26 protein-coding genes and 2 pseudogenes are annotated in these 46,245 nt (G+C 74.0%); 19 read left to right on the plus strand and 9 right to left on the minus strand.

Annotation, left to right across the window (positions count from 1 at the left end; genetic code table 11):
* Positions 1-33: 33 nt before the first annotated feature.
* The gene (locus ACFVHV_RS28340; RefSeq protein ID WP_380354586.1) at positions 34-1,155 is read right to left on the minus strand and encodes a hypothetical protein; all 1,122 of its coding nucleotides are present in this window, start codon (positions 1,153-1,155) and stop codon (positions 34-36) included.
* 407 nt (positions 1,156-1,562) lie between these two features.
* Here ACFVHV_RS28340 and ACFVHV_RS28345 point away from each other — a divergent pair, with 407 nt between their 5' ends.
* The 5 genes from ACFVHV_RS28345 (at position 1,563) to ACFVHV_RS28365 (ending at position 18,030) form a co-directional block, all read left to right on the plus strand.
* Complete coding sequence (locus ACFVHV_RS28345) at positions 1,563-5,744, plus strand: amino acid adenylation domain-containing protein (RefSeq protein WP_380354588.1); 4,182 nt, start codon at positions 1,563-1,565, stop codon at positions 5,742-5,744.
* On the plus strand, positions 5,744-15,268 hold the full coding sequence (locus tag ACFVHV_RS28350) for an amino acid adenylation domain-containing protein (protein ID WP_380354591.1): 9,525 nt from the start codon (positions 5,744-5,746) through the stop codon (positions 15,266-15,268). Before ACFVHV_RS28345 ends, ACFVHV_RS28350 begins: the two co-directional genes overlap by 1 nt.
* 148 nt (positions 15,269-15,416) lie before the next feature.
* Positions 15,417-16,466, plus strand: a complete 1,050-nt coding sequence (locus ACFVHV_RS28355) for a GSCFA domain-containing protein (protein WP_380354594.1) — start codon at positions 15,417-15,419, stop codon at positions 16,464-16,466.
* Positions 16,429-17,124, plus strand: a complete 696-nt coding sequence (locus ACFVHV_RS28360; RefSeq protein WP_359906827.1) for a hypothetical protein — start codon at positions 16,429-16,431, stop codon at positions 17,122-17,124. Before ACFVHV_RS28355 ends, ACFVHV_RS28360 begins: the two co-directional genes overlap by 38 nt.
* Positions 17,125-17,157: 33 nt before the next feature.
* A complete protein-coding gene (locus tag ACFVHV_RS28365) occupies positions 17,158-18,030 on the plus strand; it encodes a TauD/TfdA dioxygenase family protein (protein WP_380354597.1) in 873 nt (290 codons plus the stop codon).
* Positions 18,031-18,119: 89 nt separating this feature from the next.
* Here the strand turns inward: ACFVHV_RS28365 and ACFVHV_RS28370 are convergent, their stop codons facing one another.
* Both ACFVHV_RS28370 and ACFVHV_RS28375 read right to left on the minus strand, forming a co-directional pair.
* Positions 18,120-18,899, minus strand: coding sequence for a SpcZ (locus tag ACFVHV_RS28370; RefSeq protein ID WP_380354600.1), 780 nt, complete (start codon positions 18,897-18,899; stop codon positions 18,120-18,122).
* Between the two features lie 217 nt (positions 18,900-19,116).
* Positions 19,117-19,767, minus strand: coding sequence for an NAD(P)H-binding protein (locus ACFVHV_RS28375; RefSeq protein WP_359906818.1), 651 nt, complete (start codon positions 19,765-19,767; stop codon positions 19,117-19,119).
* Positions 19,768-20,009: 242 nt separating this feature from the next.
* Here ACFVHV_RS28375 and ACFVHV_RS28380 point away from each other — a divergent pair, with 242 nt between their 5' ends.
* The 3 genes from ACFVHV_RS28380 to ACFVHV_RS28390 all read left to right on the plus strand — a co-directional run bounded on the left by ACFVHV_RS28380 (position 20,010) and on the right by ACFVHV_RS28390 (position 24,495).
* Positions 20,010-21,554 carry an FMN-binding glutamate synthase family protein gene (locus ACFVHV_RS28380; protein ID WP_359906815.1) on the plus strand — a complete coding sequence of 515 codons (1,545 nt, stop codon included), beginning with the start codon at positions 20,010-20,012 and terminating at the stop codon, positions 21,552-21,554.
* Between the two features lie 277 nt (positions 21,555-21,831).
* On the plus strand, positions 21,832-22,425 hold the full coding sequence (locus ACFVHV_RS28385) for a hypothetical protein (protein ID WP_380354603.1): 594 nt from the start codon (positions 21,832-21,834) through the stop codon (positions 22,423-22,425).
* A 510-nt stretch (positions 22,426-22,935) separates the two neighbouring features.
* Complete coding sequence (locus ACFVHV_RS28390; RefSeq protein ID WP_380354606.1) at positions 22,936-24,495, plus strand: sialidase family protein; 1,560 nt, start codon at positions 22,936-22,938, stop codon at positions 24,493-24,495.
* Between the two features lie 66 nt (positions 24,496-24,561).
* Here ACFVHV_RS28390 and ACFVHV_RS28395 read toward each other — a convergent pair whose 3' ends face one another.
* Both ACFVHV_RS28395 and ACFVHV_RS28400 read right to left on the minus strand, forming a co-directional pair.
* Positions 24,562-25,485 carry an endonuclease/exonuclease/phosphatase family protein gene (locus ACFVHV_RS28395; protein WP_380354609.1) on the minus strand — a complete coding sequence of 308 codons (924 nt, stop codon included), beginning with the start codon at positions 25,483-25,485 and terminating at the stop codon, positions 24,562-24,564.
* 45 nt (positions 25,486-25,530) lie between these two features.
* On the minus strand, positions 25,531-26,205 hold the full coding sequence (locus ACFVHV_RS28400) for a MerR family transcriptional regulator (RefSeq protein WP_359906804.1): 675 nt from the start codon (positions 26,203-26,205) through the stop codon (positions 25,531-25,533).
* A 270-nt stretch (positions 26,206-26,475) separates the two neighbouring features.
* On the opposite strand from ACFVHV_RS28400, the gene ACFVHV_RS28405 reads away from it, so the two are divergent.
* From ACFVHV_RS28405 to ACFVHV_RS28420, 4 genes are all read left to right on the plus strand, one after another.
* Positions 26,476-27,837, plus strand: a complete 1,362-nt coding sequence (locus ACFVHV_RS28405; RefSeq protein WP_380354612.1) for a DUF3533 domain-containing protein — start codon at positions 26,476-26,478, stop codon at positions 27,835-27,837.
* A gap of 154 nt (positions 27,838-27,991) precedes the next feature.
* The gene (locus ACFVHV_RS28410; RefSeq protein ID WP_380354615.1) at positions 27,992-28,489 is read left to right on the plus strand and encodes a MarR family winged helix-turn-helix transcriptional regulator; all 498 of its coding nucleotides are present in this window, start codon (positions 27,992-27,994) and stop codon (positions 28,487-28,489) included.
* Between the two features lie 451 nt (positions 28,490-28,940).
* Positions 28,941-30,560, plus strand: a complete 1,620-nt coding sequence (locus ACFVHV_RS28415; protein WP_380354618.1) for a S8 family peptidase — start codon at positions 28,941-28,943, stop codon at positions 30,558-30,560.
* 60 nt (positions 30,561-30,620) lie between these two features.
* Positions 30,621-31,988 (plus strand): hypothetical protein, encoded by a 1,368-nt coding sequence (locus tag ACFVHV_RS28420; RefSeq protein WP_380354621.1) that lies wholly within the window; start codon positions 30,621-30,623, stop codon positions 31,986-31,988.
* Positions 31,989-32,101: 113 nt separating this feature from the next.
* On the opposite strand, the gene ACFVHV_RS28425 is transcribed toward ACFVHV_RS28420, so the two are convergent.
* Positions 32,102-34,804, minus strand: coding sequence for a glycosyl hydrolase (locus tag ACFVHV_RS28425; protein WP_380354624.1), 2,703 nt, complete (start codon positions 34,802-34,804; stop codon positions 32,102-32,104).
* A 347-nt stretch (positions 34,805-35,151) separates the two neighbouring features.
* On the opposite strand from ACFVHV_RS28425, the pseudogene ACFVHV_RS28430 reads away from it, so the two are divergent.
* Together ACFVHV_RS28430 and ACFVHV_RS28435 are read left to right on the plus strand one after the other, a co-directional pair.
* A pseudogene (locus ACFVHV_RS28430) lies at positions 35,152-35,652 on the plus strand (carbohydrate binding domain-containing protein); the annotation flags it as partial.
* A gap of 255 nt (positions 35,653-35,907) precedes the next feature.
* Positions 35,908-36,861: pseudogene (locus tag ACFVHV_RS28435) on the plus strand (chitinase); the annotation flags it as partial.
* 104 nt (positions 36,862-36,965) lie between these two features.
* Here the strand turns inward: ACFVHV_RS28435 and ACFVHV_RS28440 are convergent.
* Positions 36,966-37,469 carry an Lrp/AsnC family transcriptional regulator gene (locus ACFVHV_RS28440; RefSeq protein ID WP_359906786.1) on the minus strand — a complete coding sequence of 168 codons (504 nt, stop codon included), beginning with the start codon at positions 37,467-37,469 and terminating at the stop codon, positions 36,966-36,968.
* A 76-nt stretch (positions 37,470-37,545) separates the two neighbouring features.
* On the opposite strand from ACFVHV_RS28440, the gene ACFVHV_RS28445 reads away from it, so the two are divergent.
* The gene (locus ACFVHV_RS28445; RefSeq protein WP_359906857.1) at positions 37,546-38,463 is read left to right on the plus strand and encodes an SMP-30/gluconolactonase/LRE family protein; all 918 of its coding nucleotides are present in this window, start codon (positions 37,546-37,548) and stop codon (positions 38,461-38,463) included.
* 60 nt (positions 38,464-38,523) lie between these two features.
* On the opposite strand, the gene ACFVHV_RS28450 is transcribed toward ACFVHV_RS28445, so the two are convergent.
* Complete coding sequence (locus ACFVHV_RS28450; RefSeq protein WP_380354628.1) at positions 38,524-39,429, minus strand: NAD(P)H-binding protein; 906 nt, start codon at positions 39,427-39,429, stop codon at positions 38,524-38,526.
* A 64-nt stretch (positions 39,430-39,493) separates the two neighbouring features.
* Complete coding sequence (locus tag ACFVHV_RS28455; protein ID WP_359906780.1) at positions 39,494-40,537, minus strand: NAD(P)-dependent alcohol dehydrogenase; 1,044 nt, start codon at positions 40,535-40,537, stop codon at positions 39,494-39,496.
* 279 nt (positions 40,538-40,816) lie between these two features.
* Between ACFVHV_RS28455 and ACFVHV_RS28460 the strand changes: the two genes are divergently transcribed.
* The 4 genes from ACFVHV_RS28460 (at position 40,817) to ACFVHV_RS28475 (ending at position 46,201) form a co-directional block, all read left to right on the plus strand.
* The gene (locus ACFVHV_RS28460) at positions 40,817-41,590 is read left to right on the plus strand and encodes a hypothetical protein (protein ID WP_380354631.1); all 774 of its coding nucleotides are present in this window, start codon (positions 40,817-40,819) and stop codon (positions 41,588-41,590) included.
* A 296-nt stretch (positions 41,591-41,886) separates the two neighbouring features.
* The gene (locus ACFVHV_RS28465; RefSeq protein ID WP_380354634.1) at positions 41,887-43,575 is read left to right on the plus strand and encodes a CocE/NonD family hydrolase; all 1,689 of its coding nucleotides are present in this window, start codon (positions 41,887-41,889) and stop codon (positions 43,573-43,575) included.
* A 209-nt stretch (positions 43,576-43,784) separates the two neighbouring features.
* A complete protein-coding gene (locus tag ACFVHV_RS28470) occupies positions 43,785-45,110 on the plus strand; it encodes a peptide ligase PGM1-related protein (protein WP_359906772.1) in 1,326 nt (441 codons plus the stop codon).
* Positions 45,111-45,154: 44 nt separating this feature from the next.
* On the plus strand, positions 45,155-46,201 hold the full coding sequence (locus tag ACFVHV_RS28475) for a zinc-binding alcohol dehydrogenase family protein (protein WP_380354637.1): 1,047 nt from the start codon (positions 45,155-45,157) through the stop codon (positions 46,199-46,201).
* The last annotated feature ends 44 nt before the right edge of the window (positions 46,202-46,245 follow it).

Consider the following 46,245-nt stretch of genomic DNA (forward strand, 5'->3'; position numbering starts at 1 on the left):
GTCGTGGCTCGACCGCCATGTCCTCCCGGATCCCTATGCGCTGTCCCGCGGCCCGGCCTTCGGCCGCAGCAGGGCCGGCGTCGGCTTCGCGCCCGACAGCCGTACGGCGGCGCCGCGGGCGAGGTCGAAGGCGAGCGCCGGGTCCTCCGTGCGGGTCCACGGCGGGCTGCCGCACCACGGCCCGATCGCCCGGAACTGCTCCAGGGCGATGCGGTGGAGCCCGGCGATGCCCGCGTAGTGGGCGAGCAGGTGCCGCAGGTGCGGCAGCCGCTCGTGGTCCGGGCGGACCCGGGCCAGCGCGGCCGCGACCTTGCGCACCGGGTCCCTGCCCAGCTCGCCGCTCAGCGTGGTGCCGAGGGCGCCGCGCAGCTCCAGCTCGTACAGCGCCTGCAGGTAGAGGCCGGGCAGCGGGCTGCCGGCCGGGGCCTTTCTGAGCGCCCGCTTGGCGAAGGCCAGCATCTTCTTGTCCGAGCCGGACCACTTGGCGCACCAGTACTGCATGGCCTGCCAGTGGCCCTCGTAGTGGAACGGCGCCCGCTCGACCAGGCCGCGCCACAGCTCCTCGAACTGCTTGGGCGTGTACTGCGCGCCGCGGGCGGCGGTCACCATGACGACCCAGGGGCCCGGGTCGGCGGGGGCCAGGAGGGCGGCCCGCTTCGCGGCCTCGACGGCGGCGGGCAGCATGGCCCGGAAGGTCAGCATGGCCTCCTCGGGCACCTCGTGGGTGTCCCGGGAGCCGCGGACCGTCCAGGCCGCCTGCACCATCCGGCCGGCCTCCAGGGTGGCCGCGTCGCAGTTGCCCGGCTCGGCCGCGCGCCAGGTCTTCAGCCAGCTGTCGTTCCGGTCGGCGATGGAGTCCAGCAGGTCGAGCCGGTACCAGCGCTCGTCCCAGTCCTGCCCGGCGGCCTCGACGTACGCGGCGGCGGGCCTCCAGTCCCCGGCCCAGGCCGCCTCGGCGATCGCCAGGGACTCCTGGCGGAGGTGCGGGGGCGGCGGCGGCCCGGCGCGGCCCGGGTCGAGCCGGTCGCGGGGGGCCATGCCGTACGTGGGCGCGTCGAACTCGGTCCGGGCCCAGTTCCCGGCCTTGTTCCTGCGGAACCTGAGGACGGCGGCGAGGGCGAGCATGCCCAGCACGCCGAGGATGAGGTACGTCACGGCGGAGCATCATCCTTGATCGCGGCTCGTGCGGGCAACGGGACGGACGGGCGCCGTGCTCCGGTGACGGCGGGCGCGCGGACGGACGGCGGAAGAAGATCCAGGCTCTTGCCCCGGCCGAATTAGTCATCTTAACTATGCATTCAGAGGCGTTGATCCACTGCACGTCGTCATCGCCGGCTTCACGGGCACCCTTGTGTGCCGCCCTGGACCGCCCGAGCTCCAACGGATGCCGACCGTCCGTCACCCCGGGGTTCCGCGCGCGTTCGAAGCGATCCGTGCGATCCGATCGGGGGCCTCGGTCCGGGCGATCCGATCCGTACCACCGGGGTCACCGGCCGCTCCCCCCAGCGCCGCCACCGCGCCGTCGATCCCTGCAACGACCCTCCCCCAGGAAAGGTCTGGCCTTGTCGGAGACGTACGAGCCCCACGGCACCACCACCGACCAGGCGGACCCGCGTCCCGCGCTCGGGGCCGCCACCCCGGCGGCGGCCGGGGTCCGGCTCCCGGAGCCCGCGCCGGGACAGCAGCGGCTCTGGGCGCTGTCCCAGCTGGACGGCGCCGACGCCGCGTACAACGAGACCCTGGCCTTCACCCTGCGCGGAACCCTCGACCGGGCGGTGCTCGCCCGTGCGCTCGACGAACTGGTCTCCCGGCACGAGGTCCTGCGCACCCGGCTGGTCGCCGGCGGAGACGGCCTCCACCAGCTGATCGGTCCGTCCGACTCCGGCTACACCCTCGCGGTGGACGACCTGACCGGGCTCCCGGACGCCGGGGCGCGCGTCACCGCCCTGCAGCGCGCGGAGTCCGACACGCCCTTCGACCTGAGCCGCGGCCCGCTGGCGCGCGGCCGTCTGGTCGTCCTGGCCGAGCGGCACCACGTGCTGCTGCTGACCCTGCACCACGCGGTCTTCGACGGCTGGTCCATGACCGTGATGCTGCGTGAACTCGGAACGCTGTACACGGCGTTCCGTGACGGCGCGCACTCCCCGCTGCCGCCGCTGCCCCTGCAGTACGCCGACTACACCCGTTGGCAGCGGGAGTGGGCGTGCGGGGACGAACCGGCGGTGCAGGCCGCCCACTGGAGGGAAGCCCTCGCCGGCGCCCCGGCCCTGCTCGAACTGCCCACCGACCGCCCCCGACCGCCGGAGCAGGACCACCGCGGCGGCCGGGTGCCGCTCTCCATCGACCGGGAACTCGGCACCGCCCTCACGTCGCTCGCGCGCCGGCAGGGCGGGACCCTGTTCACGGCCGTGCTGGCCGGCTGGTCCGTGGTGCTGTCGCGGCTGACCGGGCAGAGCGACATCGTCGTCGGCGTCCCGACGGCCAACCGCCGCCGCGGCACCTTCTCCGACCTGATCGGATTCTTCGTCAACTCCCTGGCCGTGCGGGTCGACCTGGCGGACTCGCCGACCGGGTCGGCCGTGCTGAAGCAGGTGCGCGGCGCGCTGCGGGCCGCCCTGAAGCACCAGGACCTGCCGTTCGAGCAGGTGGTGGAGCTGATCAACCCGCCGCGCAGCACCGCCCACACCCCGCTGTTCCAGACCATGGTCGCCTGGCAGCCCTCCCGGAAGGGCCTGCTGGACCTGCCCGGGATCGAGGTCGAGCCGCTCGGCATCCCGTACGCCGGGGCCAAGTTCGACCTGGCCCTGTCGCTGGCGGAGGAGGACGACGGCCGGGTGGCCGGCCATCTGGACTACGCCGTCGCGCTGTTCGACCACCCGACGGCCGAGCGCTACGCGGGCTATCTGCTCCGGGTGCTGGCCCAGCTGGTCGACCGGCCCGACCTGGGCGTGGACGAGCTGGAACTGATGGACGAGGAGGAGCGCCGCCGGGTGCTGTCGGAGTGGAGCGGCGCCGACCGGGCCCACCGGGACGACGGCACCAGCCAGAACGACCAGGACGACCAGGACGACCAGGACGACCAGGACGGCCGGGACGGCCGGGACGACCGGGACGATCAGGGCGACCGCGCCGACGGGTCGGCGACGCCCGCCGCTGCCGCCCCGGCCGGGTTGGTCGAGCGCTTCCAGGCCCAGGTCCGAACCCGCCCCACCGCTCCGGCCCTGGTCCGGGACGGGGAGCGGCTCGACTACGCCGCGCTCGACCGCCGCGCCAACCGGCTGGCGCACGCGCTGATCGCCCGCGGCGTCGGCCCGGACCAGGTCGTCGGCCTGCACTCCGGGCGCTCGACCGAGCTGGTGGTGGGCGTCCTCGGCATCCTCAAGGCGGGCGCCGCCTACCTGCCGCTGGACCCGGGGCAGCCGGTCGAGCGGCTGGCCGCGATGGTCGAGGACGCGGCGCCGGCCCTGGTGCTCAGCGACGCCGACGTGCCGCCCGGGGACTGGCAGCCGGTGCGGGCGGTCGAGGCCGAGGCGGAGCGCGACGACGCACCGGGGATCACCGTCGGGCCGTCGCAGCTCGCCTATGTCATCCACACCTCCGGCTCCACCGGCCGCCCCAAGGGCGTGGCGGTGACCCACGGCAGCGTCCTCAACCTCTTCGACACCTGGCTGGCGCGCTTCGGGGCCACCCCCGGCGAGGCGGCCTCCGCCTGGTCGAGCATCGGATTCGACGCCTCGGTGCACGAGTTGCTGATGCCGCTCACCACCGGCGCCGTGCTGCACCTGGTCCCCGACGAGCTGCGCGGCGACCCGGAGGAACTGCTGGGCTGGATGCGCGAGCACCGCGTCGTGCAGGCCTTCCTGCCGCCCTCCTACGTCACGTGGATCGACGAGGACGCCGAGGCGCGCCTGGACGGGCTGGTGCTCCGTCAGCTGCTGACCGGGGTGGAGTCCCTCCCCGAGAAGGCGCTGCACCGCATCCAGCAGGCGCTGCCCGGCCTGCGTATCTGCTACGGCTACGGGCCCACCGAGGCGACGCTGTACAGCACCGCCTACACCGACCCGCGGCCGCTGGACCGGCCGTGCCCGATCGGCCGCCCCCTCGACAACACCCGCCTCTACCTGCTCGACCGGCGGCTCCGGCCGGTGCCGACCGGGGTGACCGGCGAGGTCTTCCTCGGCGGGGCGAGCCTGGCCCGGGGCTACCTGCACCGTCCGGACCTGACCGCCGAGCGCTTCGTCGACGACCCCTTCGCGCCCGGTGAACGCCTGTACCGCACCGGGGACCTCGCCCGCTGGCTTCCGGACGGCAACGCCCAGTACCTCGGCCGCGGCGACGACCAGGTCAAACTGCGCGGCTTCCGGATCGAGCCGGGGGAGGTCGAGGCCGCGCTGCTGGCCCTCCCCGGCGTGCGGGAGGCGGCGGTGCTGGCCGACCGCGACGCCGCGGGCGAGCTGCGCCTGGTGGCGGGCCTGGGCCGGGGCGACGCGGAGCCGCGCCGACCGCACGAGTGGCGTGCCGCCCTGGCGCGGCGGCTGCCGGACTACATGATTCCCGCGCTCTTCGTGGAACTGCCGCGGCTGCCGCTCAACCGCAGCGGCAAGCCGGACCGCGCCGCGCTGCTGGACGCGGCCCGCTCCGCGACCCGTGCCCGGGTGAACACGGCGAGCCCGCGGGACCACGTGGAGATGGCGCTGCACACCATCTGGCGGCGGGTGCTGCTCCACCCCGGCATCGGGATATCCGACAACTTCTTCGATCTGGGTGGCACTTCGATATCGGCCATCAAGGTGGCCCTGGCCGTCCGTGAGGAGTTCGGCGAGACCCTGCCGATCCGCGACCTCGTGCAGAACCCGACCATCGAGGCCCTGGCCGAACGGCTCCGGGCGGGGGCGTCGGGCGCACCGGACGGCAACCTGGTCGAGTTCCGCCGGGGGGACGGACAGCAGCGGGTGGTCTGCGTCCACCCGGCCGGCGGTACCGCCTTCTGCTACCTGCCGCTGGCCGCGGCGCTGCCCGACCGGGTCGGCGTCCTCGGGGTGCAGTCGCCCGGGATCAACCCCGGGGAGACGCCGCTGCCCACGGTCGAGGCCATGGCGGAGCAGTACCTGGCGCTGGTCGACCCCCGTCCGGACGAGGCGCTGGTGCTGTGCGGTCTCTCCTACGGCGGCCTGGTCGCCCACGAGATGGGGCGCCGACTGGCCCGGGCCGGGCACACCCGGTTCAGCGTGGTGCTGCTCGACACCCACGGAACCGAGGACACGGAGCAGCTCGCCTCGATCGAACCCGTGCCGATGGCCGAGTTCCGCGACAAGCTCATCAGGTTCAACGGGATGTACCCGGGGATCGAGGACGAGCAGATCGACCGGTACTTCCGCATCTACAACCACAACCGGATGACCGCCCGCGACTACCGGACGCCGCCCTCGCCGGCCCGGCTGGTGCTGGTCGAGGCCGCCGGGGACGCAGTGGCCGCCGGGAACGCGAACCGGGAACAGGAGGAGCAAGCGGCGCGTGCCGTACGCGCGTTCTGGCAGCGGCGCGCCGGCGGCGGCCTGCTGGTCGAGCCGGTCGCCGGCGGCCACTGGGACCTGCTGGAGAGCGCGGCGGTGCCCCGGATCGCCGAGCTGATCGCGGCCGAGCTGGACCGCCATCCGGTGCTCCCGCCCGCCCCGGCCGAGCCCGTACCCGGACAGCCGTCCGTCGCGTCCGTCGCGTCCGTCGCGTCCGCCGGGGAGGCCTGATGCCCGCCGAGAGCGCCGCGGGCGCAGCGCCCGGCACGCCCACGGCCACCGGCCTCGCCCTGGCGGTGCACGAGCAGGCCCTGCGCACCCCCCGGGCCGTCGCGCTGGTCGACGGCGACGTCCGGCTGGACTACGCGGGCCTGGAGGCCGCCGCCGCGGCGGTGGCCCGCGGGCTGCGCCGTGCCGGCGTCCGCCCCGGTGAGGCGGTGGCGGTCTGCCTGCCGCGCTCCTGGCAGCTGGTCTGCGTCATGCTGGGCGTCCTGCGGCTCGGCGCCCTGGTCGTCCCGCTGGACGCGCAGAGCCCGGCGGAACGCCGACGCCACATCCTGACGGACTCGTCCAGCGTGGCCGTGGTCCACGGCGGCACGGCACCCGACGACCTGCCGGTCCGGGTGCGCCCGCTGGAGGCGGCGGCGCTGCTCGCGGCCGGACCGGGCGACCTGGAGGCGGTCTTCACCGGGGCGCCGGTCTCCTTCCTCTTCTACACCTCGGGCACGACCGGCCGCCCGAAGGGCGTCGAGGTGCGGGACGCCGGCATCCTGCGGCTGGCGAGCCCGGGGTACATCCGCATCGAGCGGGGAGCCCGCTACTCCTGCCTGTCCAATCCGGCGTTCGACGCCTTGAGCTTCGAGGTCTGGGTGCCGCTGCTGACCGGCGGCTGCTGCGTCGTCCTCGGTGACGAGGCCGTCCAGACTCCGCACCGGCTGGCCGCCGCCCTGCTGCGGGAGCGCATCGACACGGCCTTCGTCACGGTGGCCCTGTTCAACGCGGTGGTGGACACGGAGCCGTCCTGCTTCGCCGGGGTCGGACAGCTGCTGGTCGGCGGGGAGCAGCTCAACGCCCGGCTGATCCGCCGCTGGTACCGGCACAACGCGGCGGCCCCCACCCGGCTGCACAACGTCTACGGCCCCACCGAGGCCACCACCTTCGCGCTGTGCCACCCGATCCCGCGGGACTTCGACGGGGACCTGGTGCCGATCGGACGGGTGCTGCCGGGGACCGGGGCCGTGCTGGTGGCCCCGGACGGCGACCGGGTCGCGGCGCCCGGGGAGGTGGCCGAACTCCATCTGTCCGGCGCCGGTCTCGCGGCCGGCTACCGCGAGCTGCCCGAGGAGACGGAGCGCCGGTTCGTCCGGCTGCCCTGGTACGACGACGGCCGCACGACGCACTACCGCACCGGCGACCTGGTGCGGGCCGGCGCCGACGGCCTGATCGAGTACGTCGGACGCGCCGACCGCCAGGTGAAGGTCCGCGGCTTCCGGATCGAGCCCGGCGAGCTGGAGCGGCAGATCGTCACGCATCCGGCGGTGCGGCAGGCGTACGTGTGCACCCGCAGGCGCGGGGAGGACGGACCGAACGAGCTGCTGGCGTACGTCGTGCTGGGGGAGGATGTCCCGTTCGAGGAGTTCGACCGCCATCTGGCGGCCGGACTGCCGGGCTACATGAGGCCCCATCACATCCACCTCGTGGACGCGCTCCCGCTGAACGCCAACGGCAAGGTCGACCGGGCCGCCCTGCTGCGCCGCGGCGACCGGCCCTGGCGCGGCCCGGAGGGCGACCGTCCGGGCGCCGCGGCCGTCACCGCGCGGCAGCGTGAGGTGCTGGCCCTGGCGGCCGAGGTGCTCGGGGTGCCGGACCTGCGGCTGGGCGACCGCTGGATCGCCTCCGGCGGCGACTCGCTCAAGGCGCTGCGGCTGCGCTTCGAGGTGCGCCGGCGCTGGGGCTGCGAACTGCCCCAGGCCCGCGTGCTGACCGGGGACGTGGCGGGGATCGCCCGGGCGGTGGCGGAGGCCGGAGCCGCCGACTCGCCGTACCCGGTGCCGCCCGCGCCGACCCGGGCACGCTCGGCGTCCGCCACCAGCGAGCAGCAGCGCCTGTGGCTGCTGCAGCAGCGGGCGCCGCGCTCCCGGGCCTACGCGGTGGAACTGGCCTTCCGCCTGGACGGCCCGGTCGACACCGACGCGTTGCGCGGTTCGCTGCGGGAACTGGTGCGGCTCCACGCGGCCCTGCGCACCGCCTTCGAGGCCGCGCCCGAGGGCCTGCGCCAGCTGGTCGGGGACCCGTACGACCCGTGGACCGAACCCGACCCGTGGACCGAACCCGGCGCGGGGACCGAACCCGGCCTGCGGGCCGAATCCGACCCGGGGGTGGTCGGCATCGGCGGCGAGGACGATGCGCGCGCCACGGCGGAACGTTTCTTCGCGGTGCCGTTCGACCTGGCCCGCCCCCGGATGCTGCGCGCCCGCTGGCTGCCGCAGGACGGGGGAGGGGTGCTGCTGCTCCACCTGCACCACATCGCGGTCGACGGCTGGTCGCTCAACGTCCTGCTGAACGACCTGTCGTCCGGCTACCGGCACGCCCTCGACGGCGCCGCCGAGGCCTCGCGGCGGACGGACACCGCCCCGGTGCCCACCCCGCTGGACTACGCCGCCTGGCAGGCCGACTGGTTCGCCGGCCCCGCCTACCAGGCCCAGCGCGCCGAACTGCGGGCCCACTACGCCCGGTCGGAGGAGGCGGTGGACCACGAGCCCGGTGACCCGGCCGGAGCCCCGCCCTTCTCCCGGGCCGGCCTGCTGCACACCTCGCTGGACGTCGTGCGGCGCGCCGCCGTGGACCGGATCTGCGCCGAACTGGGCATGACCCGCTTCGAGTTGCTGCTCGGCGTCTTCGCCTGGAGCCTGTACGGGGTGACCGGCTCGGCCAGGCCGCGGATCGCCGCACCGGTGGCCAACCGGCCGGTCCAGGAGTTCGAGGGCAGCGTCGGCATGTTCGCCAACACCGTGCTGCTGCCGCAGGCCGTCGCGCCCCGCGAGGAGCTGCGCCGCCAGCTGCTGCGCCAGGGCGCCGAAGCCCGCCGGGTGCTGGACCGCCAGGACGTGGCGCTGGCCGACGTCCTGGCCGACCGGGAGCCGGCCCGGGGCGACTCCCCGTTCGACTACCTGTTCGTCCTGGAGAACACCGACTTCGGCGCGCTGGCCCTGCCCGGCTGCGCCGCCCGCCCGCTGTGGTGGGCCCCGGCCGAGGCCAAGTGCCCGATGACGCTGTCCGTGGTCGAGCGCGAGGGCGGTCTCGACTGCCTGTGGGAGTACGCAGACGACCGCTTCGACGCCGCCGAGGCGGCGGCGATGGCGGGCCTGTTCCGGCGGGGTCTGGACCTGCTCGCCGAAGGCGGGACGGCGACCCCGGCCGAGCTCGCGGCACCCTACCGCCGCGCACTGCCGCAACCCGGTCGCGGCGCCCCGACGGTGCCGGCCTGGACGACGGTGGCCGAGGGCTTCGCCCGGCAGGTCGCCCGCACACCCGACGCACCGGCCCTGATGTCCGACGGCCGACCGGTGAGCTACGCCGAACTCGACGCCCACGCGGCGGCGCTCGCCGCCGAACTGCGGGCCGCCCACCCGCTGCCGGACGGGGACGACCGTCCGTGCTGCGTCGCGCTGCACCTGGGGCCGTCGGTCGAGCACGTGGTGGCGCTGCTGGCGCTGGCCAGGCTCAACGTGACCATCGTGCCGCTCGACCCGTCCTATCCACCGGTCCTGCGCCGCCAGGTGCTGGACCAGGTGGAGCCGCTGTGCGTGCTGCTGCCCCCGGGCGGTGACCCGGAGTTCGACGCGGTCGACCCGGGCCGCGTCGCGCGCCACCCGGTGGTGCTGTCACCCGCCGCGCCCGCCGCGCCCGCCGTACCAGCCGTACCAGCCGCGGCCACCGCCCCGGCGCACCGCGGGGCCCGACCGCTCTACACCCTGTTCACCTCGGGCTCCACCGGTGTCCCCAAGGGCGTTCAGGTGTCCGACCGCACCCTGTGCAACCTGCTGCAGTGGCAGGCGGAGTCGGGAGGACTGGCGGCCCCGGCGGCCACCCAGCAGTTCTCCATGCTCTCCTTCGACGTGTCCTTCCAGGAGGTCTTCGGAACGCTGTGCGCCGGCGGCCGCCTGCACCTGGTCCGGCCCGGCTGGCGGCAGGACGCCCCCGCGCTGCTGGAGCAGCTGGAGACGGCCGGCGCGGAGCGCGTCTTCATGCCCTACGTGGCACTCCAGCTCCTCGCCGAGCACGGCGTCCACCTGGGCCGCTACCCCTCGCGGCTGCGGGAGGTGGTCACCGCCGGCGAGCAACTGGTGTGCACCGAGGCGATCCGCCGCTGGTTCGCGGGCCTGCCGGGCGCCCGGCTGTTCAACCACTACGGCCCGACCGAGACGCACGTGGTGAGCAGCCTGTGCCTGGACGGCGATCCGGCCCTGTGGCCGGAGCGTCCCGCCATCGGCCGGCCGGTGGCCAACGCGGTGCTCACGGTGGTCGACGAGGCCGACGAGCCCGTTCCCCCCGGCCGCGCCGGCACCCTGCTGATCGGCGGCACCATGGCGGCGCGCTGCTACCTGGGAGACCCGGCGCTCAACGAGGCGCGCTTCGTCGAGCTGCCCGGCGTCGGCCTGTGCTACCGCAGCGGCGACCGGGCCCGCTTCGACCGGCAGGGCCGGCTGCACTTCCTGGGCCGGGACGACGACCAGATCAAGCTGAGCGGACACCGGCTGGAGCCGGGACAGGTCGAGGCGGCCCTGCTGCGGCACCCGGACGTCGTCAACGCCGTGGTGGTCCGCGACGGCGAGGAACTGGTGGCCTGCCTGCAATGCCGTGGGGACGCGCCCACGGTCGAGGACCTCACCGCGCACCTGGCGCCGATGCTGCCCGGCCACGTCCGGATCGCCCGCTTCCGGGTGGTGGGGGAGCTGCCCAGGACCCCCAGCGGCAAGCTGGACCGCCGGGGCGCGCTGCGCTCCGCCGGGCGGGAACTGCGCCGCCCGACGGCCCGCGCCGCCGGCCTGTCGGCGCGCGAGGCCCTGCTGACCGAGGCGTTCGAGGCGGTCACCGGCCTGGCGATCGACCCGGGGCAGACCTTCTTCGACGCCGGAGCCTCCAGCCTGGGCCTGATGCGCTTCCAGCTGCGCTGCACCACCGAAGCGGGCCTGCGCTTCACCGTCGCCGACCTGTTCGAACACGTCACCGTACGGGCGCTGGCCGACTTCCTGGACCGGTCGGCAACGGCCGCGGACGGCGGACCCCCACGCGCCGCCACCACGGGCCCCACCGCCGCCACCGAGGCCACCACCGCGGGCCCGATCGCCCCGGACGAGCCGATCGCGGTCGTCGGCATGGCGGTACGGCTTCCGGGCGCGTCCGATCTCGCCGCGTTCTGGCGGATGGTCACCACGGGCGGCACCGGCATCGAGCACTTCGACGCCGCCGACGGCCTGGTCGGGGCGCGCAGCCAGTTGGACGGCCCCCTGGACTTCGACCCGGACCACTTCGGCATCGGCCGGCAGGAGGCCCGGCTGATGGACCCCCAGCAGCGGCACCTGCTGATGAGCTGCGTCGAGGCCCTGGCACACGCCGGTATCGCCGACCCGTCGGGTGCGCGCGTCGGCCTGGTCGCCGGAGCCGGTGAGAGCACCTACTTCCAGTCCATGCTCCGCGAGGCCGACCCCGAACGCCTGCCCGACGGCTTTCAGTTGGCCCTGCACCACGACAAGGACTTCCTCGCCACCAAGGCGGCCTACCACCTGGGGCTGACGGGGCCCGCCTTCACCACCCAGGCGGCCTGCGCCAGTTCGCTGGTGGCCGTCCACGTCGCCGCCGGGATGCTGCGCCAGGGCGACGCCGAGGTGATGCTGGCGGGCGGAGTCCTGGTCGACCCGACCCTGACCGGCGGATACCGCCACCGGCCGCAGCACATCTTCTCCGTGGACGGTCGCTGCCGACCCTTCAGCGACGACGCGAGCGGCACCATCGGCGCGAGCGGCGTCGGTACGGTGGTGCTCAAGCCGCTCCGGCTGGCCCGACGCGACGGCGACACCGTCTACGCCCTGATCACCGGCACGGCGTTGAACAACGACGGCTCCGACAAGCTGAGTTACAGCGCCCCCTCGCTCGCCGGGCAACGCGAGGTGATCCGCGCCGCCCTGCGCCGCAGCGGCCGCAGCGCCGCCGACCTCGGCTATGTCGAGGCCCACGGCACCGCCACCCGGCTCGGCGACCCGGTCGAGGTCGGCGCCCTGCGCCAGGCCTTCGACCTGGACCGGTCCGGCCACTGCGCGCTGACCTCGGTCAAGAGCCAGATAGGACACCTGGGCGCGGCGGCCGGCGTGGTCGGGCTGGTACGGGCCGCGCTCGCGGTCCACCACGGCGTGATCCCGCCCAACGTCGGCTTCCACGCTCTCAATCCGCAGCTCGGCGCCGACCCCACGCCGTTCTACGTCCCCACCGAGGCCCGGCCCTGGCCCGCGGACCGGGACAGGATCGCGGCGGTGAGCAGCTTCGGGATCGGCGGCACCAACGCCCACGCGGTCCTGGAGGCCGACCGGCCGGCCCCCGGGACGACGGGCGCAGCGGGCCCGACGACGGGCGGATCGGGCCCGACGACGGGCGACGCGGCGCCGGGCACCCCCGTGCCTCCCTGCCTGCTGCTCTCCAGCAGCAGCGAAGCGGGCCTGCGCGCCGACGCCGCCCGGATCGCCGACTACCTGGAGGCCCGGCCCTCCGCCTATCCGCAGGTGCTGCGCCACCTCCAGGCGGGCCGTCCCGCACGCCGCCGACGGCTGGCAGCGGTCTGCCCCGACGCCTCCGCCGCCGTGGCCTGGCTGCGCGGCGCGGGCCGGATCACGGACGCGGCAGCGGGGGAGGCCCACGCAGGGGCACCGGTTTCGAGCGAAGGCCTCACCGTCGAGGAGACGGCCGCGGCCTGGCTGTCCGGCGAGCGGATCGACTGGCCCGCCGGCCCTGCCCAGGCACCGTGGGACTTCCCGCCGCCGGCCTTCGAGCTGGCGGAGTTCGACTTCCCCCGCGCCACGGCGGCCCCGGTCCCGGCCGGCCCGGCCGCCGCCGACGTTCCGCGGCGCCTTCCGGAGGACGCCTGGCTGCACCAGCCGCACTGGGCGCGGCTGCGCCGAGCGGGCTCGGCGATCGGCTCGCGCACCTCCCGGCCGCTGGTGCTGCTCACGGACGGACCGGCGCCCCCGGAGGCGGTCCGCGCCTTCGAGGCCGGCTACGCCCGGGTGGTGCGGGTCCGTGCCGCCGGGGCGTTCGCCCGGCTGGGCGACGACGCCTACGAGGTCGACCCGGCCGACCCCGCCTCGCTCGGCCGGCTTCTCGACGCACTGGCGGGTACGGGTACGGGCACAGGTTCGGGTGCGGGCGAGGACGGCATCGACTGGGTGCACGCGCTGCCGCTGGGGATCGGCGGACCGGTCGGCCGGGACAGCCTGGCCCGGGCCCGCTGGGCCTGTCTGGACACGCCGGCCGCACTGCTGCGGGCCGTGGCCGACGCGGCCGGGCCACTGCGGCTGAGGCCGTGGTGGCTGTCGTACCGGGCGAGGCCGGTGGACGGCCCGGTGGAGCGGCCGGAGGCGGGCCTGCTGGCCGGTGCCGCCGAGGTGGCGCCCCAGGAGGGAGCCGGGGCGGGCCACTGGGTCGACGTCCCCGGTGCGGACCCCGCCCACTGGGCCGTACCGCTGGCGGCACTGCTGGCCGGGGCCGCGACCCCGGCGGCCGCGGCCGCCCTTCCGGGCCGGCTGGCGCTGCGCCAGGGCCACTGGTGGGAACAGGTCACGCTGCCGGTGTCCACGGCCGGCCCGGGCCCCGTCGGGCTGCCTGTCGGAGGCGTGCACCTGGTCCTGGGCGGCACCGGCGGGATCGGCCGCAGCATCGCCGGCTGGCTGCTGGAGAACGGCGGCGCCCGGGTCCTGCTGCTGGCCAGGAGTCCGCGGCTGCCGGAGGAGCTGACGCCCTGGGCCGACCGGGTCGAGCTGGTCGAAGCCGATCTCGCCGAGTCGGCGCCCGAGGAGGTGATGGCCCGTATCGGCCGCCGCACCGACCGTCTCGACAGCGTGATCCACGCCGTCGGGGTGGCGAGCGGCGGCATGATCGCCCGGCGCGACGCCGAGGCGATGGGGCGGGCGTCCGCCGCCAAGCTGCAGGGCGCGCTGCTGGTCGAGCAGGTGATCGAGCGCTACCGGCCGTCGGTGGCGGTGTACTGCTCGTCGATGTCCGCGGAGCTCGGCGGTGTCGGCCAGTTCGACTACGCGGCCGCCAACAGCCTGCTCGACGGCTTCGCCCAGTACTGGTCGTCCGGTGACGCCGGGACCACGGTCCGGCTCGGCGTGAACTGGGACGTGTGGAGCGAGGCCGGCATGGCGCTGCGCGCGCCGCGGGCCGACGCACGCCACCGGGCGCACCTGTCGGTCGGGCTGACGGTGGCCGAGGGCAAGCGGGTGTTCGCGCGGGCCATGGGACTGCAGCTGCCGCAGGTGCTGGTCTCCACCACCGACCTCCACGCGTCCCGCGCGTTCTACTCGGCGCCCGGCGCCGGGGCCCTCGTGCCGCCCGCTCCCGCCCTGCCCACCGAGACCGGGCCGTCTGCTGGCGCCGCGCCGTCCGCTGGCGCCGCGCAGGTGCTCACGGGGACCGCGCCGGTGTCCGCCGGAGGCACCGTGGGGGCCGAGACGGCCGACGGCAGCGCGGCCCTCCTGCTCCGCGACCGGCTGTGCGACTGGCTGGATCTCGACCGCATCGATCCCGACGCCCCGCTCTACGACCTGGGCGCCGACTCGCTCACCCTGCTCGACCTGATCGGCCTGGTGAAACGTCACTTCGATGTAGAGCTGGAACTGTCACGGCTCAGCCACCGGGTCTCCCTCAGCGAGATCCTCGCCCGGCTGTCCGAGGCGACACCCGCCGGGGCCGTCGCCACGGAGGGCGTGGTTCCGGAGGTCTGGCAGCAGGGCACCGGAACCGACGTGCTGTGCCTGGTGCACCCGGTCGGCGGCGACATCCAGGCCTACCGGTCCCTGGTGTCGGCACTGGGCCCCCGGCCGACCGTCTGTCTGATCGCCGATCCCGCGCTGGAACGGCCCGGGACCGCGGACTGGACACTGCCCGAGCGGGCCCGCCGCTACGCCGCCGCCCTGCGGGCGCGCTTCGCGGACGGCACCCGGCGGCTGCACCTGGCCGGTTGGTCCTTCGGCGCCTGGGCGGTGATGGGGATGGCCGCGGAGGCGGAGGCGATCGGCCGGCCGGTCCACGGCGTCCACCTGATCGACCCGCCGCCGCCCGGTTCCGGCGGGCTCTTCCAGGAGTACGACGACGCGCAGCTCCAGGCGGTGTTCGCGCACGAGCTCGGCCAGGGCGGGTCGGTGCCGGCCGGTGCCGAGGCCCACGGCTACGCCGAACGTCTGGTCCGGTGCTGCCGGGCCAACCTGCGGAGCATGGCCGACTACCGGATGCCGATGCTGAGCGCCACGCCCAGCCGGCTGTGGCTGGCCGGGCGGCCGGTGGAGGGGCTGCCCTGGGCGGGGTCGCCGGAGCGGCAGCGGGAGCTGTGGCGCCCGTACCTCCCGGAACCCAGCACCTGGCACCGGCTCGACACGACGCACTACGGCATCGTCCGCCCGCCGCATGTGCACGCGGTGGCGGCGGCGATCGCCGAGGCGTCGGACGACCCGCCCGGGGACCGCGTCGACCGCCCCCGGGCGTGATCCGGCGCGCTCCCCGCACCGGCGGTCCGGGCGGCATCGGGCCCGGACCGCCGGCGGGGCCGCAGGCCCGGTCCGCCCCAGCCCCTCAGCCGTCCCGCACCCGCGCCCCCTTCGACCGCCGCCGTCCGACCATCGGAGACCATCCCCCGTGAACCCCTACCAGGCACTACCGGCGCGCTCGTTCTGGCGCTCCGCCGTGGCCGAGCCGGACCCGCTCGCCATCGACGACCTCTGGACGCCCGCGTTCGCGATCGGGCAGGACGAGCCGATCCTCACCGCGGGGTCCTGCTTCGCCGCGCACATCGGCCGCGCCCTGCTGGAGCGGGGCATGAACTGGTACGACGCGGAGCCGGCCCCGCCGGGGCTGACCGAGCAGGAGCGCAGGGCCCGCCACTACGGGGTGTTCTCGTTCCGCACCGGGAACATCTACACCGCCGCCGTGCTACGGCAGTGGCTCTCCTGGGCCTTCGGCCGCACGACCCCGCCCACCGGGGCGTGGCTGGACGAGGGCAGGTACCACGACCCCTGCCGTCCGTCCGTCGAACCCGGCGGCCACGCCTCGGCCGAGAAGATGCTGGCGGCCCGGGGGACGACCCTCGCCGCCATCCGCGAGGCCGTCACGGAAGCCGGCTGCCTGGTCTTCACCCTGGGCCTGACCGAGGCGTGGCGGGACCGCGCCGACGGCACCGTCCTGCCGTCCTGCCCCGGCACCGTGCGCGGCACCTTCGACCCGGACCGCCACGTCCTCCACCGGTTCACCTTCGACGAGGTCCGCCGCGACCTGACGGACGCCGTGGCACTGGCCCGCGAGGCCAATCCGCGGCTGCGGGTCCTGCTGACCGTCTCACCGGTTCCGCTGACCGCGACCGCGACCGGCGGCCACGCTCTCACCGCCAACACGTACTCCAAGTCGCTGCTGCGGACGGTGGCCGGGCAGCTGACCGAGGACCTCGACGACGTCGACTACTTCCCGTCGTACGAACTCATCACCGGTCTCCCGTTCCGGAGCAGGTTCTACGCGCCGAACCTGCGTGAAGTGACCTCCGAGGGCGTCGACTTCGTGATGCGCCACTTCATGGCCGGGCTGTCGCGGCCCTCGGCGGAGCCGCGACCGGTCCGAACCGGTACGCCGGCCGCGGGACCCAAGGGGGTGGACACCTGTGACGACGCCGTCCTCGACTACTACCGCCCCCGCTAGGTTCCTGCTGCTCGGCGACTCGCACGCCGGCCCGATCGGACGAGCCGCGAAGGCCGCCCGGATCCCCTTCCAGGGCGGCCCGATCGGTGCCGGGCGCGAGTTCACCGACGACTTCTTCGCGCCGCGCGAGCACGACGTGGTGTTCCACAAGGCGGAGGCCGACGCCCACTACCGCGGCTTCCTGGCCGGCATGGACGCGGACGGCCTCGGGGGCCTCACGGTCCCCCTGGTGTCCACCTTCGGCCTCAGCGCGCACTTCGTCGCCACCCGGGAGAACTGGCACCTCCACCGTGGCCGCGACGGCGGGTTCGCCCCGGGCTTCCTCTCCGGGCCGCTGTTCGACGCCGTCGTCCGCGCCACCGTCCGCGACGCGCTGGCCTTCTACCGCCACGCGCTCGGCCTCGGCCTGCGGGTGCTGGCCGTGCTGCCGCCGCAGCGCGTACCGGAGCAGTCCGACCCGGTGGTGTTCACGGCCGCGCAGGAAACGGTCCGAAGCGCGCTCGACGCCCTCGGCGTCGAGCTCGTCGACCTCAGGGCCCGCACCACCGGACCGGACGGCTTCCAGCGCCCCGAGCTGTGCGAGGCCGACGACTCCATCCACGGCAACCTGGCCTTCGGCCGGCTGGTCCTCGCGGACCTGCTGGCACGCGGGCTGTGACGACACCGAATCCCCCCACCACAGGAGCAGGTCATGGAGCAGTACGAGCTGGACGCGGTCAGGGCCGTCACCACCAGGCCCGCCAAGGAGTACCGGACCGTCACGGTCGACCCGGTCACTCCGGTGATCGGCGCCGAGGTCTCCGGCGTCGACCTCTCGAAGGAGCTGTCGGACGATCAACTGGCCGAGCTGAAGCAGGCGTTCCTCGACCACCACGTCCTCGTGTTCCGCGGCCAGGAGCTGACGGACGAGGACCACAAGCGCTTCGCCGGGCACTTCGGCGAACTGCGCCCGGTCAACCCGCCCCCGGTCGACGCGGATCCGTACGTCCTGGAGATCAGCACCGGTGCCGAGGCGGACAACGTCGCCGGCAACGGCTGGCACGCCGACGGCACCGCCGACGCCGAACCCTCGCTCGGGTCGATGCTCCACATCACCCGCGTACCGGAACCGGGCAGCGGCGGCGACACCCTGTTCGCCAACATGCACCTGGCGTACGAGATGCTGTCCCCGACGATGCGCGAGCTGCTCGACGGCCTGACCGCGATCCACGACGGCCTCGTCGCCTTCCAGGGCTACACCCCGCCCGAGGGGTACGTGATCCCCAAGAGCGAACACCCCCTGGTGGTGCGGCACCCCGAGACCGACCGCAGGATCCTCTACGTCAACAAGGCCTACACCGCGCGCATCCCCCAGCTGTCGCCCGACGAGAGCCGGGCCCTGCTCGACCTGCTCTGCGCGCTGCCCGCCCAGCGGCCCCTGCTGAGCTGCCGCATCCGCTGGACCCCCAACACGCTGGTGTTCTGGGACAACCGCTGCGTCCAGCACCACGCCACGTACGACTACCACCCGCACACCCGCTACGGTCGCCGGGTCGCGATCAACGGCGGGCCGCTCAAGGGCTGATCCGGTCCGCGCCCGGGCCTGAGCCCGGGGCCCGGACCCGGGTGCCTAACCCCGGGTGCCGGACTCAGGGTGCCGGGCTCAGCTCCGGGTCAGGCGGCTTCCGCGCGGGCCAGGCAGGCGGCGAGGCCGTCGGCCAGCCGCGCCCGGGTGGCGCGCTCGCCGCGCTCGTCCCGCCGGTCGGCGTGCACCAGCACCACCGCGCGGACCCGGGCGGACGGCCAGGTCGCGGCGTAGGCGGCCGGGTCCGCCGCCGCGTACGCGGCCGCCACGGCGGCCGCGTTGGCCAGGGCGTTCGCGTCGGCATGGGCCCGCACGTTGGCCGTGGTGTTGAGCTCCGCGTAGGTCTCGCCGTACTGGGCGGCCTCGGCCGCGTCGTAGCCGTTCGCCAGCGCGTAGGAGCCGGCGGCGGCCGCGGCCGCCGCGTGGGCCTCGGCGTACGGGTACGCGTGGTGGAAGAGTTCCCGCAGCTCCGGTTCGAGCGCCGCGCGCCACGTGCCCTCGTCGATCCGACCGCCGCCCAGGGCGTCCGCGTGCAGCGCCTGGACGTGCCGGTGCTGCGCCACGGACCCGCCGCGCCGTGCGCTCGCCTCGGTCAGCACCGGCCCGACGGCGGAGCAGTACCAGTCGTGGACCACGCTGAAGGGCACCCTGCCGTTCAGCCGCTCCATCTCCCGGCGCACACGGCGTGCCCAGGCCCGCGCGGCGTCGGCGTCCATGCCCTCGAACAGCGCCTCCGACACCTGCGCCAGCCAGGGCGGCACGGCCGGCCCCCCGCCCGGCGCCGCCGCCGCACCCGCCGCCCCGACCGGGGCCGGTGCGAGGGCGTCGAGGGAGGAGTGGAAGGCCGCGAAGGTCTCGGGAGTGGTCATCCGCTCTGCTCCTCAGGGGCTCGTCCCCGACCCGGGCGGGAACGCCGAACCGGTGAAGTCCGCTGGAGCGGGGGAGAAGTGGAGCTTCACCGGCCGCTCCGGTGAGGAGATCGTACAGGCGCGCACACGGCGGGGGAGGGGTTCCCGGGGCCGCCCGCACCTCGGCCCGACCCGCTCTCGCCGCCACCGGGCGGACACCACGGGCGGAGCGCGGGGTTCAGTCGCCGACGGCGAAGCGTTCGCCGACGTGGTTCTGCTGCTCGATCTCGTCGACGAGGGCCACCGCGTAGTCCTCGGCGGAGATGCGGCTCCTGCCCTCGGAGTCCACGACCAGGTCGTCGAGGGCGGTGCGGTAGGTGCCGGTGCGCTCGCCGGGCTCGATCTGTCCGGCGGGGCTGAGGCAGGTCCAGCGGACGTCGTGGACGGAGCGGAAGAAGTCGAGGGCGTCGCCGTGGGCGTGCATGATCTGCAGCAGGGGCTCGGGCAGTCCTTCGGCGTCCCACACCTGCTTTCCGTCGGGTGTGCGCAGCGAACCGGCGCCGTTGACGGTGATCAGCCGCGGGGCCTTGCCGTCCAGCGGACGCAGCCCGGCCACCAGGGACTCGGCGGAGGGTGCGATGGTGGCGATGTGACCGGGCCCGTCGCTGCCGCCGACGGCGCTGACGACCACGTCCTGCCCCTGGGCCGCGGCGGTCACCGAAGCGGGGTCCAGGACGTCGCCGGTGATGACGGTGAGGCCGGGACGCTTCTCGGTGAGCCTCCCGGGGTCGCGGACGACGGCCGTGACGTGGTGGCCGCGGTCCAGCGCCTCGCGCAGGATGCGGCTGCCGATCATGCCGGTGGCGCCGTACAGAGCGATCTTGGCCATGGCGGGTCTCCTCGGGACCGGGCATCGGGTGGAGGCACCACGCTAGCCAGCGTGCCTTCGTCGCCCGGGAAGGCGCGCTGGCACCCCCTGGTCGCAGGAGGGTCGGCGCGGCCTTCTAGCATCGTGTCGCATTCTTCGACGGAGCTGCTGCCCGGTTGGCCGTGTCCCCGCCGTCCCGCACCCCGTACGACACGACGGCTCCACCGCCCGGCGGTGGAGCCGTACATCGAGGAGGAACGTCCATGCAAGCCCGGAAGATCGGCGCGGCCGCCGCCACAGCGGTGGCCCTCCTGGCGGCCCGCGACCTCGTGCAGAAGCGGCACGCGCTGCTCCGGAACTTCCCGGTGGTCGGGCACGCCCGGTACCTGCTGGAGACGATCGGGCCGGAGCTGCGGCAGTACATCGTGACCTCCAACGAGGAGGAGCGCCCGTTCAGCCGTGACCAGCGCACGTGGATCTACGCGTCGGCGAAGGAGGAGAACAACTACTTCGGGTTCGGCACCGAGGTCGACGTCGAGCACGTCCAGGGGCACGCCTACCTGAAGCAGCGCACCTTCGCCGGCACGCTGCCCGACGCGCACGACCCGCAGGCCGCGCTGCCCTCGGCCAAGGTGCTGGGCGGGCCGCGCGGGCGCGCCAAGGCCTTCCGGCCGGCGAGCGTGGTGAACATCTCGGCGATGAGCTTCGGATCGCTCTCCGGCGCGGCCGTCACGGCGCTCAACAAGGGGGCGGCGCTCGCGGGCACGATGCACAACACGGGGGAGGGCGGCCTCTCGCCGTACCACCGCAACGGCGGAGACCTCGTCCTCCAGCTCGGCACGGCGTACTTCGGCTGCCGCAACGAGGACGGCACCTTCAACCTCGACAAGCTCAAGGAGGTGGTCGCCGGCGCGCCCGTCAAGGCGATAGAGATCAAGCTCTCCCAGGGTGCCAAGCCGGGGCTGGGCGGGATGCTGCCGGGCGCGAAGGTGACGGCCGAGATCGCCGGGATCCGCGGCATCCCGGAGGGCCGGGACTGCGCCTCGCCGTCGCGGCACTCCGCGTTCGGCGACGTCGACTCGATGCTCGACTTCGTCGAACTGCTCGCCACCGAGACCGGTCTGCCGGTCGGGGTCAAGAGCGCGGTGGGGGAGATGGGCTTCTGGCAGGAGCTGGCCTCGCTGATGGCGCGCGGCGACCGCGGGGTCGACTTCGTGACGATCGACGGCGGCGAGGGCGGCACCGGGGCGGCGCCGCGGATGTTCGCCGACTCGGTGTCGCTGCCGTTCCGGATGGGCTTCTCCCGGGTCTACGGCACCTTCGCCGAGCTGGGGCTGACCGACGAGCTGACCTTCATCGGTTCCGGCAAGCTCGGCCTGCCCGAGAACGCCGCCGTCGCCTTCGCCCTGGGCGTCGACATGATCAACGTGGCCCGTGAGGCGATGCTGTCGATCGGCTGCATCCAGGCCCAGAAGTGCCACACCGACAAGTGCCCCACCGGCATCGCCACCCAGAACCCGTGGCTGGCCCGCGGCATCGACCCGGCCTCGAAGGCCGACCGGGCCGCCTCCTACCTGCGCACCCTGCGCAGGGAGCTGATGAAGGTCTCGGCGGCCGTCGGCGTCGCCCACCCGGCACTCATCACGGCCGACGACTTCGAGATCATGAACGGCGACTACGAGGCCCGCACCCTCGCCGGTGTCTACGGCTACAAGGAGGGCTGGGGCGAGCTCGGCCCGCACCTCGCCGAGGAGATCACGGCGCTCCTCACCGGCGAGTCGGCCGCCGCCCGGAAGCCGGCGGTCTGAGGCACCGCCCGAAGCGGCTCCACGGGACCCGCCTCCGGGCCCTCGCGTGACGGCGACCGGTCGTCACGGGAGGGCCGGGCGGCCGGAGGGGCGTGAGGGGCGGAGGGGCACCACCGGGACCCGAGGGGGTGCCGGGAAGCTGCCGGTCGATCTGCCGCAGCCCCCCGGGACGGCCGCCATAGCCTGGGCGCCCGGCGCGCAGGACCAGGCTGACGCGCCGTCAGAACGGCGGCCCCCGTGGCTCGCCGTCCCCGTCCGGAAGGATCCCAAGCCCGCCATGACCACTCTCCGCACCCGGGCCGCCGCCCTGGCGGCCGTCGCCGCCGTCGGGTTCGCCACCCTCACCGCCGGGACCGCCCACGCCGCCGCGGCAGCGCCGTCCCCGGCCGCCCCCTCGGTCGCCCAGGCGCCCGCCGCCGCGCCCGCCGCGGTCGCGGCGCTGTCCACGCCCACCCGCATCCCGGGCAACACCGCGATCTCCCGCAACCAGGCCTGGTACTCGCCGGACGGCCGGGTCGTGTTCGCCATGCAGGGCGACGGCAACGTCGTGCTCTACCGCGACAACAAGCCGGTCTGGGTGGCCCCCGGAGCCATGCCCGACGGCAACGTGCTGGTCATGCAGGGCGACGGCAACCTCGTCGTGTACTCCGCCGCCAACACGCCGCTGTGGAACAGCCAGACGGGCGGCCGCCCGGGCGCCGAGCTGGCCATCTACAACGAGGGCGCGATCGCGGTCGTCCTGAACGGCAAGGTCCTGTGGACCTCCGCCCCGTCCACCCCGGCGCCCCTCCCGGCCTGCCCGCCGTGGGGCCCGCCGCTCCCCGGCCAGATCGTCTGGCCGTGGTGCCCGACCTGGCCCTTCCCCGCGTAACCCTCCCGACCGGCTCTGCGGCCCCAGGTCCTCGCCCACCCGGCGGAGGACCTGGGGCCGTGAGCGTGGGCGCGGACGTGGATCCGGGCTTGTGTGGGCCCGATTCCCGTTCCCCGCGGGGGATTAAACGCCCAAGCCGTCGTTCCGTGAGATTCGGCCGTACATCTTGTGCGATGTCATGATCCGGCTCACACTTCCGATTTGCGAACATGTGTGCACGGTCGCATGGGCGCCCTTCACCCTTGCGCCTGCCGGGATCCCCGGCGGTCGGAGGGACGTTCCGTGTCACGCTCCCCCCTGGGAAGAGGACGGATCGTCGCGCTCGCGCGGTCCGCCGACTCCCGCGCCGCCGGCCATCACGACACCCCACCTCGCCGAGGGGCCCGGCGGCTGCCGTCGTCATCGCGCCCGAGCCCGGGCATCGGGGCAAGGGCAAGGACCACGAGGTGCGGCCTGCCGCGCCCGCCGGGTCGTCCGAACCACCCCCCCCCCCACGCGAAGGAGCTTCGGATGAAGCACCCGCGCACCCCCACCCCCTGGCGCAGGCCGTTCGCCGCCGTCGCGGCGGCCGCCCTCGTCCTGGCCGGCGCGGCCTGGAACGCGAGCCCGGCCGGCGCGTCCGCGCCGCCGGCCCGCGCCGCCGGCGACGCCACGTCCGGCACCAACCCGACCGCCCTGACCGTCGACGGCGGCGGACCGAGCCTGGTCCGGGTGAGCAGCGACCCGTTCACCAGCGCCGGCAGCCAGTACGCCACCGAGGTGGAGCCCGACACCTTCGCCTACGGCGGCACGATCGTCTCCGCCGCCCAGGTGGGGCGGTTCACCGACGGCGGGGCGGCCGGCCTCGGCTGGAACACCTCGCTGGACGGCGGCCTCAGCTGGCAGCACGGCATGCTGCCCGGCCTCACCACCCACTGGGGCGGCGGCAGTTGGGCCCGCGCCTCCGACCCCGCGGTCGCCTACGACGCCAGGCACGGCACCTGGATGGTGGCCGGCCTGGTCATCGACTCGGGACGCAACCCGGTGGGTGTGACCGTCAGCCGGTCCGCCGACGGCCTGCACTGGCAGGACCCGGTGCGGGCGGTCGGCCACGACGGCCAGGCCTACGACAAGGAGTGGATCGTCTGCGACAACACTCCGACCAGCCCGTACTTCGGCACCTGCTACGTCGAGGTCGACATCCCCTCCTCCGACAACCTGATGGTGATGTCCGCCTCCCGGGACGGCGGCGCCACCTGGTCCGCCCCGACCGGCCCGTCCGGCGTCAACCTGGGCCTCGGCGGCCAGCCGCTGGTGCGGCCCGACGGGACGGTCGTGGTCCCCTTCTCGACCGACACCACCTCGATCCGCTCCTTCACCTCCACCGACGGCGGCAGGTCCTGGAGCTCCACGGTCCTGGTCGCCGACGTCGTCGCGCACGAGGTCGCGGGCGGGCTGCGCGACGGCGAGGGCCTGCCCTCGGCGGAGATCGACGCCGACGGCAGGGTCTACGTCGCCTGGCAGGACTGCCGCTTCCGGGCCGGCTGCGCGGCCAACGACATCGTCTACGCGAGCTCGGCCGACGGCACCACCTGGTCCGCCGTGACCCGGGTGCCGATCGACCCCGCCACCAGCGGTGTCGACCACTTCATCCCCGGCCTCGGCGTCGACCGCACCACCGCCGGTCGCACCGCCAGGCTCGGGCTGTACTACTACTTCTACCCGAACGCCGACTGCACCGCCGACACCTGCGAGTTGGAGGTCGGCTTCGTCTCCTCCACCAACGGGGGCGCCACCTGGAGTGCGCCGCGGACCGTCGCCGGCCCGATGTCGGTGTCCCGGATCGCCGCCACGAGCGGGGGCGGCATGGTCGGTGACTACCTCTCCACGTCCGTCCTCCACGGCAGGGCCGTGGCCGTCTTCGCGGTCGGCAGGACGCCGGCCGGCGGCCAGGCCTTCGACGAGGCCATGTACGCCGTCGCGGGCGGCCTCGCCGTCCGGCCCGGCACCGTTCCCTCCACTACCGGGCCGGTCGTCGTCACCGCGCCGCCCGACCGGGAGCGGCACCGTTCGCCGGTGACCAGCTGGTGACCGGTCGCTGACCGGTCGCTGACCGGTCGGGCCCGTCCTCCCGCCCGACGGGAGGACGGGCCCGGCCTACAGCGGCAGTTCGACCACCACGGGCCGGTGGTCCGACACCGGCATCCTGGGCGCCCGCACCGAAGCCGCCCGGTGCGCTCCGAGCCCGGCCGCCAGGACGTGGTCGAGCTGCACCAGGGGGCGGTGCGAGGGAAAGGTCCGGACCCGGGCCGCTCGAAGCCAGCCGGACCGGGTCGGCGGGCCGTCCGGCCGGGGCTGCGAGGGCCTCGACGGGGAGAGGAGCTCGGCCGCGCCGAGCGCGACAGCGGGAATCGCGCCGACGATGTTGAAGTCGCCCAGCAGCACGTGCGGCCGGGGAAGGCCGGCGATCCAGCGGTGCACGGCGAGGAGTTGGCCGACGTTCCACCCCGGGACGAACGACAGGTGCAGCGCCACCGCGGTGAACGGGCCGCGCCGCCCCCGCAGGACCGCGGCCAGTGCCGTGCGCGGATGGTCGCGGATCACCGTGAGGCCCGCCTGCCCGGGAAGGCGCAGCGGGACGGCGAGGGGAGGCGCGCCGAACCGCCGGGCCCGCCAGCCGAGGACCGGCAGCCTGGACAGCAGCGCGATGCCGTGCGAGGGAACCTCGCCGTCGTGGCCCGCGCCCGGCGGACCGTACACCCGCAGGCCCGGTTCGGAGCGGTCGCGGACCCAGGTCCGGCCCGGCAGGGCCCGGGCGTGGAACGCCGAGGCGTAGCGCCAGTCCGCGGCACCGGTCGCCTCGGCGACCGCCCGCGCCTGGTCCACCCGGCCCGACCGCTCCTGGAAGCGGTCGAGCTCCTGCAGCGCCACCACCTCGGCGTCCAGGGACGCGACGGCGTCGACGAGCGGGTGCACGATGGCGGTGCCGGAGGCCGTCGCCGGCGGGTGGCCGTCGGCCGGGAACCGCTGCCCGTGCAGGACGTTGAAGGTCGCCAGGCGCACCAGCGCGGAGCCGATCATGGATGGACGGTACAGCAACGGGCCGGGCCGCATCGGCGCCCTCGCTTAGTCGCTCTCCCGGGGCTTCTCGCTCTCTCCGGGCTTCTCGGTGGTGCGGGCCCAGGCGGTGCGGCGCTGGGATTCGTGTTCCTGGGCGAGGCGGCGCAGGACGGCGAGGACCGGTTCGAGCAGGAGGACGACGATGGCGGCGTGCTCGGCGAGCCGCAGGGGGTCCTTGATGCCTTCGAGCTGGTCGAGGTCGAGGCGTGCGGCGGTGGCGGCGACCTCGGCGTAGGGGAGGAGGTCCTCGGTGCGGTAGCTGACGCCGAGGCGGTCGAGGTCCATCAGGCTCGCGGCGAGGGCCCGGCGGTGCGGTGAGTCCTCGGAGACGTTCCAGCCCATGGCGGCGAGCAGCTCGTCGACCCGGTGCGCCTGCTGGTCGACGGCCTCCGTCTCGGCGGCGTCCACGGGCGTGGGCAGGGCGTAGTGGACGACTCCGAGCCTGGCGAGCGGGTCGAGGGGCTCGTCGAGTGCGGCGAGGACGTCGCGGGTGGCGGCGATGGACAGGCCGCCGCGGGCGGTCAGGGCGCGGATCAGCCGCAGCCGCTGGACGTGTTCGTCGCCGTAGAGCGTGAGTGTGGCGCCGAGCGGTCGTCCGGGCGGCAGCAGGCCCTCGCGTACGTAGTACTTGATGGTGGCGACCGGTGTCCCGGACTGCCGGCTCAGGTCGGAGATCTTCATGCGCGCTCTCGCTCGGACTCGGTGTCTGTGATCAGTCTCGCAGGCCGTCGAATGGACTCCGTCCACTGATAGTGCCACTATCGGGCTGGATAGTGAAGGTTCCAGTTGGGCTTTTGAACAGCCACAACGCCGGGAACCGGCTGTTCGTCCCTACCTGGAGCGCCGTCACGGCGCGATACCGCAACCGGAGCACCATGCCAGCCCCAAGCCCCACCGGAACCGGGCGCCACGCCACGACCCCCGCCCCGCCCCGGAACTCCGGGAGGAGTGATGTCTGAGCCGAGCCGTGTCGCGAACGTGAGCGCCCGCGGACTGCTGCGCAGGAAGAGCCTGTGGCTGCCGTCGGCGGTGATCCTCGGCCTGCTGTCGTTCGTCCTGTCCCTGCTCTACCTGGGTGCCAACAACGACCCGGTCGGCTCGACGAAGGACATGCCGATCGCGCTGGTCAACGCGGACCGCGGCACCCAGGTGGCCGGCCAGCGGATCGACCTGGGCGCGCAGATCGTCGCGCAGGTCACCGGGGCCGACGACCTGAAGGGCAAGGTCTCCTGGAAGCAGGTCGACCGCGCCACCGCCGACGACCTCCTGGGCAAGGACAAGGTGTTCGGGGCGCTCGTCATCCCGGACGACTTCTCCGCCACGGTCGCCGCACTCGCCGGACCGGCCCAGCACGACCCGCACCCCCCGACCATCACGGTGCTGACCAACCCCGCGGCCGGAAGCTTCGGCTCCTCCATGGCCACGGAGATCAACCGCAACGTCGTCCAGGCCACGTCCGTCCAGCTCGGCCACCAGCTCACCGAGCAGCTCGCGAAGCAGCAGGCCGCGCACCAGGCGGGCGCGGCCGCGGCGGACGGTTCCGCGGCGCACCAGGCCGCGCCGGGCGCCGCCGCCCAGCTGATGGTCACCGACCCGGTCAAGGCCGTGATCCAGGAGGGCCACCCGCTCGGCCACCACAGCGGCCTCGGCCTGAGCGCCTTCTTCTACACCCTCGTCCTGGTCCTGGGCGGCATGCTCGGCGCCAACGTGATCCACACCCAGGTGGACACGGCGCTCGGCTACATCTCCAGTGAGAAGGGCCCGTTCCGCAGCACGGCGCCCGCCCAGCACATCAGCCGGACCCGCCACTTCGCGGTCGCCTCGGTGCTCATGGTCGTCCTCTCGGCGCTGACCTCGGCCCTCGCGATGGTCGCCGCCGTCGGCGTCATCGGCATCGACGCCTCCCACCTGCCCCTGCTGTGGCTCTTCGGGACCTGCGCCACGGCCGCGATGGGCATCACCGGGCTGGCCCTGCTCGCCGCCTTCGGCACCCCGGGCCCGATCGTGTCCATGCTGGTGCTGGTCGGCCTGGCGATCCCGTCCGCCGGCGCCACCATCCCGCTGCAGGCGCTGCCGGACTTCTACCGGTTCCTGGCCGACTTCGAGCCCTTCCGCCAGGTGGTCGACGGAGTCCGCTCCATCCTCTACTTCGGCGCGCAGGCCGACGCCGGACTCGGCCGGGCCTGGGCCATGGTCGGCATCGGCTTCGCGATCTCCGTCGTCCTCGGCCTCGCCGTCACCCGCCTCTACGACCGCAAGGGGCTGCACCGCAGCCCCGCCCGCGTGCCGCAGCCGGCCCCGGCGGCCGGGTGACCCGCCCGTGACGGGTCCGGTGCCGGCCCTCCCCGGGTCGGCACCGGACCCGCGCCATGACCGCCGGTCCGCCGGGCGCAGCCTCCGACACAGCCGCCGGCGGCGACCCCGCGAACCGACGAACCGACGAACCAGCACCACCGAGAGAACCGCCATGTCCCAGGACGCGCCCGCACCCCCGCCCCCGTCGGCCCCGCCCGTACGGCCGCTCGACCGCATGTACCGCATCATCGCGCTCTGGAAGGGGCACCTGGCGCCCGCCCTCAAGGAGAACGGGCTCACCGTCGCCCACTTCCACGTCCTCGCGGTCCTACGCCAGGCCGGGCCCTCCCACCGCCTGACCACCGGACAACTGGCCGCCGGCGAGATGGTCACCGGCTCCGGCATGACGGCCCGCGCGGACCAGCTGGAACGCAAGGGCCTGATCGCCCGCGAGCGCGACGAACGCGACCGCCGGATCATCCACCTCAGGCTCACCGACCGCGGCCTGTGCCTCGTCGACCAGGTCATCGCCCGGCACCGCCTGATGGAACAGCGGCTGATGGCCGGGCTCGACGACGGGGAACACCGCGCCCTCGCCGGCCTGCTCACCAGGCTGGAACACCTCCTCGAAGGCGACACCGGCACCCCCCGGACCGGTCGGCAGCTCTGACCGAACTCGCGGCGCGGACCCTCGCCGCCCTGGCGAACCGGCGGCCCGCCGACCGCCCGGCCGTGACCCGCTCCGCGCTCGGCTTCCACCGGCCCGGCGCACGCCGTTCCCCCCGCGCCCTCGCGTCGTCGCCTCGTCGCGCCCGCGTTGTCGTGTCGTCGCGGCGTCGTGCCCGTTCGTGCGCGACTCCCGTGGCCGTTGCGCTCCCGCCGTCACCTTCGCGACGGCGGGAGCGCCCGCGTTCCGGCGCGTGCTGCCCGGCCGGTCCTGGGGAGAGGGGGCGAAACGGCCGGACCGGTGGGGCGAACGGGCGCCGTCGAGCACGGGAGGAGGCCCGTGCCGGGGCGGGCACCGGCGAGTTGCAGCGGCTGTGGGACCGGCTGACACTCGCAGCAGGAGCGGTGGCGCCGACGGGTCGGCCGCCGCGCCCGCCCCGGAGACGAGAACGGTCATGGCGTACGAGCCGGAGAGCCCCTTCCGGTCGCCCATCGTGGGTGACCTCAACCTGTCCCCGCCCGGCGCCGGGCTCCGCGAGGCCGCGGAGCCCGCGGCCGACCCGGAGCGGCAGGTGCCGATGCTGATCGAGCTGAACCTGCGCTTTCCCGGCGGACTCCAGGCGGTCCGCGACGAGTTCTACGCGCTCTGGGAGCACTGCGCGGGGCGGTCGAGCGGGTGGTGGCCGGTGGAGGTCACCTCGGGGAGCCACGTGCAGCCCGAGGTGCCGCGGGGGCTCGCGCTGGTCGCGCCGAAGCTGTACCAGACCGTCCTCTCCCTGGGGGACCTCCGCGAGCTGGTGGAGGACGACCGGCAGTCCGCCGTCCGGACCGGGCGGCCGCCCGTCATCTTCCGGGTGTGGCCGGACTATCCGCTGGACCCCCAGATCGACCGCTCGGCACCCACGGTGAAGGCCAACGCCGCCTGGCGCGCCTACGACGCGCGCGGCAGCGGGATCGTGTGGGCGGTCATCGACAGCGGCATCGACGCGGCCCACCCGCACTTCTCCCGGCTGGAGCTCGCGGCCGAGGGGCGGGGCGAGGACCTGCCGCAGGGGAGGACCACCCGGTTGCACCGCGACTTCAGCTTCCTGGTGAACCCGGACGACCCCGCGGCGCAGCCGCCCGGCGGAGCGACGGGCCGGAACCCGGCGTCGCCGCTCGTGGACGACAGCGGGCACGGCACGCACGTCGCCGGCATCATCGCGGGCTGCACCCCGGAGGGCATGACGCCGCGGGTGGCGACGCCGGACGAGCCCGGGGACGGCGGATTCGTCGCCAGGGCCGGCGCGGACCGGCTGTCCGGGATGGCGCCGGACTGCGATCTGGTCAGCATCAAGGTCATGAGGCTCAGCCGCCAGGGCACCTATGTGACCTCCTCCAGCGCGGTCATCCGCGCGCTGACCTACCTGCGGACCGAGGTCAACGTGGACCCGGCGGTGCTGCGCGTGCACGGCGTCAACATGAGCCTCGGCTGCGAGTGGAGGCCCGACCAGTACGCCGCGGGCCAGTCGCCGCTCTGCCAGGCCGTGGGCCAGGTGGTCGCCTCCGGTGTGGTCGTGGTGATCTCGGCCGGCAACTTCGGTGCGCGGAGCACGGCCCGGGACACCGCCAACACCTCGGCCGTCATGGGCTCGATCACCGAACCGGCACACACCGAGGACTGCATCGCGGTCGGCTCCACCCACCGGGAGGCGCCGCACGCGTTCGGCGTCACCTGGACCTCGGGAAAGGGCCCGACGCTCGACGGCCGGATGAAACCGGACGTCGTGGCGCCCGGCGAGTGGATCGCCTCGGCGGCCAGCGGCGACGTGCGGGCCACCGCCGGGCTGACCCCGGCCCCGGGGGATCCGGTGCCGGAGAGTCTGCTGACGTACGCCGAGCAGTCCGGCACCTCGATGGCGGCGCCGCACGTGTCCGGTGTGATCGCGGCCTTCCTGTCCGCCCGCCCGGAGTTCATCGGCCGACCGCGGGAGGTCAAGAGCCTGCTCACCGCCTCCGCCACCGACCTCGGCCGGGAGCGGTACGCCCAGGGGGCGGGCCTGGTGGACCTGATGCGGATGCTGGCGAACGTATGACGAACCGACGAACCGGCGAACGGACGAACCGACGAACGGCCATCCGAAAGGTCATGTGCGATGAGGCGACTGCCGACCGACGAGCCCGTGTGGGACCTCGCCTTCGACGAGAAGGGGGTGCTGACCGCGCCGGCGGCGGGTGACTTCCTCGACGAGGTGACGGCCGAGGGGGTGACGGACCTGTTCGTGTTCAGCCACGGGTGGGGCGTGGACGAACAGAGCGCCCGCGAGCTCTACGACGCGATGTTCCCGCTGATCCGGCAGGCCGGAAGCGGCGCGGCGAACCTCGGCACGGTGGGGTTCGCGGGCGTCCACTGGCCCGCGCTCTGGTTCCCGCCCACGCCGGCGACCCCGCCACCGGCGGTCGCCTCGCCCCAGGCCGGGGACGGCGCCCTGCTGGACCTCAGCGCCGGAACGGCGGCCGTCTCCGGGGCGGACATCGCCGCGTCGCTGGGCAAGGGCTTCGCCGACCCCGAGCAGCAGCGGACGGTGGCCGAGATCGGCCGACGCATCGACGAGGCGGTGGCGGCCGCCGGTGCGGCCGAGCCCGATGCGGCCAAGGAGCAACGACTGGGGCGGATCCACGAGTTGATCCGGTCCCTGGTGCCGCCGCCCGGGCCCGACGGCGGGTTCGAGGACGCGGGCGAGACCGCGCTGCTCCTGGACGCCGATCCGAGGACGTCGTACCGGGCCGCCGCCGAGGCCTTCGGCAGCGCGCCGCCCGGCTCCTCCACGCAGGGCATCGGCGACTGGTTCCAGCACGCCGTGAACGGCGCGAAGGACGTGCTGCGGGTGCTCTCGTTCTCGATCATGAAGGCCCGGGCCGGCGACATCGGCCGGGGCGGCCTGGGGCCGCTGCTGGCCACCCTGCACGGCCGCTCGCCCGGCCTGCGGGTGCACCTCCTCGGCCACAGCTTCGGTGCCCGGCTGGTCTCCTTCGCCCTGGCCGGCGTCGGCGCCCCCGCCGACAGCCCGGTCGCCTCGCTCCTGCTGATCCAGGGGGCGTTCTCGCACTGGTCCTTCGCCCACGCCCAGGACAACCCCTTCGGCAGCGCGGGCGCGCTGAACGCCTTCGCGGACCGGGTGCGCGGTCCGCTCGTCTCCACCTACAGCGTCCACGACTGGGCCGTCGGCGTGTGGTACCCGAAGGCGTCCTTCCTCGCCCGCCAGGACTCCGAGGCCGATGTCGCCGGACGCTGGGACGGCATGGGCGCGGACGGGTACCAGGCCGTGGCGCCGACCGGGGACCGGGTGATGCCGGCCGAGGGCGGCATCGACTACGCCTTCGTGCCCGGGACCTTCTACCGGGTGAACGCCGCCGCCGTCATCGACAACGTGGCGGGCGAGCCGTTCTCCGGTGCGCACTCCGACATCCGCAAGCCCCAGGTCGCCGCGCTCGCGGCGGCCGCCGCCGCGGCGCACGGGTAGTGGGGGCGGCGGTGGACTGACCACGGCCGTCGGACCACGACGCCGCCGCCCGACCCGCTCGTACGGAGCGGATCGGGCGGCGGCGTCGTGCGGGTGCGGCGGAGCGGAGCCGGTCAGCCGTCCGTCTCGTCGTAGCGGCCGTGGCCCAGGCGGCGCAGGTCGAAGGACCGGATGCCACGGCCGAAGGTGGCGGCGTAGAGCCTGCCGTCGGGGCCGGTCTTCAGCTGCTGCACCGCGGCGGTGGGCAGGTTGCGACCGAGGACGCGCCAGTCGGTGGTGCCGGGGGCGCGGTAGAAAGCGGCGAGGTCGGTGCCGAGGGCGAGGCCGCCGTTGGGCAGGATCTTCACCGAGGTCGCGGGGACGTCGGGCAGGTTGGCCGAGACGTCGGTCCAGGTGGCTCCGCCGTCGCGGGTCTCGAAGAGGTGGCCGACGCCGGCGCCGGGGCCTTCGGTCCAGGTCCGGGAGAAGCCGTTGAAGGCGACGAAGACGTGCTGGGCGTCGCTCTCGTCGACCGCGAACGAGGAGATGTAGCGGTTCGGCAGGGTGCCGTCCACCGGCAGGTCGAGCTGGTGCCAGCCGGTGCCGTCGGTCTTGCCGACCGCGATGCCGCGGCTGAAGCCGACGTTGTTGCAGGGGCCGCACCAGCCCGCGTACACCGTGCCGTCGACCGTCGCCACCGCCGTGGCGACGTGGCCGGCGCCCAGGTCGTAGGCGTTGGCCCACTCGCTGCCGCTGCGGATCGCGTAGCCCTTGTGCTGCACCCAGACGTGCCGGCCGCCGGCGATCCAGGTGTTGACGTCCTTGGGGTCCGAGGTGATCGGCGCGATGAAGCGGGCGGAGCTGGTGTCCTTGTCCGGCGGGGCGACCTCGTAGGAGGTGGCCTTGGCCGGGTCGGTCTTCCAGACGCCGCTGTTGACGGCGCAGTTCTGGGTGACCCAGACGTCGAGGTAGACATACTCCTCGGCGATGTTGCAGCCGTTGTCCGGGTCGACGAGGGTGTCGGCGCCGTCGCCGCCGAAGTTGGAGCCCATCACCTTGTCGTGGGCGCGCAGGATGGACTCGCCGTTGTCCTGGAGACCGCCGCTGACGATCACGCCCCGGCCCGAGCGGTCCGCCGGGTCCTTGCCGACGCCGACCGAGTAGTACTGCAGGGTGTCCATGGTGCCGTCGGCCAGGGACTTCCAGTCCGTGGCGTGGCCGGAGGCGTCGGCCGCGCCGGCGACCGGACGGCTGTAGACGCCGCCGTCGTTGCCCACGTAGACGCTGGTCCTGCCCTGGTACGTGCCGAAGGCGACGGCGTGCTGGTCGGAGTGCGTGGTCTGCGAGCAGTCACCGGTCTGCTTGGTCGGGTCGATGCTCCAGCAGGGGAAGCCGAAGTTCCAGTACGGGCCCGGGACGGTCCAGGTGGAGCCGCCGTCCTTCGTCTCCAGGACCTCCTCCAGGCCCGCGTAGACGTGGTCCGGGTCGGCGGGGTCGACCTGGAGGAACTGGTTGTACCAGGCCTGGATGCCGGGCTGGTAACCCTCGTCCTGGAGTGCGGAGCCGGAGTTCTTCAGCTTGTCCTTGTCCGCGATCCGGGTCCACGGCCCGAACGGGGAGCCGGACTTGGAGACGTAGATGCCCTTGAGTCCGGTGTCGGGGTCGGTCGCCGAGACCTCCGGGGACTGGTCGATGGCGTAGTAGCGCGAGCCGTCGGCCGAGGCGGCGAAGGTCACATTGCCGACGTTCGCGGCGTCGGTCGGCAGGTCGCCGAGCGAGCCGACGCGCTGCCAGGTGCCGCCCGCGGCCTTGCTGTAGAAGCCGTTGTAGCTGTCGCCACCGCGCCAGCCGACGGCGAGGACGACCTTGCCCGGGTCCTTGGGGTCGATCGCGATGTCGTTGGCGATGTTCTTGTACGGCGCGGCCGGGTCGCCGGCCTTCGAACCACCGGGCAGGTACTCCGGGTTGGGCGCGAACTCCAGCGTCCACGGACCGGACAGGTCCGTCGTGGAGTGGCTCCACACGCCCCGGCTGGTGGCCGCCCACACCTTGCCGCCGCCGAAGCGAAGCGCATGGATGATGGTCGACTCCAGCTCGGCTCCGCCGACCCGGTTGCCGGGTTGGAACTCGCCGCGCTTCGGGTCCGGCAGCACGTACACGCCGGTGCCGACGTACGAGGTCGCGCCGGTGTTGGACTCGCCGGTGGCGTACCAGAGCCGGCCGCCGTCATCGAGGTCCAGGGTGCCCGTCGAGAGGGAAGGGAGGCTGTCCGAGATGGACTGCCACCGGCCGCCGCCGGTGCGGGAGCGGAAGACGCCGCCGTTGGCACCGCCCGCGTACACGTAGCCGTCCTGGTCGGCCGCGAGCCCGGTGATCCGGCCGGTCACGTAGCCGGAGCCGCCGCTGGAGTTGGAGTTGACGTCCCGGTAGCGCGGGTCGTCGGAGTCGTAGGGCTTGTCGGTGACGTGGTCCCAGCTGCCGGCGGTGTGCGGCATCGACTGCAGCTGGGCCCAGGCCGCGCCGTAGGCGCCGGGCGCGACCACGCCGGGGGCGGTGCGGGCCTCGGTGTACTGCGCGGTGCCCTCGGCCGAGTTCTCCGCCTCGTCGCCCTCGTCCTCCCCGGGGGCCTCGGACTTGGCGGTGAACGCCGGGCCGGCGGCTGCCTGGGTCTTGACCTTCTTGGCGTGCTTCTGGCCGATCTCGGCCTGGTGCTGGGCCTGGTGCGGGCGCGGGCCGGGAGCGTCGGAGGGCGCGGCGAGCGCCTGGGTGGTGGCCAGGCCCAGCGCGGTCAGTGTGACGGTGCTCAGCAGAAGCTTGTTGTGTCGCCCCTTGGGCACGTGGAGACCTCCCCGTGAAGTGCCGGCGGCGCGGGTCGCGCGTTCCGGCGGAGACAGGCGAAGCCTTGCGGGTGGGCCGTGACTGAGGAAGGGCAACGCGCATAACGACTTATTAAAAGTACTACTGTTAAAGGTGGTTGCATTCACCGTATGGCGGGGTCGGCGAGCCGCGCCCCCCGCAATTGGTCCAGACCTAATTGGTCCAGACCTATTGACTCCGTTTGCCGCCCCTCCTACGATCCGGTCCGGCACAGCCCCACATGTTTCCCCCCACCTCACCCAGAGCCGGGCGTCACGCCCCCACGTGTCGGTCATGTCCATGACGCTCGGCGGAAAGGGAGCACAGCATGTTTCGTCGGAGGTCGCGCACCCCACGCCCGTCGGGCGGATTCCGCCCGGAGCGGGCGACCGTGGAACGCGCGGTACAGGTGCCCCGGACCGGCCGCCCCGAGCCCGGGCCGACCGTCCTGAAGCGCTTCCTCGCCGGGGTGAGCGCCGCAGCCGTCATCGGCGCCGGCATCGCCGTGGCCGGCACCGTCACGGCCGGGGCCGCCACCCCCAACCTGGTCGCCAACCCCGGCTTCGAGAACGGGCTTTCCGACTGGACCTGTTCCGGTGGGGCGGGCGCGGCGGTGAGCAGCCCGGTCCACTCCGGCGCCTCCGCGCTCAAGGCCACGCCGACCGGCCAGGACACCGCCCAGTGCACCCAGACCATCAGCGTGCAGCCCAACTCCCAGTACACGCTGAGCGCCTACGTCCAGGGCAGCTACATCTACCTGGGCGCCACCGGCACCGGTGTCACCAACGCCTCCACCTGGACGGCGAACAGCGCCTCGTACAGCCAGCTCAGCGTGGGCTTCACCACCGGGGCGAGCACCACCTCGGTGACCGTCTTCCTGCACGGCTGGTACGGGCAGCCCGCGTTCTACGCGGACGACGTGTCGCTCACCGGCCCCGGCGGCAGCAGCCCCTCGCCGACCGCCACCACGCCGACCACCGCGCCTCCGACGTCGTCGACGCCGACCACCACGCCGCCCACCAGCACACCGCCGACGACGTCGACGCCCACCACGACGCCGCCCACCACCACGCCGCCGAGCGACACCTGCCCCACGAAGCCCAAGCCGTCCGGCAAGGTCCTCCAGGGGTACTGGGAGAACTGGGACGGCGCCCTGAACGGCGTCCACCCCGGCATGGGCTGGACGCCCATCACGGACAGCCGGATCGCCGCGCACGGCTACAACGTCATCAACGCCGCCTTCCCGGTGATCCTCTCGGACGGCACCGTCCTGTGGCAGGACGGCATGGACACCAACGTCAAGGTCTCGACCCCCGCCGAGATGTGCCAGGCCAAGGCGGCCGGGGCGACGATCCTGATGTCGATCGGCGGCGCCGCCGCCGGCATCGACCTGAGCTCCAGCACCGTCGCCGACAAGTTCGTCGCGACCGTCGTCCCGATCCTGAAGAAGTACAACTTCGACGGAATCGACATCGACATCGAGACCGGCCTGTCCGGGAGCGGCAACATCAACACGCTGTCCGCCTCCCAGGCCAACCTGATCCGCATCATCGACGGCGTGCTGTCCCAGATGCCCGCGGGCTTCGGCCTGACGATGGCCCCCGAGACCGCGTACGTCACCGGCGGAAGCGTCAACTACGGGTCGATCTGGGGCGCCTACCTGCCGATCGTCAAGAAGTACGCCGACAACGGGCAGCTGTGGTGGCTGAACATGCAGTACTACAACGGCAGCATGTACGGCTGCTCCGGCGACTCCTACCAGGCCGGTACCGTCCAGGGCTTCACCGCGCAGACCACCTGCCTGAACAACGGCCTGACCATCCAGGGCACCACCATCCGGGTGCCCTACGACAAGCAGGTGCCCGGCCTGCCGGCCCAGCCCGGTGCGGGCGGCGGCTACATGGACACGGGCCTGGTCGGCCAGTCGTGGAACGCCTTCAACGGTTCGCTGAAGGGGCTCATGACGTGGTCGCTCAACTGGGACGGCTCGAAGGGCTGGTCCTTCGGCGACAACGTCAAGCGCCTCCAGGGGCGTTGACACCCCGGAGTCCCCGGAGTCCCCGGAGTCCCCGGAGTCCCCGGAGCTCCCGGAGTTCCCGCCGACGGCCCGCGCCCCGGTGCACCGCTCCGGGTGCGGCCCGGTCACCGACCGGAGCCGCGCCCGGCTCGGAGCCCGGGGCGCGGGCCGTCGAAGCCCTCGGGCGCGGGGGGCCGTTCGAAGAAGGTCTCCAGGACGACGGTCGCCTGGGTGCCGCTCACGCCGTCGATCGCGTAGAGCCGCCGCAGCACGTCCTGAAGCTGTTCGGGGGTCGCCGTCCGGACCTTGACCAGCACCGAGGCGCTGCCCGCGATGATGTGCGCCTCCTCGATCTCGGGTATCGCGGTGAAAGCCGGCGCCGAGTCCCCCATCCAGGCCGTGGAATCCACCATCACGAAGGAGAGCACCCCGAGCCCGAGGCTCCTGGGGTCCAGCTCCACCGTGGTGCGGCGGATCACGCCGCGCTCGCGCAGCTTGCGCACCCGCTCGTGCGCCGCCGCCGTGGAGAGGCCCACGGCCCTGCCCAGCGCCGCGTACGCCTGTCCGGCGTCCTGTTGCAGCAGGGCGAGCAACGCCCGGTCGGTGTCGTCGAGATGATCGATGGTCATGGTGGGACCATACCGTGTTCTGGCATACTCCCAATTATCGGGACGGTATTCGGTACTAGGCGACATGGGGTGAATGATGTCCGGCTCCATCGGGTCCGAGCTGTACGAGATCCTGGACGAGCGGTTCCGTCGCTGCACCAACGGCGACAGCCGGCTGGAGAAGCTGTACGGCGACTGCCGCTGGGCCGAGGGCCCGCTCTACCTGCCCGCCTGGCGCCAGGTGATCTGGAGTGACATCCCCAACGACCGGCTGCTGCGCTGGGACGAGGCCACCGGCACGGTCGGCGTCTTCCGCTCCCCGGCCGGGCACCCCAACGGCAACACCCTCGACCGCGAGGGCCGGCTGATCAGCTGCGAGCAGGGCGACCGCCGGGTGACCCGCACCGAGCACGACGGCCGGATCACCGTCCTCGCCGACCGCTACCGGGGCAAGCGGCTCAACTCGCCCAACGACGCGGTGGTCCGCTCGGACGGCGCGATCTGGTTCTCCGACCCGGACTTCGGCATCACCTCGGACTACGAGGGCCACCGGGCCGAATCCGAGATCGGCGCCCGCGACGTCTACCGGATCGACCCGCACAGCGGCGAGGTCCGGCTGGCGGCCGACGGTTTCGACGGGCCCAACGGACTGGTCCTGTCACCGGACGAGCGGCAGCTCTACGTCAACGACAGCCGGGCCGGGCACATCCGGGTCTTCGACATCCGGGAGGACGGAACCCTCACCGGCGACCGGATCTTCGTCAAGGGCGTCGGCTGCCGCTTCGACAACATCCGCTTCGACCGCGACGGCCGGCTCTGGGCGGCGGCCTTCGACGACGGCGTCCACTGCTACGCCCCCGACGCCACCCTCCTCGGCCGCATCCGTGTTCCCGAGCCGGTCTCGAACCTCACCTTCGGCGGCCCGAAGCGGAACCGGCTGTTCATCACCGCCACCACCTCGCTGTACTCCCTGGTGACGTCCATGACGGGCACCCACCGCGTCTCCTTCCAGTAGGAGACACGCCGGCCCGGCCGCTCGCGGCGGGGGAGCGCCGGCCCGCTGCGGCCCCGGTGGTCAGCCGGTGAACAGGCCGGCGTTCCGCCGGACGAAGTCGCCCACGCCGGTGGCGGGGCGGCCGGTGACCTGCCGGACGCCGTCGGTCCGGCGGTCGTAGCGGTTCTCGGCGTGGAGGCGGGCCATGGTGGAGATGTGCTGGAGGACGTGTTCCGGCAGCTCCAGCGGTGCGAGGTCGTGGTCGATCCACTCCCGCAGCGGGACGTCGACGTAGCGGACGGGCCGGCCGAGGGCTTCGGAGGCCTCCGCGGCGATGGCCGGGCCGTCCTGGGAGCGCGGGCCGGTCAGCTCGTAGACCCGGCCGAGGTGCGGGGCCGGGTCGGCCAGGACCTCCGCGACGACCGCGGCGACGTCCGCGGCCGCCACGGGGGAGGTCCTGGCCCGCCCCAACGGCAGCCTGACGGTGCCGCCCCTGGCGATCGAGGCCAGTCCGGCCCGGAAGAGCGGGTTCTCCAGGAACACGGTGGGCCGGACCTCGACGACGGGCAGGCCCGACCAGCTCAGCACCTGCTCGACCAGCCACTGCTGCCGGTGCTGGTGGGACTCGCCGGCGGCGGAGAGTCCCAGCTCGGAGACGGTCAGCTGGGACATGTTCACGAACACCTCCAGCCGCCCCGCCTCCCGGGCCACGGCCGCCGCCGTGAGGGCGGCCTCCAGGTACTGGTCGGAGACGCCCATGCCGAAGTACGTCCGGCGGCAGCCGGCCAGGGCCGCGAGGACGTCGTCCGTGCGGGTCAGGTCCCCGACGACGACCTCGGCGCCGGTCGCCCGCAGGGCCCGCGCGCGCTCGTCCTCGCGGTGCACCAGGGCGCGGACCGGCAGGCCCCGCCGCCGCAGGTCCTCGACCACGGACCGCCCGACGCCCCCGACGCGGCCGGCGGCCCCGGTCACCAGGATCGGTTGCACGGTCTCCTCCGAAGTGTTCGGCCCGGCGCGGCGCGGGCCCGGTGCGGCCCGGCCCGGCCGGTCGTCAGATGGTGGCGGTGTCGATGACGAAGCGGTAGCGGACGTCGCTGGCGAGGACGCGCTCGTAGGCGTCGTTGATCCGGTCGGCGCCGATCAGCTCGATCTCGGCCGCCACGCCGTGCTCGGCGCAGAAGTCCAGCATCTCCTGGGTCTCGGCGATCCCGCCGATGCCCGAGGAGCTCATGCTGCGGCGCTTGCCGGCCAGCCGCCGGAGGTCGACCTCCACGGGCTCCTCCGGCAGGCCGACGTTGACCATGGCCCCGTCGGTGCGCAGCAGGGAGAAGTAGGCGGCGAAGTCGAGCGGGGCGGAGACGGTGTTGAGGACGAGGTCGAAGGTGCCCGCGAGCTCCTGGAAGGTCGCCGGGTCACTGGTCGCGTGGTAGTGGTCGGCGCCCAGCCGCAGGCCGTCGTCCTTCTTGCGCAGGGACTGGGACAGCACGGTGACCTCGGCCCCGAGCGCGTGGGCGATCTGCACGCCCATGTGGCCGAGCCCGCCGAGGCCGACGACGGCGACCCGCGTGCCGGGCCCGGCGTTCCAGTGCCGCAGCGGGGAGTAGGTGGTGATGCCCGCGCACAGCAGCGGGGCGGCCTTGTCCAGCGGCAGCGCGTCCGGGATGCGCACCACGTAGTTCTCGTCGACGACCACGTTCTTCGCGTAGCCGCCGTACGTGGGCCGGCCGTCCTTGCCGACGGCGTTGTAGGTCCACACCGGGCCGTCGTCGCAGTACTGCTCCAGGCCGGCCCGGCAGTTGTCGCAGGTGCGGCAGGAGTCGACCATGCAGCCGACGCCGACCCGGTCGCCGACCCGGAACCTGGTGACGCCGGGGCCGGCCCCGGTGACGACGCCCGCGATCTCGTGCCCGGGCACCATGGGGAAGACCGCCTCGCCCCAGCCCTCGCGGGCCTGGTGGATGTCGGAGTGGCAGATGCCGACGAAGGCGATGTCGATCAGCAGGTCGTGCTCGCCGACCGCACGGCGCTCGATGGTGGTGCGTTCCAGCGGGGCCTTGGGGCCCGGTGCGGCGTAGGCGGCGACGGTGGTGGTCATGGGAGTTCGTTCCCCCTTCTGCGGACGGAACCGCGATGGTCGGATCGGGCCGGGTCGGCCGGGCCGGACGGGTCGGGTGAGCCGGGCGGGTCGGTCGACCAGCACGTCCACGGTACCCACGAGGACGGTGCGCCGCTCTGCCGGCCCGGCCGGGGAGCGGCGGAGCCGGCCCCGGGACGCACGGTCGGGCAGGCCGGGAGGCGCCTGGCGCGACCGCACTCGAGTGGGTGATCATGATGTGACGTCCTGTCATGTCTCTTTGACGAGAAGGTGTTCGCCATGTTGGTCGACTGGCCCACCGAAGTGTTCGCGCTCCGCCTGCACCGCATTCCCGGCCTGGTGGCGGGCGCCGCGGCGGGAAGCCCGGAGGGCACCCCCGTGGTGCCCGCGCCCGTCCCGGCGCCGGAGCCCGCGCCCGCTCCGGCGCCGAAGGTCACCGACCTCCCGGTGGGGACGGGACGGGTCCGGGTGCCGGCCCGCCGCTTCGAGAAGCACGTGCGGACCATCGAGCAGATCTTCGACGAGACCAGCTTCCGGGAGGTCCCCGGCGAGCTCCTCACCCCGGGCACGCGCATCGAGACCTTCGACTTCGACCAGTACTCCCAGGGCGACTGGTACCAGGAGGGGCGGGAGGGCACTCTCGTGACCTTCACGGACAGCTACGACACGGCGGGCGCCGCGCGCAGGGCCTTCCACCGGCTGAAGGGGGAGCCCGCCCGCTACGTGGACTCCGCCGAGGTCGACGTCCACTACGTCCCGCCGAAGCTCGTCGCCCGTACCAACTTCCCCGCCGCGCTCTTCGACCGCATCGGCGGCAGCGACGCCATCTTCCGGACGCCGTACCGGCTGCCCAACGGGCACGGTTTCTACAACCGGCCGGAGCGCCGTGAGGGCCTCTACTTCCCCAAGCGCGACGGCGCCGGCACCGTCGTGCAGTGGAACAAGACCTGGATCGCGGACAACGACACCTCGTACAAGGTCTTCCTCTGCTTCGACGGCCGGTACTTCATCGACCAGATGGACATCACCTGGGCCGACGGCGAGAAGGGCTGACGCGGGATCCCGCCACGGCGCGTCGGGCACGGAACGTCCGCGGTGAACCGCCTGTGCCCCGGCGCGTGGATCGCCCAGGGGAGCCGACAGGTCGAGGGTCGGCTCCCCGAGGACGGGCGGGAGGTGCGAGTCGCCCGGGGTCCTGTACTTCAGGAGGGCGCCCCAACCGGCCCGGAGGCGATGCCGATCACTCGTTCGAGTGATTGGTGGGAGGTATTCCCCCGGGATGATCGCGGTGAGGTGAGCATGTCTCTGACGCCCAGTCAGAAGCACTGCCACGAAAGGCGGGCACAGCCATGTCCATCGAAGGAACCCCGGAGACCCCGTTCGCGCTCAGCGCCGAGGACCTCTCCAGGCTGGAAGCGATCCGCGAAGCGGTACTGGACCCCTCGCCGCGCCGGATCGGCCGCCTCGACCAGTGGGGCCTGGCCGACGAGTACGAGACCTACGCGGAGATCGCCGAGTACCGCGAGCTCTCGATCGCCATGGCGGACGGGACGATGATCGACGCGGCGCTGAGCATCCCGCGCAACCTCGCGCCCGGACAGACCTGTCCCGCGGTCGTCATGCCCGCGCCGCTGATCGGGATCGGCCGGAAGGCCTACCTCGGCATGTTCCCGCGCTGGGCGCTCGGCGGCTACGCCGTCCTGGCCTACAGCCAGCGCGGTCTGGCCGAGTCCGGCGGCGAGATCCACGTCGCCGGTCCGCAGGACGTGGCCGACGGGACCGAGATCATCAACGCGCTGGTCCAGATCGACGGAGTCGACCCGGACCGGATCGGGTTCTTCGGCTCCTCCTACGGCGCCGGAACCAGCCTGCTGGTGGCCGCGCAGGACCCGCGGGTCAAGGCCGTGGCCGGCACCAGCGCCTGGGGCGACCTGTTCGCCTCGCTGTACGAGAACGGCACCCGCCACCTGAAGGCCTTCGAGGCGCTCGTGCAGCTCTTCGGCGAGGACCGCTGCTCGAAGGAGTTCCGCGGCGTCATCGAGAAGATCCGCAACAACGTCGTCGACGACGAGGTCAGGGAGTTCGCGGCGGTGCGTTCGCCCCGGACGCACCTGGACGCGTACAACAATGCCAACACGCCGATCCTGCTGACCACCGCCTGGCACGAGACGATCTTCTCGGTGCCCGCCGTCGTCGACCTCTTCAGCAACCTGACGAGCCCCAAGTCGCTGCTCGTCCAGATCGGCGACCACGGCAACGGCGAACTCCCCGGCCTGTTCGGCCTCGTCTCCAAGCCCACCGAGATGGCCTACCGCTGGATGGACCACCACCTCGGCGGCAACGCGGGCGACGGAGCGGCGCCCCAGTTCGGCATCCGCTCCGAGTACATGCACAACCTGCTGTCCGAACTCCGCCACGAGGACTGGGAGAGCTACGCCCTGCCCCGCAGGCGGTTCCACCTCGCCGCCGCGGCCGCGGGCCACAGCGAGGCGCGGCTGGCCGAGGGGCAGCCGCAGTCGGGCTGGGCCCGCTCCGTCAGGGCCACCGGGCGGGACACCGAGGTCGTCGTCGCCCCGAAGCTGGTCCAGACCGGCCTGGCCGAGCGCCTGGGCCGGCCCCACGTCTACGGGACCGCCGAGGTCGACCGCGAGCTCGCCGCGATCTGGACCACCGCGCCGCTGGAGCAGCCCATGCGCGTCCAGGGAGACGTGCAGCTTCGGGTGACGGTGAAGCCCCGGGCGACGGACGCCACGATCGTGGCCTACCTGCTGGACTGCGACCCTGCCACCGGCCAGGCCCGCATCATCACCCACGCCCCGTACACCCTCACCAACGAGCAGGCCGGGCAGGCCACCACCGTGTCCTTCCCGCTGCAGCCCGCCCACTACGCCCTGGCCAGGGGCCGTGTGCTCCAGCTGGTCATCGGCACCCACGACCAGTTCTTCGCCGACGCCAACTCCACCCCCACCAGCATCGAGTTCACCTCGCCCCGGGGTGCCGAGTCCTACCTCGACATCCCGCTCGGCACCCTGGACTGACGCCCGCGCCCCGCAGGGCGCCACAGCCGGAACGGCCGGTCCGCCCAGCGGCGGACCGGCCGCCGGTTGTTCGGCGTTTTGTTCAATGACCGAGGACCGAACCAGAACAACCCCGGTGCGCTACACCAGTAGCGCACGCCACACCCGTGTCGTGCGCGGGACCAGGACCGTGGGCCGCGACAGCGCCGGACACCGGGAGAGTTCACCAGATGACGACGCTCTGCATCGCGAACAACCGCACCGAGGAGATGGTCGGGGACCTCACCGGGGCGACGCCGCTGGAGCAGCTGTTCGCCGGGTGCGGGGCACAGCGGATGCTCTGGTGGGCCGAGGACGGCGACGTCCTGGTGCTGCCCTGGGGCCCCGACCCGGAGTACCTGGCGTACGTCGCCGGGCTGACCGGGGTGCGGGCCGACAGCCTGACCTTCGTGGTGCCGCCGCCGGGCGTCCACGGCGACCAGGCGCTCACCACCGACCGCCTGGTCGACCCGGCCTTCCTCGCGGAGCTGCGCCGCGTCCTGGACGGGCGCACCGTCGACGAGGTGCTGGCCGTCTCGCCGAACGGCGCGGTGGCCGGGCTGGCGGCCGCGCTCGGCCTGGCGCACGCGATGCCCGGCCTGCCCTTCGCCGCGCAGGGCGGCAACGCCCTGGTCAACAGCAAGGCGGGGTTCCGGGCGCTGGCCGCCGGCGTCGGGGTGCCGATCCCGCCCGGGACGGTGGCCGGCTCGCCGGCCGAGGTCGAGGCCGCCGTCGAGCACCTGCTGGGGCAGGGGCACAGCGTGATGCTGAAGGTCGAGTACCAGGCGGGCGGGCTGGGCAACGAGATCCTCGCCCGGGACGAGAAGGTGGAGGCGGTCGGCGCCGAGCGGGTGGTTCCGCTGCCGGACCGGGCGGCGGTGGCCGCGTACGTGGCCGAGCGGTGGACCTGGCTGACCGGCGGGCGCGGCCAACGGGTGGTGGTGGAGCGGTACTTCCCCGACTGCGCGCCGTTGTACGCCCAGTTCCTCGTCGACGACGCGGCCGTGGTGCTCGCCGGCTGCGGTGAGATGGTCATGCGGCCGGTGGTGGTCGGCGAGATCACCCCGCCGGTCACCCCGGACGCGGGCGCCCTGGCCGAACTCGTCGAGCAGGGCGCCCGATTGTGCGAGTCGCTGCGGGTGATCGGCTACCGGGGCACGGTCAGCGCGGACGCCGTGCTGACGCCCGGGGGCGAGATCTACTTCCACGAGACCAACGGCCGGCTCACCGGCTCCAGCCACCTGCACGACATCTTCGCCGCCCGCCTGCTGCGCGAGGAGCACCGCGGCTCGCGCCACCTGCTGGAGCTCGCCGGCCTCAAGGTGCCGTCCTTCGCCGAGGCCGTGGCGGCGCTCGGCGCGGCCGGGCTGGCCTTCGACCCGCGGACCGGCACCGGCGTGCTGTACAGCAACGACTTCGGGCCGGCCGACGGCTCGGTGATGTACTGCGTGGTCGCCGAGAGCCCGGAGGCCGTCCGCGCCCTGGAGAGCGCGCTGCTCGCGCTGTTCGCCGGATGAGGCCCGGGGCGGGCGTGGACGACGCGACCGTGAACGAGACGACCGTGAACGAGACGACCGAGATCGAGACGACCGAGATCGAGACGACCGTGGAGGAGACGACCGTGGGCCAGGCGGAAGCGGAACGGGACGGGAAGGGGATGCGCGCCGCGCTGATCCACCGCTACGGCGGGCCGGAGGAGCTGTGCATCGAGACGGTGCCGGAACCGGTGGCCGGGCCGGGCCAGGTGCTGGTGGACGTCACCCTGGCCGGGCTCAACTACGCCGACCTGGAGATCCGCGCCGGCGAGTACCTGCAGCTCCCGCTGCCGCTGGTGCTCGGCGTCGACGCGGTCGGGCGGCGCCGCGAGGACGGCCGGAGGGTCGTCGCGCTGCTGCGCACCGGCGGCGGGTACGCCGAGGCGGCCGCCCCCGAGGCGGCGCACACGGTGGAGGTGCCGGACGGCGTGGACGACGAGCAGGCGCTCGCGCTGCTGGAGCAGGGGGCGACGGCGTACGGCGCGCTGGTCCTGTCGGGGCGGCTGCGGCCGGGCGACGCCGTCGGGGTGTCCGCGGCCGCGGGCGGGGTCGGTCACCTGGCGGTGCAGCTGGCCAGGGAGCTGGGGGCGGGCCGGGTGGTCGCCCTGGCCTCCACCCCGGAGAAGCGGGAGTTCCTGCGCTCGCTGGGCGCCGACGCCGTGCTGGACTCCGAGGATCCCGACCTGGGCGAGCGGCTCGCGGAGTCGGGCGGGCTGGACCTGTTCGTGGACTCGGTCGGCGGCCGGGTGCTGCGCGCCGGGCTGGCCGGACTGGCACCCTTCGGGCGGCTGGTGTCGGTCGGGGCGCGGGAGGGCGTGGAGGACGGCTTCACGATGGGCGACCTGACCGAGCGCTCGGCGGGGGTGCAGGGCTTCTGGCTCAGGCACGTGCTCACGGACCGGGCGCTGTTCGAGAGCATCGCCGACCACCTGTTCCGGCTCGCCGCCGAGCGGCGGGTGGTGGCGCGGATCGACCGGACCGTGCCGCTGTCCGGGGTGGCCGCGGCGCACCGGGCGATGGCCGCGCGGCAGACCATGGGCAAGGTGCTGGTGGACGTCCGCCGCGAGGCGTGAACGAAGCGCGCGAGGGGAGGGCGGCCGGCCGACCGCCCTCCCCA

The sequence above is a fragment of the Kitasatospora sp. NPDC127116 genome (assembly GCF_042677365.1).
Classification (GTDB): domain Bacteria; phylum Actinomycetota; class Actinomycetes; order Streptomycetales; family Streptomycetaceae; genus Kitasatospora; species Kitasatospora lactacystinica.

Excerpts from the sequence above, each read along its gene's own strand:
- ACFVHV_RS28350 (WP_380354591.1), top strand. The coding sequence starts at position 5,744 with ATGCCCGCCGAGAGCGCCGCGGGCGCAGCGCCCGGCACGCCCACGGCC.
- ACFVHV_RS28365 (WP_380354597.1), top strand. The coding sequence starts at position 17,158 with ATGGAGCAGTACGAGCTGGACGCGGTCAGGGCCGTCACCACCAGGCCC.
- ACFVHV_RS28370 (WP_380354600.1), bottom strand. The coding sequence starts at position 18,899 with ATGACCACTCCCGAGACCTTCGCGGCCTTCCACTCCTCCCTCGACGCC.
- ACFVHV_RS28375 (WP_359906818.1), bottom strand. The coding sequence starts at position 19,767 with ATGGCCAAGATCGCTCTGTACGGCGCCACCGGCATGATCGGCAGCCGC.
- ACFVHV_RS28380 (WP_359906815.1), top strand. The coding sequence starts at position 20,010 with ATGCAAGCCCGGAAGATCGGCGCGGCCGCCGCCACAGCGGTGGCCCTC.
- ACFVHV_RS28385 (WP_380354603.1), top strand. The coding sequence starts at position 21,832 with ATGACCACTCTCCGCACCCGGGCCGCCGCCCTGGCGGCCGTCGCCGCC.
- ACFVHV_RS28390 (WP_380354606.1), top strand. The coding sequence starts at position 22,936 with ATGAAGCACCCGCGCACCCCCACCCCCTGGCGCAGGCCGTTCGCCGCC.
- ACFVHV_RS28395 (WP_380354609.1), bottom strand. The coding sequence starts at position 25,485 with ATGATCGGCTCCGCGCTGGTGCGCCTGGCGACCTTCAACGTCCTGCAC.
- ACFVHV_RS28400 (WP_359906804.1), bottom strand. The coding sequence starts at position 26,205 with ATGAAGATCTCCGACCTGAGCCGGCAGTCCGGGACACCGGTCGCCACC.
- ACFVHV_RS28405 (WP_380354612.1), top strand. The coding sequence starts at position 26,476 with ATGTCTGAGCCGAGCCGTGTCGCGAACGTGAGCGCCCGCGGACTGCTG.
- ACFVHV_RS28410 (WP_380354615.1), top strand. The coding sequence starts at position 27,992 with ATGTCCCAGGACGCGCCCGCACCCCCGCCCCCGTCGGCCCCGCCCGTA.
- ACFVHV_RS28415 (WP_380354618.1), top strand. The coding sequence starts at position 28,941 with ATGGCGTACGAGCCGGAGAGCCCCTTCCGGTCGCCCATCGTGGGTGAC.
- ACFVHV_RS28420 (WP_380354621.1), top strand. The coding sequence starts at position 30,621 with ATGAGGCGACTGCCGACCGACGAGCCCGTGTGGGACCTCGCCTTCGAC.
- ACFVHV_RS28440 (WP_359906786.1), bottom strand. The coding sequence starts at position 37,469 with ATGACCATCGATCATCTCGACGACACCGACCGGGCGTTGCTCGCCCTG.
- ACFVHV_RS28445 (WP_359906857.1), top strand. The coding sequence starts at position 37,546 with ATGTCCGGCTCCATCGGGTCCGAGCTGTACGAGATCCTGGACGAGCGG.
- ACFVHV_RS28455 (WP_359906780.1), bottom strand. The coding sequence starts at position 40,537 with ATGACCACCACCGTCGCCGCCTACGCCGCACCGGGCCCCAAGGCCCCG.
- ACFVHV_RS28460 (WP_380354631.1), top strand. The coding sequence starts at position 40,817 with ATGTTGGTCGACTGGCCCACCGAAGTGTTCGCGCTCCGCCTGCACCGC.
- ACFVHV_RS28465 (WP_380354634.1), top strand. The coding sequence starts at position 41,887 with ATGTCCATCGAAGGAACCCCGGAGACCCCGTTCGCGCTCAGCGCCGAG.
- ACFVHV_RS28470 (WP_359906772.1), top strand. The coding sequence starts at position 43,785 with ATGACGACGCTCTGCATCGCGAACAACCGCACCGAGGAGATGGTCGGG.